Raw genomic sequence first — 55,670 nt, 5'->3', positions numbered from 1 at the left:
CATCCACCCCGCGTACGTCGAGACGCAGGTCAGCTGCACCTGCGGCGCGTCGTTCACCACGCGTAGCACGATCGAGGCCGGCACCATCCGCGCCGACGTCTGCTCCGAGTGCCACCCGTTCTACACGGGCAAGCAGAAGATCCTCGACACCGGTGGCCGTGTGGCCCGCTTCGAGGCCCGCTTCGGCAAGGCCGCCGGCTCCAAGAAGTAGCGAGCCCGATTTCGCCGGTCCTCGGCCGCGCCCCGCGGGGTGCGCCGGGACCGGCGTTTTTGGTCACCCGCCTTTCCTTCCGTCCGCAGTATCAGGAGCCAGAGATGTTCGAGGCCGTCGAGGAACTCGTCGGTGAGCACGCCGACCTGGAGACGAAGCTCGCCGACCCGTCGGTCCACGCCGACCAGGCCAACGCGCGCAAGCTGAACAAGCGCTACGCCGAGCTCACCCCGATCGTCGCCACGTTCCGCTCCTGGAAGCAGACCGGCGACGACATCGACACCGCACGCGAACTCGCCGCCGACGACCCGGACTTCGCCGCCGAGGTCAAGGAGCTGGAGAAGCAGCGCGAGGAGCTGACGGACAAGCTCCGCCTGCTGCTCGTCCCGCGCGACCCCAGCGACGACAAGGACGTCATCCTGGAGATCAAGGCGGGAGCGGGCGGCGACGAGTCCGCCCTGTTCGCCGGCGACCTGCTGCGCATGTACCTGCGCTACGCGGAACGGGTCGGCTGGAAGACCGAGATCATCGACGCCACCGAGTCCGAGCTCGGCGGCTACAAGGACGTCCAGGTGGCGGTCAAGACCCGCGGTCAGACCGAGCCCGGCCAGGGCGTGTGGGCCCGGCTGAAGTACGAGGGCGGCGTGCACCGCGTGCAGCGCGTCCCCGCGACCGAGTCCCAGGGCCGCATCCACACCTCCGCCGCCGGCGTGCTGGTCACCCCCGAGGCGGAGGAGGTCGACGTGGAGATCAACCCCAACGACCTCCGCATCGACGTCTACCGCTCCTCCGGGCCCGGCGGCCAGTCCGTCAACACCACCGACTCCGCCGTGCGCATCACGCACATCCCCACCGGCGTCGTCGCCTCCTGCCAGAACGAGAAGAGCCAGCTGCAGAACAAGGAGCAGGCGATGCGCATCCTGCGTTCCAGGCTGCTGGCGGCCGCGCAGGAGGAGGCGGAACGGGAGGCCGCGGACGCCCGCCGCAGCCAGGTCCGCACCGTCGACCGCTCCGAGAAGATCCGCACGTACAACTTCCCGGAGAACCGCATCTCCGACCACCGGGTCGGCTTCAAGGCCTACAACCTGGACCAGGTCCTGGACGGCGAGCTCGACGCGGTGATCCAGGCCTGCGTCGACGCGGACTCCGCCGCCAAGCTCGCGGCCGCGTAACGCGTAAGAGGCACCCACGCACGAGGACGACACGGAGGACGAGCGTGCAGCGATCCATTGGGGGGCGACCCCCGAGCCCCCGCAGTCTGCTGCTCGCTGAGGTAGCTCAGGCCACTCAGCGGCTGGCCGACGCCGGCGTGCCCTCGCCGCGCACCGACGCCGAGGAACTCGCCGCGTTCGTGCACGGTGTGAAGCGCGGCGCGCTCCACACCGTGCAGGACTCCGACTTCGACGCCCGGTACTGGGAGGTCATCGCCCGGCGCGAACAGCGCGAGCCGCTCCAGCACATCACCGGGCGGGCCTACTTCCGTTACCTGGAACTCCAGGTCGGGCCAGGGGTGTTCGTGCCCCGCCCGGAGACCGAGTCCGTCGTCGGGTGGGCCATAGACGCCGTGCGCGCCATGGACGTCGTCGAACCGTGCATCGTCGACCTGTGCACCGGCTCCGGCGCCATCGCGCTCGCCCTCGCCCAGGAGGTGCCGCGCGCCGGCGTGCACGCCGTGGAGCTGTCCGAGGACGCCCTGGTGTGGACCCGCAAGAACGTCGAGGGGTCCCGCGTCGACCTGCGCCAGGGCAACGCCCTCGACGCCTTCCCCGACCTCGACGGCCAGGTCGACCTGGTCATCTCCAACCCGCCGTACATCCCGCTCACCGAATGGGAGTACGTCGCCCCCGAGGCCCGGGACTACGACCCCGACCTCGCCCTGTTCTCCGGCGAGGACGGACTCGACCTCATCCGGGGCATCGAACGCACCGCGCACCGGCTCCTGCGCCCCGGCGGCGTCGTCGTCATCGAGCACGCCGACACCCAGGGCGGCCAGGTGCCGTGGATCTTCGCCGAGGAGCGGGGCTGGGCCGACGCGGCCGACCACCCCGACCTCAACAACCGCCCCCGCTTCGCCACGGCCCGCAAGGCGACGCCGTGAGCGCCACCCACACTCTCGACCGGCAGTACGTGCACGAGGAGGCCCGCTAGACATGGCTCGGCGATACGACACCAACGACGCGACCGACCGCGTGACCGGTCTGCGCGAGGCCGCGTCCGCCGTCCGCCGTGGCGAGCTCGTGGTCCTGCCCACGGACACGGTGTACGGCATCGGCGCGGACGCCTTCTCCTCGGAGGCGGTCTCCGACCTGCTGGAGGCCAAGGGACGGGGCCGCAACATGCCCACCCCCGTGCTGATCGGCTCCCCGAACACGCTCCACGGTCTCGTCACCGACTTCTCCGAGCTGGCCTGGGAGCTGGTCGACGCGTTCTGGCCGGGCGCGCTCACGCTCGTCGCCAAGCACCAGCCGTCCCTCCAGTGGGACCTCGGCGACACCCGAGGCACGGTCGCCGTACGCATGCCGCTGCACCCGGTCGCCATCGAACTGCTCACCGAGGTCGGCCCGATGGCGGTCTCCTCCGCGAACCTCACCGGACACCCCGCGCCGGAGAACTGCGACTCCGCCCAGCAGATGCTCGGCGACTCCGTCTCCGTCTACCTCGACGGCGGCCCGACGCCCGGCATCGTGCCCTCGTCGATCGTCGACGTCAGCCGCGAGGTGCCGCTGCTGCTGCGCGCGGGCGCGATCTCCGCGGACGAGCTGCGCAAGGTCGTACCCGACCTCGAGGTGGCGAATTGACAGCCCCTGACGCGGGGCGTGGCATAGGCAACGGGGTCAGGCCTGCGGAGGAGACGACGACGTTCGGGTTCCCCCGCGACACCTTCCGCATCCTCCACGTCAGCACCGGCAACGTCTGCCGCTCGCCGATCACCGAGCGGCTGACCCGGCATTTCGTGTCGCAGCGGCTCGGGGTGCTGGGCGGCGGGCTGATCGTGGAGAGCGCGGGCACCTGGGGCCACGAGGGCGCGCCGATGGAGGCCAACGCGGAGGCCGTGCTGGCCGACTTCGGCGCGGACGCGTCCGGGTTCACCGGCCGGGAGCTGCTCGACGAGCATGTGATCCGGGCGGACCTGGTGCTGACGGCCACCCGTGACCACCGGGGTCAGGTCATCTCCATGGGGCACTCGGCGGGGCTGCGCACGTTCACGCTCAAGGAGTTCACCCGGCTGGTCAACGCGATCGACCCGGCGACGCTGCCTCCCCTCGAAGAGGGCGTCGTGATGCGGGCCCGGGCGCTGGTGCGGGCGGCCGCGGCGCTGCGCGGCTGGCTGCTCGCGCCCACGGCGGAAGCCGACGAGGTGTACGACCCGTACGGCGCGCCGCTGCCGTTCTTCCGGTCGATCGGCGACGAGATACACCAGGCGCTGGACCCCGTGGTCACGGCGCTCACCGGGGTGCCCGCGCGGATGTAGCGGGCGTGCCGCCGGGCGGTGATGGGCGGGCCCGGTACCGGCGGCCTACATTGGACGTACGGCATCGTCGACGGTCCGGAGTGCGTCATGTCGCTCACCCCTGTCAGCGCGGCCGCCGATACGCTGCGGCGGCAGGACCCAGAGCTCGCCGGCGTGCTGCTGGGGGAGCGCGAACGGCAGGCGTCGACGCTCCAGTTGATCGCCGCCGAGAACTTCGCCTCGCCCGCCGTGCTGGCCGCGCTCGGCTCGACGCTCGCGAACAAGTACGCGGAAGGCTACCCGGGGGCCCGCCACCACGGCGGCTGCGAGATCGTCGACGTCGCCGAACGCCTCGCCGTGGAGCGCGCCAAGACGCTGTTCGCCGCCGAACACGCCAACGTGCAGGCGCACTCGGGGTCTTCGGCGGTGCTGGCCGCGTACGCGGCGCTGCTGCGCCCCGGGGACACCGTCCTCGCCCTCGGCCTGTCCTGCGGCGGTCACCTCACGCACGGCTCGCCCGCCAACTTCTCCGGCCGCTGGTTCGACTTCGTGCCCTACGGGGTGGACGCCGAGACCGGGCGCATCGACCACGAGCAGGTGCGGACGCTGGCCCGCGTCCACCGGCCCAAGGCGATCGTGTGCGGGTCCATCGCCTACCCGCGCCACATCGACTACGCCTTCTTCCGGGAGGTGGCCGACGAGGCCGGCGCGTACCTCATCGCCGACGCCGCCCATCCCATCGGCCTGGTCGCCGGCGGAGCGGCGCCCTCGCCGGTGCCGTACGCCGACGTCGTCTGCGCCACCACGCACAAGGTGCTGCGCGGGCCGCGCGGCGGGATGCTGCTGTGCGGCGGCGAACTCGCCGAGCGCGTCGACCGGGCGGTGTTCCCTTTCACACAGGGCGGTGCGCAGATGCACACGATCGCCGCGAAGGCGGTCGCGTTCGGCGAGGCCTCGACACCCGCGTTCGCGGTGTACGCCCATCAGGTGGTCGCCAACGCGCGGGTGCTCGCGGCGGGGCTGGCGGCGGAGGGTCTGGCCGTCACCACCGGCGGCACGGACACGCACCTGATCACCGCCGACCCCGCGCCCCTCGGCCTCGACGGGCGCACCGCGCGCGGCCGGCTCGCGGCGGCGGGCCTGGTGCTGGACTGCTGCGCCCTGCCGCACGCCGACGCCCGCGGTCTGCGCCTGGGCACTGCCGCGCTGACCACGCAGGGCATGGCGGAGGGGGAGATGGGGCGGCTCGCCAAGGTGATGGCGGGCGTGCTCAGGGACGAGGTCGAGCTGAAGAGGGCGCGTGAGGAAGTGAGGGAGCTCGCAGGGGCGTTTCCGCCGTATCGGGACTGAACCGGGGTAGGCGCGCTCCCGTACACAGCCACACATGCAACCATCGTGGCTACCCGTAAGTCCCCAACCATATGCGGCCGTCGCTAGGGTGTGGGGCTGTGATGGCCAGCGAGACCTGTGGGGAAGCCCGTGCGTGAATACCTGCTGACGCTCTGCATCACGGCCGCGGTGACGTATCTGCTGACAGGGCCGGTGCGCAAATTCGCGATCGTGGCCGGAGCGATGCCGGAGATCCGGGCACGTGACGTGCACCGGGAGCCCACTCCGCGGCTCGGCGGGATCGCGATGTTCTTCGGCCTGTGCGCCGGACTGCTGGTCGCCGACCATCTGACGAACCTCAACGAGGTCTTCGACAAGTCCAACGAGCCGCGGGCGCTGCTCTCCGGGGCGGCCCTGATCTGGCTGATCGGCGTCCTGGACGACAAGTTCGAGATCGACGCCCTGATCAAGCTGGGCGGCCAGATGATCGCCGCCGGTGTGATGGTCATGCAGGGTCTGACGATCCTGTGGCTGCCCATCCCGGGCGTCGGCAACGTGGCGCTCACCCAGTGGCAGGGCACGCTGCTGACGGTGGCGCTGGTCGTCATCACGATCAACGCGGTCAACTTCGTGGACGGCCTGGACGGTCTGGCCTCCGGCATGGTGTGCATCGCCGCCACCGCGTTCTTCCTGTACGCCTACCGCATCTGGTACTCGTACGGCATCGAGGCCGCCGCCCCGGCGACGCTCTTCTCGGCGATCCTGATGGGCATGTGCCTGGGCTTCCTGCCGCACAACATGCACCCGGCGCGGATCTTCATGGGCGACTCCGGGTCGATGCTGATCGGGCTGGTGCTGGCCGCCGGCGCGATCTCCATCACGGGGCAGGTCGACCCGGACGTGATGAACCTGTTCTCCGGTTCGGAGCGCGAGACGGTGCACCAGACGGTGCCGGTCTACATCCCGCTGCTGCTGCCGCTGACGATCATCGCGATCCCGGCAGCGGACCTGATCCTGGCGATCGTGCGCCGTACCTGGCGCGGCCAGTCGCCGTTCGCGGCGGACCGGGGGCATCTGCACCACCGGCTGCTGGAGATCGGCCACTCGCACAGCCGCGCGGTGCTGATCATGTACTTCTGGTCGGCGCTGATCGCCTTCGGCGCGCTCGCCTACTCGGTCAACTCGGCGTCCATGTGGATCGTCCTGGGTGTGGTGTTCCTCAGCGCGATCGGACTCGGGCTGCTCCTGATGCCGCGGTTCACCCCGCGCGCCCCGCGCTGGGCGGAGGCGTTCGTGCCGCCGCGCTACCGCCGCCGCAAGGTCCTGCCGGCGGCTGCGGCCGCGGGTCCGGGGGAGCCGGGCGAGGGCGAGAAGGAGGAGCCGCGAACTCCTGTGACGGTCGGGGTCTCCGGGGTCAACGGGGCGACCGCCGTGGGCCCTCGTTCGCGTGCGGCAAGGTAAGAATCTGACGAGAGCATTGCCAAGTCGTGGGGAAGCGGACGGGCGGCAAAGCGCCCAATACCAGACAAGTGGGCTCGGTTTCTGCACAGACGCGCGCTGTCATTCTCATGTGTGACAGCGAGCACACCATCCAGGTAAAGACCTCATCAAATAGTTTGTGATACGGTTCACGAGAACCCGGGATAGAGCCGAAGGACCGTAGTGCGACGGTCCATTGGTGTGAGGTCTTCACCCTGTCGGACCGGGACTACGCTCGTCCATGACGACACCCTGCCCCCTGTGAAAGCGGAGTTGCCGCCATGCCGTCCAATGACGCCCGGAACCTAGTGCCGATCGCTGTGCCCACAGCGGCTGCCGGCGTGGTCGCGGTCGCTGTCAGCGGCGCGGTCGCGGGCGGCAAGGGTGCGCTGGGAGCGGCCGTCGGCGCTCTGGTGGCGATCCTCTTCATGGGGATCGGCCTCTATGTGCTGCAGTGGACGGCGAAAACGCTTCCGCAGTTGTTCCAGGCGATGGGGCTGATGCTCTACGTCGCCCAACTCCTGCTTCTCATGATCTTCGTTGCCCTCTTCAAGGACACATCCCTCTTCAATCCCAAGGCGTTTGCGATCTCGCTCGTCGTCGCTACCGTCGTGTGGATGGCCGCGCAGGCACGCGCGCACATGAAGGCCAAGATCTTCTACGTCGATCCGGCCCCCGAGAAGAGCGAGAAGTCCGAGAAGACAGGGTCCTCGTCGTGAGAGGTAGGGGCGGAATAAAGGCTTGGCCGTTCTCCTGCTATCGTCCGGTGCCAACTGCGGCATCGTGGGCGCGGGCATCTGAGCTGACGCCTGCTCGATCGCGAGGCTCGATGCCCCCCAGACGCCCTCACATCCGAAACACCAGTCCGGTGCCGATCCGCGGCTGCGCGCCGCGCCGACACAACGAGGTTGCCGTACCCATGCGTCACGCCGAAGGAGCCCGTGGTGAGTGCTGACCAGACCCAGCTCGCCTTTGACTGGAGCTGTCGGATCATGTCCGACAACGGCTGTGGCTTTCCGGCTCCGGGCCTGCACTCGTTCCTGTTCCAGCCCATCGCCAACGTCGGCGGGTTCGAGTTCAACAAGGTGATGCTGCTCGCGCTGATCACCACCCTGCTGGTCGTCAGCTTCTTCTGGGCGGCCTTCGGCAAGGCCAAGGTGGTCCCGGGCAAGCTCCAGATGGTGGGCGAGGCCGGCTACGACTTCGTACGCCGCGGCATCGTCTACGAGACCCTCGGCAAGAAGGAGGGCGAGAAGTTCGTCCCCCTGATGGTCTCGCTCTTCTTCTTCATCTGGATCATGAACATCTGGTCCGTGATCCCGCTGGCGCAGTTCCCGGTGTCGTCGATCATCGCCTACCCGGCGGTGCTCGCCGCGATCGTCTACGTCGTCTGGGTCTCGCTGACCTTCAAGCGGCACGGATTCGTCGGGTTCTTCAAGAACATCACCGGCTACGACAAGTCGCTGGGCGCCGTGCTCCCGCTCGTGATGGTCATCGAGTTCTTCTCGAACCTGCTCGTCCGGCCGTTCACGCACGCGGTGCGACTGTTCGCCAACATGTTCGCCGGCCACCTGATGCTGGTCATGTTCACCGTCGCCTCGTGGTACCTGCTGAACAGCTGGATGGTCCCGGCGGCCGGCGTCTCCTTCGTGATGACCATCGTCATGATCGGCTTCGAGCTTTTCGTGCAGGCTGTCCAGGCCTACGTCTTCGTACTCCTCGCCTGCACGTACGTCCAGGGCGCTCTCGCCGAGCACCACTGAGCACCCGCCCCCACAAGTCCCAAGAACGTCCGGTGGCCAACCCCCGCCGGTCCGTGAAAGAGAAGGAAGATTCAGCATGGCTGCCACTGAGACCCTCGCCGCTGTCTCCGGTTCGCTCGGCTCCATCGGCTACGGCCTCTCCGCCATTGGCCCCGGCGTCGGCGTCGGCATCATCTTCGGCAACGGCACCCAGGCCCTCGCCCGCCAGCCCGAGGCGGCCGGTCTGATCCGCGCCAACCAGATCCTGGGCTTCGCCTTCTGTGAGGCGCTGGCCCTCATCGGCATCGTCATGCCGTTCGTGTTCGGTCAGTAATCAGCTACTCACCGACACGTTTCGACGAAAGGCACTGATGTGATCGCCAACCTGGTGCAGCTGGCGGCCGAGGAGAAGCAGAACCCGCTTATTCCTCCGGGCCCCGAGCTGCTCGTCGGCACCATCGCCTTCGCCATCGTGTTCTTCTTCTTCTGGAAGAAGCTGCTTCCGAACATCAACAAGGTTCTGGAAGAGCGCCGCGAGGCGATCGAAGGCGGTATTGAAGAGGCCGAGGCCATGAAGGTCGAGGCCCAGAGCGTCCTTGAGCAGTACAAGGCGCAGCTCGCCGAGGCCCGGCACGAGGCCGCGCGTCTGCGCCAGGAGGCGCAGGAGCAGGGCGCGACCCTCATCGCGGAGATGCGCGCGGAGGGTCAGCGGCAGCGCGAGGAGATCGTCGCCGCCGGCCACTCCCAGATCGAGGCCGACCGCAAGGTCGCCGCGGCCGCGCTGCGCCAGGACGTCGGCAAGCTCGCCACCGAGCTGGCCGGCAAGCTCGTCGGCGAGTCCCTCGAGGACCACGCCCGGCAGAGCCGCGTCATCGACCGCTTCCTCGATGAGCTCGAGGAGAAGGCCGAGGCGTCGCGATGAACGGAGCGAGCCGCGAGGCCCTGACAGCCGCACGCGAGCGTCTCGACGCGCTGACGGACTCCACGTCCGTGGACGCGACGCGGCTCGCCGACGAGCTGGCGGCCGTCACCGCGCTGCTCGACCGCGAGGTGTCGCTGCGTCGGGTCCTCACCGACCCGGCGCAGGACGGCGAGGCCAAGGCCGGGCTGGCTCAGCGCCTGCTCGGCGGCCAGGTCAGCGGCACCACCGCCGACCTGGTGGCCGGTCTGGTGCGCTCCCGCTGGTCGCAGTCGCGCGACCTGGTGGACGCGCTGGAGGAGCTGGCGAACATCGCCGACCTCACCGCCGCGCAGAAGGCCGGCACGCTCGACGACGTCGAGGACGAGCTGTTCCGCTTCGGGCGGATCATCACCTCGAACACCGAGCTGCGCGCCGCGCTGACGAACCGGAAGGCCACCGCCTCCGCCAAGGGCGAGCTGCTGCGCAGCCTGCTGGGCGGTCGTGCGGACGCGGCCACCGTGCGTCTGGTGACGCGCCTTGTCACCGCGCCGCGAGGCCGTAGCCTGGAAGCGGGACTCGAGTCCCTGTCCAAGCTCGCCGCCGAGCGCCGGGACCGCGTCGTGGCCGTCGTCACGTCCGCCGTGCCGCTGAGCGACCCGCAGAAGCAGCGCCTGGGCGCCGCCCTCGCGAAGCTCTACGGCCGCCAGATGCACCTCAACCTCGACGTGGACCCCGAGGTCCTCGGCGGGATCCGGGTGCAGGTCGGCGACGAGGTGATCAACGGCTCCCTCGCGGACCGCATCGAGGACGCCGCCCGCCGCATGGCGAGCTAGCAGCAAGAAGACCGCAGTACGTACGCAAGCGGCCCTGGTTGGGCCGTGCAGAGGATTCACCTCTTTCAGGGGGGAGTCCGGGATTCAGACATCCCCCCAAAGTGAAACTTCGGGCCCAACAAGGAGAGCAGGGAACCCAGATGGCGGAGCTCACGATCCGGCCGGAGGAGATCCGGGACGCGCTGGAGAACTTCGTCCAGTCGTACAAGCCGGACGCGGCCTCGCGCGAGGAGGTCGGTACGGTCACCCTTGCCGGCGACGGCATCGCGAAGGTCGAGGGCCTGCCCTCGGCCATGGCCAACGAACTGCTGAAGTTCGAGGACGGCACCCTCGGCCTCGCGCTCAACCTGGAAGAGCGCGAGATCGGCGCCATCGTCCTCGGTGAGTTCAGCGGCATCGAGGAGGGTCAGCCGGTCACCCGTACCGGCGAGGTCCTGTCCGTGGCCGTCGGCGAGGGCTACCTCGGCCGCGTCGTCGACCCGCTCGGCAACCCGATCGACGGCCTCGGCGAGATCGAGACGACCGGCCGCCGTGCCCTGGAGCTTCAGGCTCCCGGCGTCATGGCCCGTAAGTCGGTGCACGAGCCGATGGAGACCGGCTACAAGGCCGTCGACGCGATGACCCCGATCGGCCGCGGCCAGCGTCAGCTGGTCATCGGTGACCGCCAGACCGGCAAGACCGCCCTGGCCGTCGACACGATCATCAACCAGCGCGACAACTGGCGCTCGGGCGACCCGAAGAAGCAGGTCCGCTGCGTCTACGTCGCCATCGGCCAGAAGGGCTCGACCATCGCCTCCGTGCGTGGCGCCCTCGAAGAGGCCGGCGCGCTGGAGTACACGACCATCGTCGCCGCCCCGGCGTCCGACCCGGCCGGCTTCAAGTACCTGGCGCCGTACACCGGTTCGGCCATCGGTCAGCAGTGGATGTACGAGGGCAAGCACGTCCTCATCATCTTCGACGACCTGTCGAAGCAGGCCGACGCCTACCGCGCCGTGTCGCTGCTGCTGCGCCGCCCGCCGGGCCGCGAGGCCTACCCGGGTGACGTCTTCTACCTGCACTCCCGTCTGCTGGAGCGTTGCGCGAAGCTCTCCGACGAGCTGGGCGCCGGCTCGATGACCGGTCTGCCGATCGTCGAGACGAAGGCCAACGACGTCTCGGCGTTCATCCCGACCAACGTCATCTCCATCACCGACGGCCAGTGCTTCCTGGAGTCGGACCTGTTCAACGCCGGTCAGCGTCCCGCGCTGAACGTCGGTATCTCGGTCTCCCGCGTCGGCGGCTCGGCCCAGCACAAGGCGATGCGCCAGGTGTCCGGCCGTCTCCGCCTCGACCTGGCCCAGTACCGCGAGCTGGAGGCGTTCGCCGCCTTCGGTTCCGACCTGGACGCCGCGTCGAAGTCGCAGCTGGAGCGTGGTCAGCGTCTGGTCGAGCTGCTCAAGCAGCCGCAGTACCAGCCGATGCCGACCGAGGACCAGGTCGTCTCCGTGTGGGCCGGCACCACCGGCAAGATGGACGACGTCCCGGTCTCCGACATCCGCCGCTTCGAGAAGGAGCTGCTCGAGTACCTGCACCGCAAGGAGCAGGGCCTCATGACCTCCATCAAGGAGGGCGCGAAGATGTCGGACGACACCCTCACCGCTGTGGCCGACGCGATCGCCGAGTTCAAGAAGCAGTTCGAGACCTCGGACGGCAAGCTTCTCGGCGAGGACGCCCCGGCCGCGGCCAAGTGACGTAGGAAGGGACCTGACTCATGGGAGCCCAGCTCCGGGTCTACAAGCGTCGCATCCGATCCGTCACCGCGACCAAGAAGATCACCAAGGCGATGGAGATGATCGCCGCCTCGCGCGTCGTCAAGGCGCAGCGCAAGGTGGCGGCCTCCACGCCGTACGCGACCGAGCTCACCCGCGCGGTCACGGCGGTCGGCGCCGGCTCGAACACCAAGCACGCGCTGACCACGCAGGCCGACAAGGTCGTGCGGTCCGCGGTGCTGCTCCTGACGAGCGACCGGGGTCTCGCCGGCGCCTTCAACTCCAACGCCATCAAGGCCGCGGAGCAGCTGACGGCGCGCCTCGAGGCCGAGGGCAAGCAGGTCGACACGTACATCGTCGGCCGGCGTGGTCTCGCGCACTACAACTTCCGTGAGCGCAAGGTCGCCCAGTCGTGGTCGGGCTTCACGGACGAGCCGACGTACGCGGACGCCAAGAAGGTCGCGGCCCCGCTGATCGAGGCCATCGAGAAGGACACGGCGGACGGCGGCGTGGACGAGATCCACATCGTCTTCACCGAGTTCGTCTCGATGATGACGCAGACGGCCCTCGGCGACCGTCTGCTGCCCCTCAGCCTCGACGAGGTGGCGAAGGAGGCCGCCCCCAAGGGCGAGATCCTCCCGCTGTACGACTTCGAGCCGTCGGCGGAGGACGTCCTCGACGCCCTTCTGCCGCGCTACGTCGAGAGCCGCGTCTACAACGCGCTCCTTCAGTCGGCAGCCTCGAAGCACGCCGCCACGCGGCGCGCGATGAAGTCGGCGACCGACAACGCGGGAGAGCTGATCGAGACGCTCTCACGCCTTGCCAACGCGGCCCGCCAGGCCGAAATCACCCAGGAAATCAGCGAGATCGTCGGTGGCTCCGCAGCCCTGGCCGACGCGACCGCGGGGAGTGACAGGTAATGACGACGACAGTTGAGACGGCCGTTGCCACGGGCCGCGTCGCCCGGGTCATCGGCCCGGTCGTCGACGTGGAGTTCCCCGTCGACGCCATGCCGGAGATCTACAACGCCCTTCACGTCGAGGTGGCCGACCCGGCCCAGGACGGCGCGAAGAAGACGCTGACCCTGGAGGTCGCCCAGCACCTGGGTGACGGCCTGGTCCGCACCATCTCCATGCAGCCCACCGACGGTCTGGTCCGCCAGGCCCCGGTCACCGACACGGGCACGGGCATCACCGTCCCCGTCGGCGACTTCACCAAGGGCAAGGTGTTCAACACCCTCGGTGACGTGCTGAACGTCGACGAGCAGTACGACGGCGAGCGCTGGTCCATCCACCGCAAGGCCCCGAACTTCGACGAGCTCGAGTCGAAGACCGAGATGTTCGAGACCGGCGTCAAGGTCATCGACCTTCTCACCCCGTACGTCAAGGGTGGAAAGATCGGTCTGTTCGGCGGCGCCGGTGTCGGCAAGACGGTGCTCATCCAGGAGATGATCTACCGCGTCGCCAACAACCACGACGGTGTCTCCGTGTTCGCCGGCGTCGGTGAGCGCACCCGTGAGGGCAACGACCTCATCGAGGAGATGGCCGACTCGGGCGTCATCGACAAGACCGCCCTGGTCTTCGGTCAGATGGACGAGCCCCCGGGCACCCGTCTGCGCGTGGCCCTCGCCGGTCTGACCATGGCGGAGTACTTCCGCGATGTGCAGAAGCAGGACGTGCTGTTCTTCATCGACAACATCTTCCGCTTCACCCAGGCCGGTTCCGAGGTGTCGACCCTGCTCGGCCGTATGCCCTCCGCGGTGGGCTACCAGCCGAACCTGGCCGACGAGATGGGTCTCCTCCAGGAGCGCATCACCTCGACCCGCGGTCACTCGATCACCTCGATGCAGGCGATCTACGTCCCCGCGGACGACCTGACCGACCCGGCCCCGGCCACCACGTTCGCCCACCTCGACGCGACGACGGTTCTCTCCCGTCCGATCTCCGAGAAGGGCATCTACCCGGCCGTGGACCCGCTGGACTCCACGTCCCGCATCCTGGACCCGCGCTACATCGCGGCGGACCACTACAACACCGCGATGCGGGTGAAGAACGTCCTGCAGAAGTACAAGGACCTCCAGGACATCATCGCCATCCTCGGCATCGACGAGCTCGGCGAGGAGGACAAGCTCACCGTCCACCGCGCCCGTCGCGTGGAGCGCTTCCTGTCCCAGAACACCCACGTCGCCAAGCAGTTCACCGGCGTCGACGGGTCGGACGTCCCGCTGGACGAGTCGATCGCCGCGTTCAACGCGATCATCGACGGCGAGTACGACCACTTCCCGGAGCAGGCGTTCTTCCTCTGCGGTGGCATCGAGGACCTGAAGAAGAACGCGAAGGAGCTGGGCGTCTCCTGAGCTGACGGCTCTTGAGCGGTCCTTCCGCTCACGTCCGTGAGCCGCGTGCTCACACCGGAGGGGGCGGGGTTCGTCCCGCCCCCTCTTGCACGCCCCTTAGACTTGTAACCAACACCCGGCAAACGCCGGGTGGTGACCCGAGGAGCCACCTTGGCTGCTGAGCTGCACGTCGCGCTGGTCGCGGCCGACCGAGAGGTCTGGTCCGGCGAGGCCACCCTGGTCGTCGCGCGCACCACGTCCGGCGACATCGGCGTCATGCCCGGTCACCAGCCGCTGCTCGGTGTGCTGGAGTCGGGCCCGGTGACCATCCGTACGAGTGACGGTGGGACGGTCGTCGCCGCGGTGCACGGCGGTTTCATCTCGTTCGCGGACGACAAGCTGTCGCTGCTGGCCGAGATCGCCGAGCTGTCGGACGAGATCGACGTCCAGCGCGCGGAGCGCGAGCTCGAGCGTGCGAAGGCGGAGGGCGATGCCACCGCCGAGCGCCGCGCGGACGTACGACTGCGCGCGGCGGCGGCGAGCTGACCCAGCTCACCGTGTGATGACGTCACTCAGCCGCGGTCGGCACCGGAGCGATCCGGAGCCGGCCGCGGCTGTGGCAGATCTGGATGTTTTTTCCGTTCCGTTACCTATCGAAGGTACCTAGGAGACGAGGAGGTCGGTGTCGATGGTCCTCGCTCTGACTGTGTGCGGAATCGTCGTGGCGCTGGTGGCGCTGGGGCTGTTCGTCTTCGGCCTGCGCCGCAGGCTCATCCAGCGCTCCGGCGGCACCTTCGACTGTTCCCTGCGCTGGGACGTGCCCGAGAAACCGGACCCGAGCGGAAAAGGCTGGAGCTACGGCGTCGCCCGCTACAACGGCGACCGCATCGAGTGGTACCGCGTCTTCTCCTACGCCTACCGGCCGCGCCGCGTCCTGGAACGCGCCTCGATCGAGGTGGCCGGCCGCCGTCTTCCCGAAGGCGAGGAGGAGCTGGCGCTGCTGTCCGACGCGGTGGTCCTCGCCTGCGTCCACCGGGGCACGCGACTGGAACTGGCGATGAGCGAGGACGCGCTGACCGGATTTCTCGCGTGGCTGGAAGCAGCCCCGCCCGGGCAGCGCGTCAACGTCGCTTAGGGACTACAGGTTGTTGCTGATGGCGTTCACCAGTTCGCCGTTCGCGGTGTCTCCGCTGAACTCCCAGAAGAACGCGCCGCCCAGGCCCTGGTTCTTCGCCCAGTTCATCTTCGTGGCGATGGTGGCCGGGGTGTCGTAGGACCACCAGTTGCCGCCGCACTTCGCGTAGGCGGTGCCGGCGATCGTGCCGGTGGGCGGACAGGACGTCTTGAGGACCTTGTAGTCCTCGATGCCCTGCTCGTAGGTGCCCGGGGCCGCTCCCGTGGCGGTGCCGCCCGGGGCGTCCTGGGTGACGCCGCTCCAGCCGCGGCCGTAGAAGCCGATGCCGATGAGCAGCTTGTTCGCCGGCACGCCCTTCGCCTTGTACTTGGCCATCGCGTCGGCCGTGGTGAACCCGGCCTGCGGGATGCCGCTGTAGGAGGTGAGCGGCGAGTGCGGGGCCGTCGGTCCCTGGGCGGCCCAGGCGCCGAAGAAGTCGTACGTCATCACGTTGTACCAGTTGACGTAGGCTGCGGCGCCCCCGTAGTCGGCGGCGTCGATCTTGCCGCCGGAGGAGCCGTCCGCCGTGGTGGCCGCGGTGACCAGGTAGTTCGCGCCGAACTCGGCCCGCAGGGCCGCCATCAGGTTCTTGAAGGCCGCGGCGCCCGAGGTGTCGCAGGACAGTCCGCAGGCGTTGGGGTACTCCCAGTCGATGTCGATGCCGTCGAAGACGTCGGCCCAGCGCGGGTCCTCGACCAGGTCGTGGCAGGACCGTGCGAACGCGGCGGGGTTGGCGGCGGCCTGGCCGAAGCCGCCGGACCAGGTCCAGCCGCCGAAGGACCACAGCACCTTGATGTGCGGGTACCTGGCCTTCAGCTGGCGCAGCTGGTTGAAGTTGCCGCGCAGCGGCTGGTCCCAGGTGTCGGCGACGCCGCTGACCGACTGGTCGGCGGTGAAGGCCTTGTCGTAGTCGGCGAAGGAGTCGCCGATCGTACACCGGCCGTTCGTGACATTGCCGAAGGCGTAGTTGATGTGGGTGATCTTGGCGGCCGAGCCGGACGTCACCAGGTTCTTGACGTTGTAGTTGCGGCCGTAGATGCCCCACTCGGTGAAGTAGCCGAGCTTGACCTTGTCGCCGGTGGGCGGGGGCTCGGTGGTGCCGCCGGTGGTGCGCACGGCGCGGGCGCCGCTGACCGGGCCGCTCTGGTCGGCGGTGTCACGGGCGCGGACGGTGTACGAGTAGTCCGTGCCGGCCGTCAGCCCGGTGTCGGTGTACGAGGTCGTCGTGACGGTGGCGACCTTGGCGCCGTCGCGCAGCACGTCGTAGTTCTTGACGCCCTTGTCGTCGGTGGCGGCCGACCAGCTCAGCTTCACCGAGGTGTCGGTGACGGAGGAGGCCGTGGGGGTGCCCGGGGCGGACGGGGGCGCGTCGCCGGGGACCGAGGTGCCGTCACAACTGCCACCGTTGAGCTTGCAGTTGGCGGGGGAGCCGGAGCCGGTGCCGTTGAACCCGAAGGAGACGGAGGCGCCGGGGGCGAGGGTGCCGTTCCAGGACTTGTTCTTCGCGGTCCAGTGGGTGCCGGCGGAGGTGACGTCGGCGTCCCAGGCGGAGGTGACGGACGTGCCGGAGGGGAAGTCCCACTCGACGGTCCAGGAGGTGAGGGTGGTGGTGCCGGTGTTCTTCACCGTCCACTTGCCCTCGAAGCCGGTGCCCCAGTCCTGGGGCTTGGTGTAGGAAGCGGTGGCGGAGGGGGCCGCCTCTGCGGGGCTCGCCAGACCGACCAGTCCGGCGAAGGGGAGCAGCAGGGTGACCAGCCCTGCCGCGACTCGGTTCCTGAAGCGCATCGTGCGCCTCCTCGGGGGAGTTGTGGGGGGGCGTGACTGAGCCTCACGCCACGGTGCCGCGAGAATAGAAAGGTCTGGACCACGGGTCAATAGGTCTGGACCACTCTGCTCATGCCGGTGGTTCGGCGTGCTGGATCCCCAACTCCTGCGCCAGCACGGCCGCTTGCACCCGGCTGCGCAGTTCCAGCTTGGCCAGCAGCCGGCTGACGTGCGTCTTCGCCGTCGCCTCCGCCATGTCCAGCCGCTCGGCGATCCCCGCGTTCGACAGCCCCTCGCCCAGACAGCCCAGCACCTCGCGCTCGCGCCGGGTCAGCGACTCCAGCACCGCCGGATCGGCCTTCGGCGGCCGGGCCGGCCGAGCGGCGAACTCGGCGATGAGCCGCCGTGTGACGGCGGGCGCGACGACGCCCTCGCCCCTTGCGACGGTCCGCACCGCCGCGATGAGGTCCTTGGCCTCGGTGTTCTTCAGCAGGAACCCGGCGGCCCCCGCGCGCAGCGCCCCGAACACGTACTCGTCCAGGTCGAAGGTGGTCAGCACCAGGACGTCCGCGAGGCCCTCCGCGACGACCGCCCGGGTCGCCGACACGCCGTCCATGCGCGGCATCTGAACGTCCATCAGCACCACATCCGGCCGCAACTCCCTTGCCAGCGCCAGTGCTTGCTCCCCGTCCACCGCCTCCCCGACCACCTCGATGTCGGGCGCGCTGCGCAGGATGAGGACCAGCCCGGCTCGTACGGCGGACTGGTCCTCGGCGACGAGCACGCGGATCATGCGGGGCCTCCTCGGGCGGCGGTGCGGTCGGGGTCGGGGGTGGCGACGGTGTCGGTGAGGGGCAGGGCGGCGCGCACCGACCAGAGTCCGCGGTGAGCGGCCGTCGCCGGGCCGGCCTCGAAGGTCCCGCCCAGCAGCTCCGTCCGCTCCCGCATCCCGACCAGCCCCGCGCCCGAGCCGGGGGCCCGCGGCCCGTCCCGGTCGCCGTAAGGGCTCGTCACCTCCACGGTGAGCGAGCCGTCCCGCCGGGCCAGGCACACGGTCACCCGGCCGGGGGAGGCGTGCTTGAGGGCGTTGGTGAGGGACTCCTGCACGATCCTGTACGCCGCCAGCCCCACCGGGGCGGGGACGGGCTCGCCGCCGTCGTCCAGGGCCGTGCCGAGCTCGACGTCCAGGCCGTTGGCGCGCGCGCCCTCGACCAGCGAGCCGAGGCCGTCGAGGGTGGGTGCGGCGACCGGTTCCAGGTCACCTCCGCTGTCGCGCAGGATCCCGATCAGCCGCCGCATCTCCGCCAGTCCCTCGACGCTGTTCTCCCGGATCACGCCGAGGGCCTCCCGGGAGGTCTCCGGGCTGTCGATGGAGAGCGCGGCCGTGGAGTGGATGGCGATCGCGGACAGGTGGTTGGCGACCATGTCGTGCAACTCGCGTGCCATCCGGGCGCGTTCGGCGACGACCGCCTGCGTCCGGTCCATCTCGGCGAGCAGCGCGGTCTGTTCGGCGCGCAGCCGGGCTGCCTCGGCGGCGTCACGGTGGTTGCGGACGATCAGGCCGGTGGAGGCCGGCGCGAACGACACGATTCCGACGCCCACCCCGATCAGCAGGGCCTCGGGCACCCGCCAGGCCGCGAACGGCACCACCGTCGCGAGCACCGTGAGCAGCCCGGTGACCCAGGGGATACGGCGAGCCGAGGCGGGCGTGCCGTACAGCACGGCCGCGTACACCACGTCCGTGAACATCAGCAGGGTGCCCAGGCTGCCCCGGGTCACCGTGTCCAGGGTCAGCGCGACCGTGGCGGTCAGCAGGGCGACGCGTGGCGCGGTCCGGCGCAGCAGCTCGCAGCCCGCCGTCACGAAGAGCGGCAGGAGGACGGGCCAGCGCCCGTCGAACAGGACGATCGGGTCGGCCGCCCGCCGGGTGCCCAGCCCGATGCCCCACAGCAGCAGCCCGCCGAGCAGCCCGCCGGCCGCCGCGTACACGTCGAGCCGGTGCGGTCGGGGGAGTCGTCGGGCCATGCCTTACATCCAACACGGCCCACCGCGTCGGCGAGTGATCCCCCGGAAGGGTCCGGGACTGCATCGTTCGATGTATCGGAGGTTCGTCATCGGCGACGACGACCCCGGCCGCCGGGCCCGGGAGTCTTGAACGGTGAGTGAGAGGAGCGAACCGTGGTCGTCTGGTTGGTCGCCGCCTGTGAGATCGGCTTCTGGGTGCTGCTGGCGCTCGGGCTGGGCGCCCGCTACCTGCTGAAGTGGCGCCGTACGAGCGTCGTGCTGCTGCTGGGCGAACCGGTGCTGGAGCTCGTGCTGCTCGCCGCGACGGCCGTCGACCTGAAGAACGGCGCCGAGCCGGGCTGGGAGCACGGTCTGGCGGCGCTGTACATCGGCTACACCGTGGCGTACGGGCACTACACGATCCGCTGGCTCGACGGCCACGCCGCGCACCGCCTGGCCGGCGGTCCACCGCCGCCCAAGCCGCCCCGCTACGGCCGCGCCCGCGCCCGGCACGAGGCGAAGCTGTGGCTGCGCGCCGTGCTCGGCGGGGCGGTCGCCCTGGCCCTGCTCCAGCTCGCCGTCCTCTACGTGGGCGACTCCGGCGACGTCAGCTCGTTGCGGGCGTTCCAGTGGACGGCCCTGCGCATCGTCGGCGTCTACGGCCTGATCGCCCTGTCGTACACGGTCTGGCCCCGCAGGGCCCCGGCGGACGCGGACGCCGAGGACGCCGACGGCGCGGTGGACGTCAAGGCCCGCTAGGCGGCGGTCAGCGCTCCCCGCCGGGGACCCACAGCACGTCGCCCTCGGCCTTGTTGGCCGTCCTCGCCAGGATGAACAGCAGGTCCGACAGGCGGTTGAGGTAGGTCGCGGTCAGCGGGTTCATCGCCTCGCCGTGGACCTCCAGCGCGGCCCACGTCGAGCGCTCCGCGCGGCGCACCACCGTGCACGCCTGGTGCAGCAGGGCCGCGCCGGGCGTGCCGCCGGGCAGGATGAAGGAACGCAGCTTCTCCAGCTCCGCGTTGAAGCGGTCGCAGTCCGCCTCCAGCCGGTCCACGTAGAACTGCTCGACCCGCAGCGGAGGGAACTCCGGGTTCTCGACCACCGGCGTCGACAGGTCCGCGCCCACGTCGAAGAGGTCGTTCTGCACGCGCGTGAGGACGGCGACGACCTCCGCGTGGAGCCCGCCCAGCGCGATCGCCGTGCCGAGGACCGCGTTCGCCTCGTTCGCGTCCGCGTACGCGGCGATCCTCAGGTCGGTCTTGGCGACCCGGCTCATGTCGCCGAGGGCCGTCGTGCCCTGGTCGCCGGTCCTCGTGTAGATGCGCGTCAGATTGACCATGCGGCCAATCTAGACCCTCCCCGCCGAGCCGTTCCGTCGCCTTCGTCACCCCTGCCCAGCACGGGGTCAATCGGTGCGAATCAGACAGGATTTGACGACGTGACCGGTGTCTCACCCGCTGAGACGTGAAACGCGTTACTAACCGGTCACACAGCGCCTCAGGCCCGCTAGTGTCCGGCCGAGAGCCGTGAGGAAGCGGTCGATACGCCGGATGGCTGACGCCGGTGACATCGGACGCGCGAGCGGGCAGGGCTTCTACAGGCACGGAATCCGCACAGGCCTCACCGGCCTCACCCCTGCGGGTGAATCTGTTATCGGTTCGCTCACAGACGGCAACCTCCGACCGCTTCACGCAGTCAGAGGGGGCAACACCGGACATCACACCGCGGAGCACGAGACGCACGCTTAGGGGAGCGCTATGTACATCAGGGGCGACCACGCCGAGCTGGTCGTCGGGGGCCGTCTCGACGTCCGCACCGCGGCGGACGCCCGTACGGCCCTGCACGCGGCGGTCGACGGCGGCGTAGGCGACCTGGTGCTCGACCTGTCCGAACTGGACTCGTGGGACGCCACCGGCCTCGGCGTCATCATGGGCGCCCACCGCCGCGCCGGCCGCTGCGGCCGCCGCCTCGTCCTGCGCGGCGTACCGCCCCAGATGCAACGCCTGCTGGTGGCCACCCGGCTGCACCGCATCCTCGCCATCGAGGGCGGCATCCCGGTGGAATCCCTGCCCCGGGTGTGAAACGCCCCCACGGGGGACCCGGCATACCGGCGCGCGCACCGGCACGGTCGCGGTCGCACACCTCTCCGTGACGAAACGCGCGCCGCACGCAATCCTCACCGGACTGTGACGTCTCGGGCGGCGTGGCCCCCCGGACTGTCGTGGATACTGTGCGAAGGTTTACGGTTCGTCTGCCCGCCGCGCGCATCCCTCAGGCGGGCACCGGACCAGAAGCGACAGCGCAGTGTGCAGCAAGGCCGGGAGGGGCTACGCCACACGACGCTTTTGGGGGGACCCATGGACCCGACGAACCGGGGACCCGAGGAGTACGGCCACGACGACGCCGAAGGCTCCCGCCCGGCCGACGCCGACACCGGGCAGGGCCACGCGCCGCGCCCCCGCTCCACCAGGGACCCCCTGGCACCCGACTTCACCCCGCACGGCCCGGCGCCCGCCCGCACCGCGCGACTGCACACCGGCGAGCACCTCCTCACCGTCAACCCCGTCGACGGCAGCGAGATCGAGCTCTGCCCGCCCACCGAACGGCCCGAACCGCCCGCCAGGCGCACCCCCGAGGAGCGCGCCGAGGCCGACCGCGCCGCCCGTCCCCCCGCACCGGCGGGCACCCACCGCACCCCCGCCCAGCCCCTGATCGGCCGCCAGGACGAACGCGAACAGCTCGTCCGCCTGCTCGCCCGGGGCCGCACCGTCCGCCTCACCGGCCCCTCCGGCTCCGGCCGCACCAGCCTGCTGGACCTCGTCGCCGAGGACTGCGAAGACCTCGCGCCCGACGGCGTCGTCCGCCTCACCGGCTACCACCGCACCCCCTCCGACCTGCTGCACGACCTCTTCCACACCGTCCACGACGCCCCGAGGCTGCGCCCGGAGGACGACGAGCTGCTCGCCCACGTGCGCGAGATCGGCGCGGTCGTCGTCGTCGACGACCTGGAGTTCGGCGGCGCCGCCCTCGACGAGCTGCTCGACGCGACGCCCGAGTGCGCCTTCCTCCTCAGCGCCACCCCCGACGTCCCCGCCCCCTCCGCCGGCTCAGCCGTCGAGGAGGTCGTCCTCGCCGGCCTCGACCGCGCCGGCGGCGTCGAGGTGATCGAGCGGGCCGTCGGCCGCGTCCTCACCGAGGAGGAGGCCAACTGGGCCGGCGACCTCTGGTTCGAGTCCGAGGGCCTGCCCCTGCGGTTCGTGCAGGCCGGCGCCCTGCTGCGCCAGCGCGACCAGCTCCGGGCCGGCGTCGACGCGGTCGACGAGTTCGGCGTCTTCGAGGACGCCCGCCCCTTCACCGCGTCACTCGACACCGGCGCCGGGGAGGCCGAGGAGATACCCCTGCCCTCCCTCGGCGAGGCCGCCGCGCCCGCCCCCCTCCTCGCCGCCCGCCTCAGCGCCTCCGCCCGCACCGCCCTGCGCTTCGCCGTCGCCCTCGGCGGCGAGGTCCCGCACCAGGCCCATCTGCCGGCCCTGGTCGGCGACACCCACGCCGACGCCGCACTCGGCGAACTCGCCGCCTGCGGGCTCGTCTCCCCGGTCGGCCCCCGCTACCGGCTCGCCGCCGGCGTCCGCGCCCAGCTCGAGGCCGCCGGATACGCCGACGACGTCGACGGCCGCGCCCACGCCGCCGCCCAGCACTACGCCTGGTGGGCCGCACACCCCTCGGTCACCCCGGAGCGGGTGTGCGCCGAGGCCGACGCCGTCCTCACCGCCCTCGCCCTGGTCGTGCCCGGCACCACCCGGCCCGCCGAGGGCGAGGACGAGGCCACCTCCGTACGGCTGGCCCGTGCCGCCGCGCCCGCCTTCGCCGCCGGGCTGCACTGGAGCGCCTGGGAGCAGGTCCTGCACGAGGGCGCCGAGGCCGCCCGTCTGGCCGCCGCCCGGGCCGACCGGGCCTACTTCCACCACGAACTCGGCGTCCTCGCGCTCTGCGCCGGACAGCTCGACCGGGCCCGCTCCGAACTGGAGGCCTCCCTCGCCCTGCGCGGCGCCCTCACCGACAAGCGGGGCACCGTCGCGGGCCGCCGCGCCCTCGCCCTGGTCGCCGACCGCTCGGGCGACGTGCCGGGCCTGGCCGCACTCACGGCCGCCGAGGAGGGGGCCGAGGCCCGCCGCGAGGAGCCCGCGTCACCGCCGCGCGGCGTCCCCGCCGCCCTGGCCACCCCGACGCCCACCGCCCCGACCCTCGTCACCGGCGTGCCCTCCGCCGCCCCGGCGGCCGCCCACCACGGCCGCGGCGGCTTCCGGGCCCTGGCGAAGCGCAACCTCGTCGCGGCCGGCGCGGGCGCCGTGCTCGTCGCGGTGCTCGGCACGGTGGTGACGCTCGGCGCGACCTCCAAGAACGACGCGAACACCCCCGCCGACCGGCCCGGCGTGCGCCCGTCCGTCAGCGCGGGCACCGAAGACGGCACCACGGGCGAGGAGACGCCCGGCGGCGACACCGGCCCGGGGGACGTGGGAGCGGTCACCAGCAGGCCGACGGACCCCGGTCCGGACGGCACGATGGGCACCGCCGACGACCCGACGCCGACGGGAGAGGCGACACCGGAGCCGTCGGGGGACCCGAGCGGCACGCAGAAGCCCGGCGGTGGCGGCTCGACCGGGTCGCCCAGGCCGTCGTCGTCCAGTTCCACGTCCAGGCCGCCGTCGACTCCGACGGAGGACCCGACGCCCTCCGACGACCCCACGACGCCGACGGAAGACCCCTCGACATCCCCCACGGACACCCCGAGCACGTCGCCCTCCACCCCGCCGTCCAACTCGAACTCGGCCAGCGGTCCCGCCTCCAGCCCGGCCGGCTCGCAGAGCAGCACCACCGGCTCCCCCAGCGCCGCCGGCTCCCCGGTCGTGTCCCCGGACACGATCATCTGAGCCGGGCGGCCCCGCCGGGCACGCCGAAGGGCCGGGTCCCGCACAGGACCCGGCCCTCCTCGTCGTCCGGCGCTCGCGCCGGCGTTCAGAACAGGCGCAGCTTGTCGTCCTCGATGCCGCGCAGCGCGTCGTAGTCCAGGACCGTGCAGCCGATGCCGCGGTCCGTGGCCAGGACGCGGGCCTGCGGCTTGATCTCCTGGGCCGCGAAGACGCCCCGCACCGGCGCCAGATGCGGGTCGCGGTTCAGCAGCTCCAGGTAGCGGGTGAGCTGCTCGACGCCGTCGATCTCCCCGCGCCGCTTGATCTCCACCGCGACCGTCTGCCCCTCGGCGTCCCGGCACAGGATGTCGACGGGGCCGATGGCGGTCATGTACTCGCGGCGGATGAGGCTGTAGCCCTCGCCGAGCGTCTCGATGCGGTCGGCGAGCAGTTCCTGGAGGTGCGCTTCCACGCCGTCCTTGATCAGCCCGGGGTCGACGCCCAGTTCGTGCGAGGAGTCGTGGAGGACTTCCTCCATCGTGATGATCAGTTTCTCGCCCGCTTTGTTGACGACGGTCCACACGCCCTCGTCGTCGCCCGTGCCCTCCTTCAGCGTGCAGGGCGGGGACATCCAGTTCAGGGGCTTGTAGGCCCGGTCGTCCGCGTGGATCGAGACGCTGCCGTCCGCCTTCACAAGGATGAGACGAGGGGCGGAGGGGAGGTGGGCGGTGAGCCGGCCCGCGTAGTCCACGGAGCACCGGGCGATGACGAGACGCATGGCAGGCAACGCTACTCGACGCCCCGCACGCCACGCGATTCGCCCGAGCGTCACCCCGCACCACGCTCCCCGGTGGCCCGGTGCGCCGCACCTTTTGATCTGGAAAACACGAGTTCGGCGGTGGCTGATTGTGTGCCCACCAGGATTTCCCTATGTGCCCGTTCTCCTGGTGCGGTCACGGGCCGTTGCCTACCGTAGGAACGGGAGGTCGCGATGCGTGTACTCAGCGTGCTCGCAGTTCTCGGTGTCCGTGCACTGCGAACTCCCCTTCCCTGTCCGGCAACCCCTGCGCGTCGGGGGTGCGAGAGGAGTACCCATGTCGCTCGACGTCTCACCGGCCCTACTCGAACAGGCCGAGCGAGGCGAGGTCGACGAAGCAGAATTCGTCGACTGCGTCCGGACCTCCCTGCCCTACGCATGGGAGATGGTCAGCTCCCTGGTGGCTCAGCTGAAGGTGGACGGCGGAGACTTCGCCGACAACCAGACGCCCCCGCCGGACGAGCAGGCACGCGGGCAGCTGCTGCGAGCGCTGGCGAGCGACGCCATTCGCGGCGCGCTGCAGCGGCACTTCGGCGTGCGGCTGGCCTTCCAGAACTGCCACCGGGTGGCGGTCTTCCCGTTGGACTCATCGGTCGACGAGAAGCTGTCCCGTTTCACCTCGGTCCGCAGTCAGGTGCTGAACCAGTCCCCGGAGTTCCGGGACTGCTGAGGCAACGTGAGCCTGTCGCTTGCCGCTCCTCGCGCACGGCGTCGCACAAGGCGCCGATCGACAGGAGCGGCAGGTTCCTCGGCGGCGGGGCCGTTCACCGGAGGTGGGGGAGGACCTCCGCGCCCAGCCGCCGCAGGTTCTCCTCGGTGGCCGCCAGATCGCCCGAGCCCTCGACGAGGAGGGCGAAGCGCGAGACGCCGGTCCGCTCGCTGGTCGCGGCGAGCCGGTCCACGCACAGGCGCGGGGTGCCCACCGGGTGCAGCCCGCAGAGCAGTTCGGTGTACGCGACCGGGTCCCGCATGCCGCGGGCGCGGCCGTCCACCGTCACATGGGCGTCCAGGCCCTGCTTCAGCCAGCCCGGCATCGCCTTCACCAGCGTCTCCACGGCGTCGGTGCGCCGGTCGGCGATCTGGCAGACGCCCGCCGAGACATGGCCCGCGTCGCGGATCTCGTCCGCCGGCCGCCCGGCCGCGCGCGCGTGCCGCCGCCACAGGGCGACCATCTCGGCCTTCTCCTCGTCCCCGACGTGCATGCCGAGCAGCATCGGCAGTCCGCGCTCCGCGGCCAGCCGCACGCTCGCGGGGGAGGTGCAGGCGACGACCACCTCCGGCCCCGCCGCGTCCGTCAGGGCCTCCGACGGGCGTGGTACGACGGGGACTTCACGGAAGCGGAAGCGCTCGCCGTCCGCTGCGACCGACGGTTCGCGCAGCCAGCGCACCAGCAGATCGAGTGATTCGGGGAACCCCTTCTCGTACGCCTCCAAGCCCGCCCCGAACACCTCCAGGTCGACCCAGGGGCCGCCGCGGCCCACGCCGAGGGAGAAGCGGCCGCCGCTCGTCATATGCAGCAGCGCGGCCTGCTCGCCCAGGGCGACGGGGTGGGCCGTGGGCAGTACGCTGACCGCCGTGCCGACCCGCAGGCGCCGGGTGCGGCCCAGCACGAGGGCGGCCAGGGTGATCGCCGACGGGCACGTGCCGTACGGCACGAAGTGGTGCTCGGCCAGCCAGACCGAGTCCAGGCCGGCCTCCTCGGCGACCTCGGCGGAGCGGACCGCCCGGTGCAGGGCCTCCCCCTGACCCTGGCCCGGGAACTGGGCCGCCAACACGAAACTTCCAACGCGCATGGGACTTTCCTGCTTCCTCGGCTCCGACGCGGAGCTCCCCCACCCGGCATAACCGTCTGACACGTGCCGAGGACACGGCCTGTCGGAGTATTTTGCGGATTGTCTGCAGAATGGGCGGTCCCTGAGGGGGACTTGCGGGGTTCGGCACCCTTCGGATACCCCTGTCCGGGCCGCGTAGGCTGGGCGGGAACCCTGCCCCCTGTACAGCCCTGTGAGGTGTCCCGTGTCCCCGCGTCGCAACCGACCCAAGGGTGAGGGCTCGTCCGGCCGCAGCGCCGAGGACGACGGCGCGAGCCGGTACGGCGGCTGGGAGTCCACGGTGAGCTGGCAGGACGAGCAGTGGAGCGTGCGGCACGTGGCCGGGGCGAGCGCGCGGGGCAAGGCCTACCGGTGCCCCGGCTGCGACCAGCTGATCCCCGACGGCGTGCCGCACGTCGTCGCCTGGCCCGAGCACGCGGGAGTCGACGACCGCCGCCACTGGCACAAGGCGTGCTGGAACGCGCGGGACCGCCGCACCCCGGGGGTGCGGCGGTCCCGTAACGCGCCGAGATTCTAGTGCCGGGGCACTAGGCCTGCGGGCGGTCAGACGTCCCGCTTCTCCAGCAGGGCGAAGGCGCCGGCGAAGGCGGCGGCCGTGACGCCGAGCGCGATCCACAGCGGGTCCCAGCCGGAGGGGCCGGTGTCGGTCAGCGAGGTGGAGTAGAAGACGCTGAGAAGGTTGGGGATCGAGTACTCGACCAGGGCCTCGCGCACGTCCACCAGGGACTCCGAGAACATGAACAGCGCGATCACCAGCGGCGCGAGGAAGAGGCCGATCATGATGGTGATCGCGCCGGCCGAGTGCCGGATGATCGAGCCCACGGCCAGCGACAGCAGTCCGAGCAGCGCGATGAACAGGGAGACGCCGAGCGTCCCCTTGGCCCACTCGCCGCCGGAGGGCTCCCGGGCCTCGGGCATCAGAGCCACGTCCACCATCGCGACGAACACCGACGACACCAGCGTCACCACGAACGCGACCAGGAAGAACACGATGGCCTTCGCGCCGAGGACGCGCCCCCGGGACGGGCAGGCCACCATCGTGGTCCGGATCATGCCGGTGCCGTACTCGGAGGCGGTGGTCAGCACGCCGAGCGTGATGACGCACATGCTGCCGAGGAGCAGCCCGAAGAAGCCGAACGACAGCGCGTTCTCGCTCTCCAGGTCGGCTCCCTCGGTGTTCGCGGCGACCAGCGCGGCGGTTCCCAGGCCGATGCCGATGACGAGCAGGACGAAGACGCCCAGCGTCCACATGGTGGAGCGCACCGAGCGGATCTTGGTCCACTCCGAGGCGAGGGCGTGCCCGAGGTGCGTGCGCACCACGGGGATCGGCGAGGTGTAGCCGGGGTACGCGGCCCCGGGCGCCGCCGGCGGAGACGTGGGCTGCGGGGTGCTCATCGGACGTCCTCGGTCGTGGTCGAAACGGTGCCCTGCCCCTGCGGGGCCGCGGGAGCCGGGGCGGAGGCAGCGGCGTCGGCCGGGGCCTGGCCCGCGGGGGCGGCCGCGGGAGCCGCCGGGACCTTCCCCAGGGCGACGGTTGCCGGACTCGTGGCCGGCGCGGGCCCCTGCGGCGCGGGGGCGGCCGCGGGCGGCGCGGCCGGGGCCGGAGCCGACTGGGCAGGGTGGCCCTGTGCCGGGCCGGGTGCCGGCTGGGCGTACGGGTTGGCCTGCCCGCCGTACGGGGCCTGGGCGGGCTGCGGCGGGGCGTAGCCCTGCTGCGGGGGCGGTGGGGCGTACCAGCCGGGCTGGCCCTGGCCGGGGACCGGCATGGGAGGCTGGGCACCAGGCGGCAGCGGCTGCTGGAGGCCCGCCTTCTGGTCGGTGGTCGACCGGTAGTCCACGGCGCCCTGCGTCATCCGCATGTACGCCTCCTCCAGCGACGCCTGATGCGGCGAGAGCTCCCACAGCCGTACGTCGGCCACGTGGGCGATGTCGCTGATGCGGGGGAGCGGCAGACCGGTGACGCGCAGCGCGCCGTCCTGCTCGGGCAGAACATGTCCGCCCGACTCGGTGAGCGCGGCGGCGAGCTTCTCGCGCAGCTGGGGCTCCGAATGCGGGGTGCGCACGCGGGCGAAGCCGGCGGAGTTGGCCGCGATGAAGTCGCTCACGCTCATGTCGGAGAGCAGCTGTCCGCGTCCGATGACGATCAGGTGGTCGGCGGTGAGCGCCATCTCGCTCATCAGGTGGGAGGAGACGAACACCGTCCGCCCCTCCGCCGCCAGCGACTTCATCAGGTTGCGCACCCAGAGGATGCCCTCGGGGTCGAGCCCGTTGACCGGCTCGTCGAACAGCAGCACCTGCGGGTCGCCGAGCAGCGCGGCGGCGATGCCGAGGCGCTGCCCCATGCCCAGCGAGAACCCCTTGGACCGTTTCTTCGCCACGTCCTGGAGGCCGACGACCCCCAGCACCTCGTCCACGCGCCGGGAGGGGATGCCCGAGAGCTGGGCGAGGCTCAGCAGGTGGTTGCGGGCGTGGCGGCCGCCGTGTACGGCCTTGGCGTCCAGCAACGCGCCGACGTGGCGGGCGGCGTTCGGCAGTTTCCGGTACGGGAAGCCGCCGATCGTCACCGTCCCCGAGGTCGGGTTGTCCAGACCGAGGATCATCCGCATGGTGGTGGACTTCCCCGAGCCGTTCGGCCCGAGGAAGCCCGTGACGGCGCCCGGTCGCACCTGGAAGGAAAGGTTGTACACAGCGGTCTTGTCGCCGTAGCGCTTGGTCAGGCCGACTGCTTCGATCATGCTCCGCACCCATCGACAGGTTCAGGACAGCGGGGCGCACGCCCCCCGTAAGGGTTAGGAGGATATCGAGGCGCTGACGGTTCCGCTCAAATCAAAGTAAAGCCCAAAGGTTCACGCGTCCCGTCGCTTGAGGGTGACGTACCCGCCCAGAAGCGCCGCCGCCACCCAGACGGCCATGATCGCCAGGCCGCCCCAGGGCCCGTAGGGAGCGTCGTCGCCGGTCGAGGGGACCACCTGCATGATCTTGCTGCCGGCCTGGTCGGGCAGATACCGGCCGATCTTCTTCGTCGCGTCGACGTTCCCCAGGATGTTGGAGATGAGGAAGAAGAACGGCATCAGGATGCCCAGCGACAGCATCGGCGAGCGCAGGATGGCGGCCACGCCCATGGAGAAGACCGCGATGAGCGTCATGTAGAGGCCGCCGCCGATCACCGCCCGCAGCACCCCGGTGTCGCCGATCGACGCCTTGTGCTCGCCGAGCATCGCCTGCCCGAGGAAGAACGCGACGAAGCTGGTGACGAGCCCGACGACCAGCGCGAGGCCCGCCGCGACGGAGATCTTGCCGAACAGGAAGGCCCCGCGCTGCGGCACCGCCGCCAGCGAGACGCGGATCATGCCGGTGCTGTACTCGTTGGACACCACCAGCACCCCGAACACGATCATCGCCAGCTGACCGAGACTCATCCCGGCGAAGCTGATGAACGTCGGGTCGAAGGTGCTCCGGTCGCCGGCGCTCATCTCGTCGAACTGGCTCGCGGACAGCGCCGAGATGAGCATGCCGAGGGCGATCGTCACCACCGCGGCGAGGGAGAGCGTCCACAGCGTGGACGCGACGGAGCGGATCTTCGTCCACTCGGACCGGATGACCTGGGTCGCCGCCATGTCAGCCCTTCCTCCATCCGTCGCCCCACTGCTGCCCCGGTTGCTGCGGCTGCTGTGCGGGCGGCGCGTCGGTGTGCGCGTGGTACTCCACCGACTGAGCGGTCAGTTGCATGAACGCCTCCTCCAGCGAGGCCCGCTGGGGACTCAGCTCGTGCAGCACGAGCTGGTGGCGCGCGGCCAGTTCACCGATGGCCTCGGACTTGTCCCCGTCCACCTCCAGGCACCCGTTGCCGGCCTCGACGACGGTGACCCCGGCCTCGTGCAGCACGTCGAGCATCCGCTCCCGCTGCGGAGTGCGGATCCGCACGTACGAGCGCGAGTTGCGCGCGATGAAGTCCGCCATCGAGGTGTCGGCCAGCAGCCGGCCCTGGCCGATCACGACGAGGTGATCCGCGGTCAGCGCCATCTCGCTCATCAGATGGGACGACACGAACACCGTCCGGCCCTGCGCCGCCAGCGACTTCATCAGGTTGCGGATCCAGTGGATGCCCTCGGGGTCGAGCCCGTTGACCGGCTCGTCGAACATCAGGATCCGGGGGTCGCCCAGGAGCGCGCCCGCGATCCCGAGCCGCTGCCCCATGCCCAGCGAGAACCCCTTCGCCTTCTTCTTCGCCACGGAGGTGAGGCCCACGGTGTCGAGCACCTCGTGCACCCGCGAGCCGGGGATGCCGTTGCTCTGCGCCAGGCACAGCAGGTGGTTGAAGGCGCTGCGCCCGCCGTGCACGCCCTTGGCGTCGAGCAGGGCGCCGATGTACTTCAGCGGATCCTTCAGCCGGTCGTAGTGCTGCCCGTCGATGCGGACGTCCCCCGAGGTCGGACGGTCGAGCCCGAGCATCATCCGCATGGTGGTGGACTTCCCCGCGCCGTTGGGACCGAGGAAACCCGTGACGATGCCCGGTCTGACGGTGAACGTGAGGTTGTCGACCGCGACCTTGTCGCCGTACCGCTTGGTCAGCCCTTCTAGCTCGATCATGCGGGCCACGCTATGACCGGCGCACGGCCTGTGCCAACCCGGCGGGCGAACGGCGGCCGACGCCCACGGCAACAACACATGAGCGGGGGCGGTGGGGTCTCGCGCCCACCGCCCCTCGACCCGCCGGCGACTACCGGGACTGCTGGGCCGGAACGCCCCGGGAGACCGGCTCGTCCTCGGTCGGGGAACCGGCCGCGGCCACCGCGGCGCCGGTCAGCGTGGCCAGCATCTCGCGGACGTTGGTCAGCTGGGCGTTGATCGAGTCGCGGCGGTTGGTGAGAGCCGCGAGCTCGCGCTCCGATTCCGAACGGATGCGGTCGGCCTTGGCGTTGGCGTCGGCCACGATGTCCTCGGCCTGGCGCTGCGCCGTCTCGACGGTCTGGCGGGCGCGGCGCTCGGCGTCCGTGCGCAGCTTCTCCGCCTCCAGCCGCAGCTGCTCCGCGCGGTGCTCGATCTCCGCGAGGCGCTTCTCGGCCTTCTGCTGACGGGACGCCAGGTCGCGCTCGGACTGCTCGCGGCGCTTGGCGAGGTTGGTCTCGAAGTCGGCGGCGGCCTGCGCGGCCTTCGCACGGGTCTCCTCGAAGAGCGCGTCGGCCTCCTCGCGCTTGGACTGCGCGTCCTTCTGCGCGTCCTGACGCAGCTGAGCGGCGTCGCTCTTGGCCTTCTCGACGATCCGGACGCCCTCGTCCTCGGCCTTGGCCTTGCGGTCCGAGGCGAACGCCTCCGCGTCGTTGCGCACCTGCTGGGCCGCCGACTCGGCGAGCTCACGGTGCTGCTCGGACGCGCGACGGGCTTCCTCGCGCAGATCCTTGGCCTCCTCCTCGGCGAGGCGGAGGATCTTCTCGACACGCGCGCCGAGACCGGCGTACGACGGCTCTGCGTCGCTTACCTGGGCCTGGGCGTGCTGCGTCTCGAGGTGGAGCTCCTCGATGCGCTTTTCCAGAGCGGTGATGCGGGTGAGAGCGCTGTCACGGTCGGAGACGAGCTTGGAGATCCGTTCGTCCACCTGAGCGCGGTCGTATCCACGCCGCACAAGCTCGAAGCCGTAGGGGGAAGTGTCGCTCATGGGGTTCCTGTCGAATGAGACCGGTGAGGTGATAGGTGGAATCCTAGGGGCCGAAGCGCTGTGTCATCGAGCGGATACGTGTTTGATCTGGAGATTGACACCCCTTTTGGGTGGCTCCCCGCCGGACGGCTTGCCAAAAAGTTGGTCAAAGGCCCCAGATCTCAACGCAATTCTCATGCAGCGCCACGGCCTGTCGACTGGCCCCGGCCCCCCTGCACCGCTAGTGCCGCGGTGGCCCTCAGCCCTCCGACGGCTTGCCGCCCGACCGGGGCGCGCCGATCGTCGCGCCCGCCCGGACCCCGCCGTCCTTGGCGGAGGACGGCGCCTCGAACGACTCCAGCGCCTCCAGCACGTCCTGCACCCTGGAGATCTCGGCGTTGATGTCCTCCCGGCGCCGGACCAGCACCTCCAGTTCGCGCTTTCCCTCCTCGACGGTGCGCCGCGCCTCGCGGATCGCCTCCGCCTTCAGCTCCTCGGCCTCCCGGACCAGCGTGGCCTTCTTCTGCTCGGCCTCCTTGAGCAGCCCCTCCGCCTTCTTCACCGCGGCGATACGGACCTTGCCCGCCTCCGAGTTGGCCTCCGACACCAGTTCCTTGGCCTTCGCCTGCGCCTTGGCGAGCTGCTCCTCGGCCGCCTTGATCAGCGCGTCGCAGCGGTCGCCCGTCGACTTCATCGTCTCCGCGGCCTCCCGGCGGGCCCGCTCGTGCAACTGCTCGATCTCGGTGGTGATCCGGTCGCGCAGCTCCTCCGCCCGCTCCCTTATGGCGGTCGCGTCCCGACGGGCCCCGACGAGCAGTTCGTCCGCGTCCGTACGGGCCTTCTCCACCCGCGCGTTGCCCTCGCGGGTCGCCTCCGCGACGAGCCGGTCGGCCTCCTTGCGGGCCGCGCCGACCATCGTGTCGGCCTGCGCCTCCGCCTCCGCGGTGGTCTTCAGCGCCTGCTGCTGCGCCTCGGTGAGCAGCTTGTCCGCCTCGGCGGTGGTCTCCGTGATGAGCGTGTCGACCTGCTCGGCCGCCTCCGAACGCCGCTTGTTGGCGTCCTTGCGGGCCTCGTCCAGCGTGTGGTCGGCCTCCTCGCGGGCGACGCTCATCAACCGGTCGGCCTCCGCCGCGGCCTCCGCCTTGACGCGCTCGGCCTCCACCCGGATCCGCTCGGCCTGCTGCTGCGCGGAGCCCACGGTCTCGGCGGCCTCGGCGCGCAGCCGCTCCGCGTCGTCGGTGGCGTCCCCGATCAGCTTCTCCGCCTTGGCGACCGACTCGGCCCGCACGCGCTCGGCCTCCGCGGCCGTCTCGGCCTGGAGCCGCTCCGCCTCCGCGAGGGTCTCCGTCTGCAGCCGCTCCGCCTCGGAACGCGCCTCGGTGATGAGCGTGTCGGCCTGCGTCGCCGCGTCCGAGCGGATGCGGTTGGCGTCGTCGCGGGCGTCCGCCCGGGTGCGCGACGCGTCCTGGTCGGCCTGGGCGATCGCGTCCGAGGCCTCGGTGCGCACCCGCTGGGCGTGCGCGGACGCCTCCGAACGCAGCCGCTCGGCCTCCGCGATCGCCTCGCCGACGGTCCGCTCGGCCAGCGCCTGGGCGGCCTCCGCCTCCTCGCGCGCCTCGCGCCGCAGCCGGGCCGCGTCCTCGGCGGCCCGCTCCCGCTCGGAGTAGGCGTCGGCGCGGAGCCGGTCCGCCTCCTCCTCCGCCTCCCGGCGGGTACGGTCCGCCACGTGCTCGGCGGCGCTGCGCAGCCCGGTGATCTCCTCCTGGGCCTGCTCGTGCAGCCCCGCCACGGATTCCCGCACCTGCTGCGCGTGCTGCTCGGCCGCCGACACCATCTCGGAGGCGCGCCGGTCGGCCTCCTCGACCAGCCGGACCGCCTCCGCCTGCGCGTCCTCCACCCGGCGGCGCGCCGACGCCAGCAGTTCCTCGCTCTGCTCGCGGGCCCGCTCACGCTCCTGGTCGGCCTCCTGACGGGCCCCGCCGAGGTACTCCTCGGCCTCCCGCAGACGCCGGGCGGCCTCCTCCTGGGCGGCGGCCAGCGTCTCCGACGCCTCCGTCTCCAGCCGCTCCGCCGCGGCCTGCGCCTCCGCGCGCACCCGGTCGGCGGTTTCCTGCGCCTCCGTCTTCAGCCGCTCCGCCTCCGCGGCGGCCTCCGACCGCAGCCGCACGGCGACGGCCTCGCCCTCGGCCCGGGACGCGGACGCGTCGGACGCGGCCTCGGTGCGCAGCCGCTCGGCCTCCGTCTCCGCCTGCTGCTGGAGCGTACGGATCCGCTCGGCGGCCTCGCCGCGCAGCCGGTCGATCTCCTCGCCGGCCTCCCGGCGGATCCGTGAGGCCTCCTCGCGCGCGTCGGTGAGCGCCTGCTCGGCGGAGGCGAGCCGCTGCTCGGCCTCGGAGTGCAGCCGGGCCAGCTCCTCGGCGGCGTCGGCCTGCCGGGCCTCGACCGCCCGCTCGGCCTCCTCGCGCAGCTCGCGCGCGGCCTCCTCGGCGTTGGAGGTGATCGTCTCCGCGAGGTCGACCGCCTCGTCGCGCTGCCGCTCGGCCTCCTTGCGGGTGCGCTCCAGGGTGTCCTCGGCCTGCCGGCGCAGCGTGGTCGCCCGCTCGATGGCCTCCGTGCGGACCTTCTCGCTGTCCGTCGTGGCTTTCTGGCGCAGCTCGTCCGCGTCGGCCTTCGCCTTGGACAGCAGCTCCTCGGCGGTCCTGGCCGCCTCCTCGATCTGCTGGACGGCCTCCCGGCGGGCCTCCGCGCGGATCTTCTCGCCCTCGGCGACCGCGTCGGCGCGCAGCTGCTCGGCCTCGCCGCGCAGCCGGCGCGCCTCCTCCTGCAGCTCGACCGTCTTGGCGCGGTACTCCTTGGTGTCGTCCTTCGCGGAGCCCTTCAGCTCCTCGGCGATGTCGTGCGCCTCGGCGCGCAGCCGGTCCGCCTCACTCTCCGCCTCCCGGCGGATGCGCTCGGCCTCCTCGGCGGCGGCCTTCGTGGTGCGCCGCGCGTCCTCCTGGGCCTTGTTCAGGACGTCCTCGGCGGTCTTGGCCGCCTTCGACAGCTGGGTCGCGCTCTCCTCGGCGGTGACCGCGCGGGCCTTCTCCGCGGCGTCGCCGAGGATCTTCTCCGCCTCGGCGCGGGCGTCGGCGACGATCTGCTCGGCGTCCGCCTTGGTGGTCTCGGCCTCCTTGGTTGCCTCGCTGACCAGCCGGGCGACCTGCTCCTTCGCCGTACGGGTGCGCTGCTCGTTGGTGGACTCGGCGCTGCTGAGGGCCTTCTCCGCGGCGGCCTTCGCCTCGGTGACGAGCTTCTCCGCCTCCGCGCGCGCCTCCCGCAGCGCGGTCTCCGCCTCGGCCATGCGCTGCTCGGCGGCACGGCTCAGCTCACCCGCCTGGCGGCGGGCCGCGTCGGACTCGGTCGCCGTGGAGCTGCGCAGCGCCTCGGCGTGGTCGCTGGCCTCCTGGGCCTGCGTGGACGCCGCGTTCAGCAGCCGTTCGGCGTCCGCGCGGGCGCGCAGCAGCAGCTGCTCGGCCTCCGCCCGGGCCGACTCGGCCTCGCTCTGGAGCCGCTGGCGGGCCTGCTCGGCGACCCGTTCGGCCTCGGCGCGCGCGGCCGTCAGGGCCTGCTCGGCCTCGGCGCGGGACTCCTCCAGCAGCCGGCGGGCCTGCGCCTCGGTACGGGCCCGCAGCTGCTCGGCCCAGGCCACGTTGTCGTTGACGTGCGACTCGACGGTCTGCCGGCGCTCGGCGAGCTCCTGGTCGAGCTGCTGACGCCGGGCCACGGCCTCCGCGTGCAGCTCCGCCTGGAGCCGGGCCGCCTGCTCGGCGTGCTCCTGGAGGATGCGCTGGGTCTGCGCCCTCGCCTGGCTCAGCTCCCGCTCGGCGTCGGAACGGATCTGGTCCGCCTGCATCTGCGCGTTGCGCAGCAACTGCTCGGCCTGGTAGCCGATGTCGCCGCCGTCGAACGCGGGCCGGGACATGATGGTGCGCCGCGCCTCGTGCAACTTGGCGCGCAGCACCTCGACCTGGTAGCCGAGGTCCTCGGCATGCTGGATCGCCTTTTCCCGCTCGGTCTTCAGCCGTTTCATCTCGGCTTCGAACCGAGTGAGGTGGTCGACGTCAGCCGCCGGTTCCCGCTCCTGGCTCTCGTAGCCCCGCACTGCGCGGTCCCATCCGTCCCCTGGTCGCAAGCTTTTCCACGAGCTCCGTCCATCCGCCGGACGGGGCCCCCGGGGAATGGTGTCAGATCAACGGCGGAGCACGGGCTGCCGCCCCGACGCTCGTCCCCCGAAACCCGGACCCCGGCTGGTCCTGCCGCCGAGGCGGCAGGACGTAGGTCGCCCGTCAAGAGCGGCGACCGACCCCAACCCTACCGGCCCCTCTGTACGAGGGTCAGTGCTCAGGGGACTCAACTGGGGCCGATGTGACCAGTTCTGTCAGTACTCCGTGGCAATCCTTGGGGTGCAGGAAGGTGATTCGTGACCCCATGGAGCCACGTCGCGGCTCTTCGTACAGAACGCGTACGCCCTTGTCGCGGATGTCCGCCGCGTCGGCGTCCACATCCGCCGTACCGAAAGCGATGTGGTGGACGCCCTCGCCGTTCTTGGCCAGCCACTTCGCGACCGTGGAGTCCTCCCGGGTCGGTTCCAGGAGCTGGAGGTAGGTGGCGCCGCCGTCGGACGTCTCGTTGATCTTGAGCATGGCCTCGCGCACGCCCTGCTCCTCGTTGACCTCGGAGTGGAACACTTCGAAGCCGTACGTGGAACGGTAGAACTCGACGGTGGCGTCGAGGTCGTGGCAGGCGATCCCGATGTGGTCGATTCGCGTCAGCATGTAGTCAGTGGAGCGTCCCGGAGGTGGTTGCGCAACGTGCGGGCGATCACACCGACAGCGAGGTGACGGGGCGCACTACCGCTCAGTACATTCGAAGTAAACCCTCGTTCACTCCTCGGCCCGTGCAGGCCGGTAAGGGGATCGCAGCTCATGACTGGATCGACAGGTTCCAACGGCACGACCTCGGTGATCGTCGCGGGCGCGCGTACGCCCATGGGACGGCTGCTGGGCTCGCTGAAGTCCTTCTCCGGAGCCGACCTCGGCGGCTTCGCCATCAAGGCCGCCCTCGACCGCGCCGGCATCGAAGGCGACCAGGTGCAGTACGTGATCATGGGCCAGGTGCTCCAGGCGGGCGCGGGCCAGATCCCGGCCCGCCAGGCCGCCGTCAAGGCCGGCATCCCGATGAACGTCCCGGCGCTCACCGTCAACAAGGTGTGTCTGTCGGGGCTCGACGCCATCGCGCTCGCCGACCAGTTGATCCGTGCGGGTGAGTTCGACGTGATCGTCGCGGGCGGTCAGGAGTCCATGACCAACGCCCCGCACCTGCTGCCGAAGTCCCGCGAGGGCTTCAAGTACGGCGCCATCGAGATGCTCGACGCGATGGCCTACGACGGGCTGACCGACGCCTTCGAGGGCATCGCCATGGGCGAGTCCACCGAGAAGCACAACACCCGCCTCGGTATCGAGCGCCCCGCGCAGGACGAGTTCGCCGCCCTCTCCCACCAGCGCGCCGCGGCCGCCCAGAAGAACGGGCTGTTCGACGCCGAGATCACCCCGGTGGCGATCCCGCAGCGCAAGGGCGAGCCGGTCCTCTTCAGCCACGACGAGGGCATCCGCCCCGAGACCACCGCGGAGTCCCTCGGCAAGCTGCGCCCGGCCTTCGCCAAGGACGGCACGATCACCGCCGGCTCCGCCTCGCAGATCTCCGACGGCGCCGCCGCCGTGGTCGTGATGAGCAAGGCCAAGGCGCAGGAACTGGGCCTGGAGTGGATCGCCGAGATCGGCGCCCACGGCAACGTGGCCGGCCCGGACAACTCCCTGCAGTCCCAGCCGTCCAACGCCATCCTGCACGCCCTGAAGAAGGACGGCCTGGAGGTCGCCGACCTCGACCTCATCGAGATCAACGAGGCCTTCGCCGCCGTCGCCGTCCAGTCAATGGACGACCTCGGCGTTTCCACGGAAAAGGTGAACGTCAACGGCGGCGCCATCGCCCTCGGACACCCGATCGGCATGTCCGGCGCCCGGCTCGTGCTGCACCTCGCCCTGGAGCTGAAGCGGCGCGGCGGCGGCGTCGGCGCGGCCGCGCTGTGCGGCGGCGGCGGCCAGGGCGACGCACTGATCGTGCGGGTGCCCAAGGCCTGAGTTCTCTCCCGTAAGGAACACGTGAACGGAGCTGTGATGCAGGACGTCTCCTCGCTGGTCGCCCAGGCCAGGGAAGGCCGGCCCCGGGCCGTCGCCCGGCTGATCTCCCTGGTGGAGGGGGCGTCTCCGCAGCTCAGGGAGGTGATGGCGGCGCTGGCCCCGCTGACCGGCAACGCCTACGTCGTCGGCCTCACCGGCTCCCCGGGCGTCGGCAAGTCCACGTCGACCTCCGCGCTGGTCACGGCGTACCGCAAGCAGGGCCGGCGGGTCGGCGTCCTCGCCGTCGACCCGTCCTCGCCCTTCTCCGGCGGCGCCCTGCTCGGCGACCGCGTCCGGATGTCCGACCACGCCTCCGACCCCGGCGTCTACATCCGCTCGATGGCCACGCGCGGCCACCTCGGCGGGCTGGCCTGGGCCGCGCCGCAGGCGATCCGCGTGCTGGACGCGGCCGGCTGCGACGTGGTCCTCGTCGAGACGGTGGGCGTGGGCCAGTCCGAGGTGGAGATCGCCTCCCAGGCGGACACCTCCGTCGTGCTGCTCGCCCCGGGCATGGGCGACGGCATCCAGGCCGCCAAGGCGGGCATCCTGGAGATCGGCGACGTGTACGTCGTCAACAAGGCCGACCGGGACGGCGCCGACGCGACCGCCCGCGAGCTGAACCACATGCTCGGCCTCGGCGAGTCCCGCGGCCCCGGCGACTGGCGCCCGCCGATCGTCAAGACCGTCGCGGCCCGCGCCGAGGGCGTCGACGAGGTCGTGGAGGCGCTGGAGAAGCACCGGGCGTGGATGGAGGAGCGCGGGGTCCTGGCGGAGCGCCGCCGCGCCCGCGCCGCCCACGAGGTCGAGGCCATCGCCGTCACCGCCCTGCGGGAACGGATCGGCGACCTCCACGGCGACCGCCGCCTGAGCGCCCTCGCGGACCGCATCGTCGCCGGCGAACTGGACCCCTACGGCGCGGCGGACGAACTGGTGGCGGGGCTGACGCAGGGGGAGTGACGGCACGCCCCGGGGTTACGCCGGGGGCGTGCGGGGCGCGCCGACCGCCGACGGCGGTACGTCAGCCGTCGTCGCCGTCCGCCCGGTCGCCGTCCGCCCGGTCGTCGGCGTCGTCGGCGGCGTCGGTCTCGTGCTCCGGCGTGAGCTCCGGGGTCTTCAGGCCCACGGTCCAGTCGTGCTCCTTCGCCGCCGCGTCCGTGGTCTCCACCTCCCAGCCGCCCTGACCGTCCCCGCCGTCGTCGTACAGCTCGACCGAGGTGACGGCCCCCTTGCCGGCGGCGGCCCGCGCGGCGTCGGCGGCGGTGACCCGGGCGTCCTTCAGCAGGGCGCGGACCTCGGGGACGTCGTCGGCGTCGTCGCCGTCGGTCTCCTTGCCGAGGATCCGGCCGTCGGCGGAGTCCACGAGGACGGTGTGGGCCGTCGTGCCCTCGCCCAGCACGTCGACCTCCCAGCCGCGGCCGGCCCCGTCGTCGTCGAGACCGGCGGAGACCACCGTGCCGGGCTGCGCCTTCAGCGCCGCGGCGATCGCCTGCGCGGCGGTGACCTTAGCCCCGTCCGCCGGGGCTTGCGTGCCGCTCACGCCGGCGTGCGTGGCGTCCCGCGCGCCGTCGTCCGCGAAGGCGACCGCGGTGCCGCCCCCGATCGCGACGGACGCGGCGACGGCGGCGATGACGAGCTTGCGCTTCATGACGGGTTCCTCCCGAGCTTCGGTCGTGTGTTGTCTGACGGGAACCACCGTCGCCGACCCACGCTGAGGGGCACCTGAAGGCACCTGAAGACCGCTTCAGGTGCGGTCTGAAACCCTGACGGGCATGCACCCGCCCGTCGCCCACCACCACCCTGCTCGAGGCGCTGCGCGCCGCCCCTTCCGACTCCTCATCATCGAGGACGAGAAGCGGCTCGCCCTGTCCCTGGCCAGGGGCCTGACCGCCGAGGGCTATGCCGTGGACGTCGTCCACGACGGCCTGGAGGGCCTGCACCGCGCGAGCGAGTCGCCGTACGACCTCGTCGTCCTCGACATCATGCTGCCCGGCCTGAACGGCTACCGCGTCTGCTCCGCCCTGCGCGCCGCCGGGAACGACGTCCCGATCCTGATGCTCACCGCCAAGGACGGCGAGTACGACGAGGCGGAGGGCCTGGACACCGGCGCGGACGACTACCTCACCAAGCCGTTCTCCTACGTCGTCCTGGTCGCCCGGGTGAAGGCGCTGCTGCGCCGCCGCGGCCAGGGCGCCGGGGCCTCGCCCGTGCACGTCCTCGGCGAGCTGAGGGTGGACACCGCGGCCCGCCGGGTCTTCCTCGGGCAGGACGAGGCGGCGCTCACCGCGAAGGAGTTCTCCGTCCTGGAGCAGCTGGTGGTGCGGGCCGGCGCGGTGGTGTCCAAGTCCGAGATCCTCGACCACGTCTGGGACTTCGCGTACGACGGCGACCCCAACATCGTCGAGGTGTACGTCAGCGCGCTGCGCCGCAAGCTGGGCGCCGGTCTGATCCGCACGGTCCGCGGCGCCGGGTACCGGCTGGAGCGGCCGGAACCGCCGTCGGGCCCGGCGGCCCCGGTGGCGCCCGGGGCGCCGGGGGAGGGCCGGTGAGGCGCCGGCTCGGCTCCGTCCGCGCCCGGGCCGCGCTGGGCGCCACGCTCGTCGTCGCCGTGGCCCTGGTCGCCGCCGGGGCGGCGGTCCTGCTCGCGCTGGAGTCCAGTCTGAGCGGCCAGGCCGGCGCCCAGGCGGACCGCGCCGCCCGCGAGGTGGCCGCCGAGCTCGCCGCCGGACACGCCTACGACCGGCTGTCCCTCGACGACGAGGACCGGCCCGTCCAGGTCGTCACCGAGGACGGCACCCTGGTCGCGGCCACGGAGGGCCTGGAACGGATCAGCGGGACCGGGACGGACGCGGTGCGCCCGGCGCCGGGCGCGGCCCGGGCGACGGCACAGGCGGGCCAGGCGGCCCCCACCCCGGACGACGACGATGACGCCGACGGGGGCGGGGACGGGAGCGCCGACGGTGGCGGCGACGCCTCCTCGGTGCCGCGGCCCGGTGAGATCGGCGAGGACACCGCCTTCCGCGACGGCTCCGCCACCGTGGACGGCGACACCGCCGACTACCGCTTCGCCTCGGTCTCCGTCGACACCGACGACCGGGGCGCCCTGGCCGTGCACGCCGGCGCGCCCCTGTCCAGTGAGCACAGCGCGGTCGGCACCGCGCTCACCGTCATGCTGATCGGCTTCCCGCTGCTGCTGGCGGTCGTGGCGGGCGTGACCTGGCTGGTCACCCGGCGGGCGCTGCGGCCGGTCGAGGGGATCCGGCGCGAGATGGCCGCCATCACCGCCTCCGCGGACCTCGCCCGCCGCGTGCCCGAGCCGGACACCCACGACGAGGTCGCCCGGCTCGCCCGCACGACGAACGAGACGCTGACGGCACTTCAGACCGCGGTGGAGCGCCAGCGCCGGTTCGTCGCCGACGCCTCCCACGAACTTCGCAGCCCCATCGCCTCCTTGCGCACCCAGCTCGAAGTGGGCGCCGCCCACCCCGAGTTGCTGGACGTGCCGGGCGCGGTCGAGGACACCGTACGGCTTCAGGACCTGGCCGCCGACCTGCTGCTGCTCGCCCGGCTGGACGCGGGGGAGCGGCCCGCTGATGCCCGGGTGGACCTGGCGGCGCTGGTGCGGGAGGCGACGGCTCAGCGGGCGGGGGTGGGGGTGGACGCTGAGCCGGTGGAGGTGGCCGGATCGCGGGGGCAGCTGGGGCGGGTGCTGGCCAACCTGCTCGACAACGCGCGGCGGCACGCCCGGGAGGAGGTCGCCGTGTCGGTGCGGCGGGAGAACGGGCCGGACGGGCGGTGGGCGCTCGTCGCGGTCGCCGACGACGGGGACGGGGTGCCCGAGGCGGACCGTGAGCGCGTCTTCGAGCGGTTCGTCCGGCTGGACGCGGCCCGCACCCGGGACGAGGGCGGCGCGGGGCTGGGCCTGGCCATCGCCCGTGACGTGGCCGAACGGCACGGCGGCACGCTCACGGTCAGGCAGGCGCCGGCAGGCGGAGCCCTGTTCGAGCTCCGCCTGCCGGCCGCCTGAGGGCGTGTGGTGCGCGCGCGGCGCTAGGGACGGCCCCGCTCGCCGCGGAGGTGGTCCGCTACGGGCTTCAGGGCCCGGTCGAGCTCCCCGAGGGCCTCCGGGGGGAGGAGGTCGATGAAGTGCCGCCGTACGGACGCCACGTGGTGGGGCGCCACCTTCCGCATCGTCTCCATGCCGTGCTCGGTGAGCACCGCGTACAGACCGCGGCGGTCGGACTCGCAGTTCTCCCGGCGCACCAGGTCGGCGTTCTCCATCCGGGTGATCTGGTGCGACAGGCGGCTCTTCGACTGGAGGGTGGCGGAGGCGAGGTCGCTCATCCGCATCCGGACGTCCTCCGACTCGGAGAGGTTCACCAGGATCTCGTAGTCGTTCATGGTCAGGCCGAACGGCTGCAGGTCCTTTTCGAGCTGGTACGTCAACAGCCTGTTGACCTCCAGGTGGGTGCGCCAGGCGCACTGCTCCGCATCGGTCAGCCAGCGCGTGGCCGTTTCGGTCTCCATAAGTGAAGTCTACCTAAAATGTTGAAAGGCGAACTAGTGAGGGTGGTGTGACGGCGTGCACGCGTTCGACGTCACACTCCGCAGACTACCGCTCACAGCCCGAAGCGACGCTGGAGGTCTCCCAGCTGTCCGGGAAGGCGCGGTACCCCGGGCTGGCCGCCCTGAGCACCGCCGTGCCCGCCCGCGTAGCCCCCGCCGGGGACCCCAGGCTCGTGCGGAACCGCACCCGTGGCCTGCTCCGCCATGAGGGTCTCCGACGACTGGAGCAGCACCGTCCCGGCGCCCACGAACTCGAACTGGTGCTCCTCCCCGGATGCCCCGCCCAGGCCCGTCAGCGCACGTAGACCGCCCATCACGCCGGTCATGTACCCGTGGTCGTAGTGGTGGCAGGGCGAGGGGCAGTCGGCCCAGCCGACGAGCGCCTGGGGGTCCACCCGGATGGGCGGTTCCATGAACACCACCGGTCCGTTCGACGCGGCCACGAACTTTCCGGTTCCGATCAATGTGAGGAAGCCCGGCACGATCGACTGCTTCAGCGACAGACTTGGCTGAAAAGCGAGCAGATTGCCCGCGCGAATGGTCAGGTTGCCGTTGTCCAGGTCGTAGGAGTTCACATCGAAGGCCCGGTCGGCCAGCAGCATCTTGCCCGAGCCCTGCGCCACGACCCAGTCGCTCGCGTGCAGAGGCGAATGGAACGAGGTCCGCACCAGACGGTCCAGCCCGCCGTGCCCGACGCCGTTGAACTCCATCGAGCCGTAGTAGGCGATCATCTTCCCCTTCTGCAGGAACCACTGGCTCCCCTTGAGCTCCACGCAGAAGGTGTACGCGTTGACGTTGTCGTCGACGGGCAGCGTCATCGGGTCGAGGACCACGGGGCCCGCCCCGTGGGGACCCGCGCCGGGGTAGGCGGTCACAGCTTCTCCTCCGATGCCTGCACGTACACCGCGCCGTTGCCGCTCAGCTCCAGCTGGAACGCCTCGCCCGAGCCCCGGCCCACCATGTCCCGCCAGCCCAACGCCGTCGACAGCTTGTTGCGCACGTCGCCGTGGTGGGCGACGTAGGCCTGCGGGTCGACGTGCACCGGGCGCTGCGGGGTGATGGGGACCTCGAAGACCCCGCCGTGCGCCATCACGGCCACCGAGCCGTGGCCCTTGAGGGTCGTGGTGAACAGGCCCTGCCCGCTGACCTGGCCGCGCACCATGCCCATGACGCCGCCCTGCGAGCCCATGAACATCGTGCCCTGCTGGAGCGTGCCCTCGAAGGCGAGCAGGCGGTCCGCCTCCACGTACAGGGTGTCGCCGGTGAGGTTGATGACCTGGACGTGGTGGCCGCCGTGCCCGAACAGGACCGTGCCGCTGCCCTCCACCGACATCAGCGGGGTGTCCTCGTTCGCCAGCCGGCGCCCGAGCATCGACATCACCCCGCCCTGCCCGCCCTGCATGTTGGGCGTGAAGGACACCTCGCCCTTGTAGGCGAGCATCGCGCCGCGCTGACTGAACAGCCGCTGCCCCGGCAGCACCGTCGCCTCGACCATTTTGGAGTTGATCTCGCGGAAGGGCATGTCACACGTCCCCCGCGATCGTGTTCCGCTCGCTCGGCTGCACGTACACGAGCCCGTCCCCCTCGAACCTGATCTGGAACGCCTCACCGCCGCCCTCGCCGAGGAACGTGCGGAACGTCACCCCGGACTGGAAGGACTGCCGTACGTCACCCTGGTGCGCGACGTACGCCCCCGGGTCGACGGTCAGCGGGTACTGGGGGCTGACCCGCAGCACCACCGCCGGACCGTCCGAGGTGATCGCCGCCTGCCCGTGCCCCTCGACGGTCGTCGTGAACAGGCCGTTGCCCTGGGACGCGCCACGCAGCCCGGTGAAGCTCGTGCCCGTCCGCAGCCCCCCGTCCGTCGCGAGCAGGTTGCTCGACTCGACGTACAGCTTGTCGCCGTTGAGCCGCACGAGGTTGATCTCCGACGCGCGGTCGGCGAACCAGCACGTGCCCTGCCCCCTCACCTCCATCACCGTCATCTGCTCGCCGGTGAGCCTGCGGGTCACCATCCCCCGCAGTCCCTCGCCGCCGCCGCTCATCTTCTTGAAGGCCATCTGTCCGTCGTACGCGACCATGGAGCCGTTCTTCGCCTTCACGGCGTCCCCGGTCATGTCGACGGCGAGCACCTTGCTGCCCTGAAGTCGAAACATCGCCACGCAGCGAAGGTAGCCTCCCGAAGCCCCGGCCGACAGGTCCCGAGGGTGGAGATCATCCCTGATCGTCCCCCTAAGGGATCCGCGCGGTGATTCCCCGCAACGGTCCGTCCGGGACCCCGCTCCCGCTGCGCCCCTCGCGTTTGCCACAATGGGCGGGCGCTTGTGCGTGCGTTCACAAGCGGCCCCGATTCCCGACGCGACCCCACCGAAGGTGACCCGTGGACCTCAAGACAGCCTCCGCCCTGCGCCGACTGCGCCTGGTATCCGCGCCCGAGGCCATCTCCTTCCTGCTGCTGCTCGTGTGCTCGGTGCTGAAGCGGACCACGGAGTTCAACGCGGTGCCCGTCATGGGCATGGTTCACGGCGTGCTGTTCGTCCTGTACGTGATCTTCTGGGCGGACGCCTGGAACCGCGCGAAGTGGTCCGTCGGTACCGCCGCCGTCTATTTCGTCCTGTCCGTCCTGCCCACCGGCGGCTTCTTCGCGGAGCGCAAGCTCCGCCGCGAGGCCGAGGATGCGGTCATCGCCTCCCGCGCCCGGCGTGAGGGCGTGGTGGAGGCGTCGTGATCGTCGCCTTCTCCGTCACCCCGCTCGGCGTGGGCGAGGAGGTCGGCGAGTACGTCGCCGACGCCGTCCGGGTGGTCCGCGAGTCGGGTCTGCCCCACCGTACGGACGCCATGTTCACGTCCATCGAGGGTGAGTGGGACGAGGTCATGGACGTCGTCAGGCGCGCCGTCGCCGCCGTCGAGAAGCGGGCGCCGCGCGTCTCCCTGGTCCTCAAGGCGGACATCCGCCCCGGGGTGACGGACGGGCTGACGTCCAAGGTGGAAACGGTGGAGCGGCATCTGACCCACCCGGGGGAGCGACGCCAGCCGGAGGAGTGACGTTTCTCCGCGATCCGCCGGGCCGGGGGCCCTGACCGTTGCCCCGATCGGCCCGGCCGCGTACACCCTTCCGCTCGCCGCCGCCACCGGACAGCGCCGCCGCGGCCGACGTCGCAGCCGGTCGACCCCGGTGCCCACCCCGCCCACAAGTCGCCGTGCACCCGTCCGAGCGATCGCTCGGACGGGTGACATATAGATGGTTTTCAGCTCGCTTCGGACGGCTAACCTCTCCGGGAATCGATCAAGTTCCGCCCGCGTGGCGGACCTTCGGGCGGAGGCGAAGTGACAGGTCGTCACGGGCCGCAACTGGTGGGCCGCATCAGCGCGGCGCTGGTTCTGGCGGTGTCGGGAGCGGTGGTGAGCGCCGGGGGCACACCCCCGCGCGCGAGCGACCGGTGCGTGCTCGCCGACGGGGTCCTGACCGTCGACGACCTGCCCGCCGGCTCCTCCGTGCTGGACTGCGACGCCGTCGGACGTCTCGTCACCCACGAGGGCGCCGGCGTCACCGTCCCCGAACCGGGCACCAAGGTCGGCGTGGACGCCCTGACGACGGACGGCTCACGCCACGGCTTCACCCTGGAGGTCGCCGCCGACGGGACGGTGTCGTACGACCTGACGGCCCACGGCGAGGCCGGGGAACGCGGCCTGTCCGCCTCCGCCCGGCCGGGCAAGCGACCCCCCGCCTCCGCGCGCGCCGCGTGCGCCGACAGCGCCTACGCCGTCGCCGACCACAAGGAGTACGGCACCTACGACTGGTGGATCGGCGACGGCCCCCTGCCAGGCGGTCTCACTCCGGCCCAGGCCCGCCGCGCCTTCGAGGACTCCATCAGCGCGATCACCGGCACCCGCAACGACTGCGGATACGGTGACGCGGTCGCGGCGCGCTCCAGGTACTGGACGGTGACCCACCACGAGGCCGACATCGACCCCCAGGCCCGCTGCACCGCGCGCGACGGGGTGAGCGTCTGGGACGCGGGCGACCTCACCAGCGGAGTCGTCGCGACCACCTGCTCCTGGAGCCGCCCGGTGCCCCGCGGCCCGGACTGGCTGAAGGAGGCCGACGTCCGCTTCAACACCGGCGACTACGTCTTCACCGACAACCCCGGCGGCGACTGCTCCAACGCCTACGACATCCGCAGCGTCGCCACGCACGAGGCGGGACACGTCTTCGGCCTGGCCCACGTCGGCCCCGGGCACGAGGGGCAGACCATGTTCACCAACTCCTTCGCGTGCAGCACGGGCGCCCGCACCCTCGGCCGGGGGGACGTCCTCGGCCTGCGCGCCCTGTACTGAGCGGGCGCGGCCGGCCGCGTTCACGCACCGCCCGACGCCAGCGCCATCCCGAGCGGCGTCCGCTCGTACAGCACCTGGTGACCGTACCGGCGGGAGACCAGCAGACCGGCGTCGCGCAGGACCGTCAGCTGGGCGGAGACCGAGGACGGTGCGAGGCCGAGGCGGTGGGCGAGCGCGGTCGTGGTCGCCGGGTCGTCGAGCGCGGTGAGGACGGCGGCCCGGCCCCGCCCCAGGAGCCGTACGAGCGCGTCGGGGGAGCGGCCGGCGGGGTCGGCCCACAGGCCGGCGATGCCGCGCGCCGGGTAGACCAGGGTCGGCTGCCAGGGCGGGTCGAAGGAACTGATCACGTCCGGCCACGCGAACACGCTGGGCATCAGCACCAGCCCCCGCCCGCCCAGATGCCGCTCGTACTCGCCGTCGGACGCCACGGTGAGGGTGCCGGACCGCCAGCCGCACCGCCGGTGGATCTCCGGCAGCAGCCCGCCGAGGCCGACCTCGGCGAGCCGCCGCGAGTGGAAGGTGACGTCCGCCTCCAGCAGGGCCCGCAGCCGTGGCCAGTCCGGCGCGAGGAGGGTGTGCCAGACCTGTTCCAGCAGGTCGGCGAGGTCCCGGATCATCCGTTCGGGGTGGGCGAGCCAGGCACGGGCCAGTGGATGCTCCAGCGCGCCCGGGGTGTCCGCGAGCGAGCGGGCCGAATCCTCGCGCGCGGCCCCCGGGTCCGCCGCGCGGACCCGCGCGATCTCCTCCTCGAAGGTGGCCGTCGGGCCGGCGGGCGGCGGGCTCAGCCAGTCGGGGGAGTGGCCGCGGCGGGGCATCAGCAGCCACAGCCCGGTCAGGTCGAGCCCCTCGGCCGCCTCCCGGATCCGGCGCAGCCAGGGCGCGTGGTACCCGTGCCGGTCGGGCCGCTTCAGGGTGCGCACGGCGTCCTGCGTCTCCCACAGCGGGGACACCGCGAAGCGGCAGCGCAGGAAGTCGTCCTCCCCGAAATGCAGACGTGACGGCACGGGCGCCCCCCTCGAAGATTCGGCTGTATCCGAAACTCTAGGCCGCCGCGCGCGTCACGGGCACGCTGCCGCCCATGCCCGAACAGCTCACGGCCGTCGCCGCCCGGCCCCCCGGCTACGCCCGGGTCCTCGCCGTGCGCGAGTTCCGCGCCGTCTTCGCCGCCCATCTGCTGTCCCTGCTCGGCGTGGTCGTCGCCGAGATCGCCCTCTCCGTCCTCGTCTACGACCTGACCGGCTCACCTCTGATGAGCGCGCTCGCCTTCGCCCTGGGCTTCCTGCCGTACGTCGTCGGCGGCACCCTGCTCGCCGGGATCGCCGACCGCTACCCGGCCCGCCGGGTCCTCGTGGTGTGCGACCTGGTGTGCGCGGCGTGCGTCGCGCCGATGGCCGCGCCCGGCGCGCCCCTCGCCGTCCTCCTCGGCCTGCGCTGCTGCCTCGCCGTCGTCTCGCCCGTGTTCGCGGGGACCCGGATGGCCACGCTCGCCGACGTCCTCGGCGACGGCGACCTGTTCGTCCTGGGCCGCTCCCTGCTGAGGATCACCTCGCAGAGCGCCCTCCTCGCCGGCTACGGCCTCGGCGGACTGCTCCTCACCGCGGTCTCCCCGCGCCGGGCGCTGCTGGTCACCGTCGGCACCTTCCTCGCCTCCGCCGCCCTGCTGCGCCTGGGCACCCGCCGCAGGCCCGCCCGGACCCGGGCGGACGGCGCCCTCGTCACGGACTCCCTCAAAGGCGCCCGGCGGATCCTCGCCGACCGCCGGGTGCGCGTCCTGATGCTGCTGTTCTGGGTGCCGCCGATGTTCATCGTCGCACCGGAGGCGCTGGCCGCGCCGTACGCCGACGAACTCGGTGCGGGACCGGTCGGCCTCGGCCTGCTGATGTGCGCACTGCCCGTCGGGACCATCGCCGGCGAGCTGTACGCGGGGGCGCGCCTGCGGCCGGCGACCCGTGAGCGGATCGTCCTCCCGCTGGTCTGCCTCACCCTTCTGCCGTACCTGGGCTACGCCCTGGCGCCCGGGCTGCCCCTCTCCCTCCTGCTGACGGCGCTCGCCGGAGCCGGGTCGGCGTACACCCTCGGCCTCGACCAGTGGCTGGTGCGGGGGGTTCCGGAGGAGCTGCGGGGGCGGGCCATGACGCTGCTGACCGCCGGGCTGATGACGGTGCAGGGCGTCGGGATGGCGCTCGCGGGAGTGGCGGCCGAGTTCGCGGGGGTGACGGCTGCGGTCACCGGCGCGGGCGCGCTCGGGGCGGTGTGCTGCGCCGCGCTGGCGTGGGAGGCCCGGCGTGTCCGGGGTACCGAGGGCCGAGACGGGGCTGACCGCCATATGACCGACGGGTAGGGTCTGGTGCCGTGCCGAAGCCGCTCAGCCTCCCCTTCGACCCCATCGCCCGCGCGGACGAGCTCTGGAAGCAGCGCTGGGGAAACGTGCCGTCCATGGCCGCGATCACCTCCGTCATGCGCGCCCACCAGATCCTGCTCGCCGAGGTGGACGCGGTGGTCAAGCCGTACGGGCTGACCTTCGCGCGGTACGAGGCGCTGGTGCTGCTCACCTTCTCCAAGGCGGGCGAGCTGCCCATGTCGAAGATCGGCGAGCGGCTGATGGTCCACCCCACGTCGGTCACGAACACCGTGGACCGCCTGGTGAGATCGGGTCTGGTGGCCAAGCGCCCCAACCCCAACGACGGCCGCGGCACCCTCGCCTCCATCACCGACAAGGGCCGCGAGGTCGTCGACGCCGCCACCCACGACCTGATGGCGATGGACTTCGGCCTGGGCGTCTACGACGCGGAGGAATGCGCCGAGATCTTCGCCCTCCTACGCCCCCTGCGCATCGCGGCCCACGACTTCGACGAGGAATGACCCCGGGCAAGATCTCCACGAACGGGTGGTTACGCTCGTTCGCATGAAACGAAGCGTGCTGACCCGCTACCGCGTCATGGCCTACGTCACCGGTGTACTGCTGGTCCTGCTGACCCTCGGCGTGATCGCCAAGTACCTGTTGTCGATGGACGGCGCGGAGAGCTTCACACGCGTGGTGGGCATCGCCCACGGCTGGCTGTACATCCTCTACCTGGTCTTCGCCTTCGACCTGGGCTCCAAGGCGAAGTGGCCGGTGAAGAAGCAGCTCTGGGTGCTGCTGGCGGGCACGATCCCCGCGGCCGCCTTCTTCGTGGAGCGCAAGGTCAGCCACGAGCTGGAGGGCAAGGTCGCCCAGGGTGCTCCGGCGACGGCGAAGGCCTGAGCCGGCCGCCCCGCGCCCGGCCGTCACCGCCGTACGGCACGCGTACGGCGGTCTCCCATCGACATTTACTAGGACGTCCTAGTAAATTCGAAGCATGGACGCTGACGCCATCGAGGAAGGCCGCCGACGCTGGCAGGCCCGCTACGACGCCTCGCGCAAGCGGGAGGCCGACTTCACCACGCTCTCCGGCGATCCCGTGGAGCCCGTGTACGGGCCGCGGCCCGGTGACGCCTACGCCGGGTTCGAACGGATCGGGTGGCCCGGGGAGTACCCCTTCACCCGAGGGCTGTACCCGACCGGATACCGCGGGCGGACGTGGACCATCCGGCAGTTCGCCGGGTTCGGCAACGCCGAGCAGACCAACGAGCGCTACAAGATGATCCTCGCCAACGGCGGCGGGGGCCTTTCGGTCGCCTTCGACATGCCGACCCTCATGGGCCGCGACTCCGACGACCGGCGCTCGCTCGGCGAGGTCGGGCACTGCGGGGTCGCCATCGACTCCGCCGCCGACATGGAGGTGCTGTTCAAGGACATCCCCCTCGGGGACGTCACCACCTCCATGACGATCAGCGGGCCCGCCGTCCCCGTCTTCTGCATGTACCTGGTGGCCGCCGAGCGGCAGGGCGTCGACCCGTCCGTCCTGAACGGCACGCTCCAGACCGACATCTTCAAGGAGTACATCGCGCAGAAGGAGTGGCTCTTCCCGCCCGAGCCGCACCTGCGCCTCATCGGCGACCTGATGGAGTACTGCGCGTCCGGCATCCCCGCCTACAAGCCGCTGTCCGTCTCCGGCTACCACATCCGCGAGGCCGGAGCGACGGCCGCGCAGGAACTGGCGTACACGCTCGCCGACGGCTTCGGCTACGTCGAGCTCGGACTCAGCCGCGGGCTCGACGTCGACGTCTTCGCCCCGGGCCTGTCCTTCTTCTTCGACGCCCACGTCGACTTCTTCGAGGAGATCGCCAAGTTCCGCGCCGCACGCCGGATCTGGGCCCGCTGGATGCGGGACGTCTACGGCGCGAAGAGCGAGAAGGCGCAGTGGCTGCGCTTCCACACCCAGACCGCCGGCGTCTCCCTGACGGCCCAGCAGCCGTACAACAACGTCGTGCGTACGGCGGTGGAGGCGCTCGCCGCGGTGCTCGGCGGCACCAACTCGCTGCACACCAACGCCCTCGACGAGACCCTCGCGCTGCCGAGCGAGCAGGCCGCGGAGATCGCCCTGCGCACACAGCAGGTGCTGATGGAGGAGACCGGCGTCGCCAACGTCGCGGACCCGCTGGGCGGTTCGTGGTACGTCGAGCAGCTGACCGACCGGATCGAGGCCGACGCCGAGGCGATCTTCGAGCGGATCAAGGAGCGGGGCCTGCGGGCCCACCCCGACGGGCGGCACCCCATCGGCCCGGTGACGTCCGGCATCCTGCGCGGCATCGAGGACGGGTGGTTCACCGGGGAGATCGCCGAGTCCGCCTTCCGCTACCAGCAGGCGCTGGAGAAGGGGGAGAAGCGGGTCGTCGGCGTCAACGCCCACACCGGCTCGGTGACCGGGGACCTGGAGATCCTGCGCGTCAGCCACGAGGTGGAGCGGGAGCAGGTGCGGGTGCTCGCCCAGCGCCGCACCGCGCGGGACGACGCCGCCGTGCGCGACGCCCTCGACAAGATGCTCGCGGCCGCCCGGAACGGCGGCAACATGATCGCCCCGATGCTCGACGCGGTACGCGCGGAGGCGACGCTGGGCGAGATCTGCGACGTGCTGCGCGAGGAGTGGGGGGTGTACACCGAGCCCGCCGGGTTCTGACACGGGAGGCGGGGGCGTACGCCCGGCGCTCGCCCCCGCCTCCCCTGCCCGTCCTCACACGCCGGACGGGCTGGAAGCCGACGTCAGTCCCAGCAGCAGGACCCTCGTGAAGCTCCGCACCCACTCCTCGTCCGCCGGTTCGTCGCTCACGAGGGTGCGGTGCACCACCGCGCCCGCCACCACGTCGAAGATGAGGTCCACCGTGCGGGCCGCCTCCAGCGGGTCCGTCTCCGGGGGTAGTTCGCCGCGTCTCTGAGCACGCGCCCGGCCCTCCAGGACCAGGTCCTTCTGCGGGTCGACGATCGAGGAGCGGACACGGGCGCGCAGCGCCTCGTCACGGGTGGATTCCGCCACCACCGCCATCAGGCCGCTCCTGGCCTCCGGGCGGGCCAGGATCGCCGCGAACTGCAGGACCACGCCCTCGATGTCGGCGGCCAGACTGCCGCGGTCGGGGAGCCGCAGTTCGCCGAAGAGCTCCGCCACCGCGTCCACGACGAGTTCGTTCTTGCCGGACCAGCGGCGGTAGAGCGTCGTCTTGGCGACCCCGGCCCGGGTCGCCACGTCCCCCAACGTCAGTTTGGACCAGCCCAGTTCGACCAGCGCCGCCCGGGTCGCGGCGAGGATCGCGGCGTCCGCGGCCGCGCTGCGCGGTCGTCCGGCACGGCCGGCGGGGGAACGACTCTGCATGCTTCGACCATAACGGCCCCTTTCCGTGCCGCTCGCAGTGAGGGAGATCACCGGAAAGCGACCCCCGCGCCGGCCCCATGGGTATTACGCTACGACCCGTAGCGAAAGCTCGTGGTGGACGTCCGCGAGCCGAGATCACGCGGCGCGTGGGGTGGGGACCCCGGCGCATTCGCGGATCGTTTTCACGCACGCGCGGGAACGGGGGAGGATAGACGCATGCAGCCACGGAACATGTCCATGAGCGGAGTCGTCGACCTCGCCGCGGTGAAGGCGGCCCAGGAGGCCAAGGCGAAGGCGGAGCAGGCGCGCGCCGAAGCCGCCCGGCAGGGCGGGACGGGGGCGGTGTCCCCCGCGGACCTCGTCATCGAGGTCGATGAGGCGGGGTTCGAGCGCGACGTCATCCAGCGGTCCGCCGAGGTGCCCGTCGTCATCGACTTCTGGGCCGAGTGGTGCCAGCCCTGCAAGCAGCTGAGCCCCGTCCTGGAGCGGCTCGCCGCCGAGTACGCCGGGCGCTTCCTGCTCGCGAAGATCGACGTCGACGCCAACCAGATGCTGATGCAGCAGTTCGGGGTGCAGGGCATCCCGGCCGTCTTCGCCGTCGTCGCGGGACAGGCGCTGCCGCTCTTCCAGGGGGCCGCCCCGGAGGCTCAGATCCGCCAGACGCTCGACCAGTTGGTGGCCGTCGCCGAGCAGCGCTTCGGTCTCACCGGCCTCACCGTCGACCCCGACGCCCGGCCCGGCGAGCCCACCGAGGCCGCCGAGGCGCCGGCCGGTCCGTACGACGCCCTGCTGGAGGCCGCCGTACAGGCGCTGGACGCGGGCGACTTGGGCGGCGCGGTGCGCGCCTACCAGAACGTGCTGGCCGACGACCCGGGCAACACCGAGGCCAAGCTCGGCCTCGCGCAGGCCGAGTTGCTCCAGCGCGTGCAGGGCATGGACCCGCAGGCCGTGCGCAAGGAGGCCGCCGAGAAGCCGCAGGACGCGACGGCCCAGATCGCCGCAGCCGACCTGGATCTGGTGGGCGGTCATGTCGACGACGCGTTCGGCCGGCTCATCGACACCGTGCGGCGCACGGCCGGTGAGGAGCGGGACGCCGTACGGCTGCGGCTGCTGGAGCTGTTCGAGGTCGTGGGCCCCGAGGACCCGCGGGTGGCGACGGCGCGCAGGGCTCTGGCGCGCGCCCTGTTCTGAGCCCCTGGCCCCGGCGCTGACCAGTCGCTAAACGCCGGGGCCTGTGATGCCGGAGTGAAAATTCTGGCGAACGGATGCCCCTCCGGCCGCGTTTTACCAAATCTTGGTAATCGCGGCCGCTGTTACTGCGAGTAAAGCAGAGGCGTGGATCTGTCGGATTCTGTCCAGCGATCAATAGTTTTGTCCTGGGCATGATTGCCACCCAGCGTCGTGGGCCGAGACCTGTGGGTCGTTGTTCGGTTATCCGGCCGTTACTAGCCGGTAACGAACCCCCTTGTGCGGGCGGCCAGAATGCACCACGATCGGCCACGCTCGGTCCAATTCCGTACCCCGACAGCCGGTTGGGGCGACGGGTCCCCTGGGTCCCCACCGAGCAGAGCCGGCGACAGTGGCGTCGGCTCTTGGACAGGGGGGTCTTCGCCGCTCGGTGAAGCCTGTCCAGCAGGGTTGTGCGTGATGCGTGTCAGGCGCGACCGATGTGTCGCTCGGGGGTGATCGCCGGTGATTCGGAGCGCGGTTCGCGCCCTTCGGGTTCGGGCGCTCCCCTTCCCGAGGACGTAGTGCTTCTCCCATCCCTGCCCGGCCGAGCCGCCGCATCGGAGGCGAGCCGGAGCCAGGAGATGTACGTCCGAGAAGGAGGAAATATGGAGTCCCAGGTGCGTGGCGGGACCAGATGGAAGCGGTTCGCTGTGGTCATGGTGCCCAGCGTCGCCGCGGCAGCGTGTGTGGGCGTCGGTCTGGCGCAGGGCGCACTCGCGGCCTCGTTCAGCGTCTCCGGTCAGCAGTTCAAGGTCTCGGCCGAGACCCTGCACGGTGACGGATTCGCCCAGTACGGCGGCATCGACAGCGTCTACACGTCGGTCGAGGGCAAGTCCAAGACGCAGGTTCCGGTCGCGGTCTCCTCGTTCGAGACCGCCAAGATCACGAACATGTGCCAGTCGGTCAAGACGACGATCCCGGTCATCAACAAGACGTTCTACCTGCGTCTTGACGCGGGCAGGGACCCGAAGAAGCCGGTCACCGCCGAGAACCTCTACATCGACGTCGCCCAGCTCGACGCCGACGCGACGTTCAACAAGATCGACATCGGTGTCGCGGTCAAGGACAAGACCCGTGGCCCCGCCGTCAAGGAGGGCGAGAGCGTGCTGCCGGGCGGCTTCGCTCAGCAGGCCGAGTCGGCCGACCTCTCGAACGTCGAGCAGACGGCGTGGGCGACCACCGCCGGAACGTTCAAGCTCAGCGGGCTGTCGATGCGTCTCGGCGCCGACCCCAAGATGGAGTGCTTCTGACGGCTCGCGCCGCAGGGGTGATCTTGGCAGGCTGAGCCGCCAGGACGGGGCGGAGGAGCGCTCGCTCCAACCCCCCCCCCCCCCCCCCCCCCCCCCCCCCCCGCCCAACCCACCCCCCAGCCAAGCCGGCCTCTACACGTCAAGGCCCATCCCGGAATTTAACAACCCCGACCCCCGGCGCAT

General features: G+C 71.5%; 55 protein-coding genes (1 of these 55 only partly in view). 35 read left to right on the top strand and 20 right to left on the bottom strand.

Annotated elements, in window-relative coordinates:
* The 17 genes from rpmE to ACFYXA_RS17465 form a co-directional block, all read left to right on the top strand.
* On the top strand, positions 1-211 hold the 3' portion of the coding sequence (gene rpmE, locus ACFYXA_RS17545; protein WP_189942647.1) for a 50S ribosomal protein L31. 11 nt of this gene lie to the left of the window's left edge; 211 of the gene's 222 nt are visible here — the last part of the coding sequence; the start codon falls outside the window, past its left edge; its stop codon occupies positions 209-211.
* A 104-nt stretch (positions 212-315) separates the two neighbouring features.
* Positions 316-1,383 (top strand): peptide chain release factor 1, encoded by a 1,068-nt coding sequence (gene prfA / locus ACFYXA_RS17540; protein ID WP_351098986.1) that lies wholly within the window; start codon positions 316-318, stop codon positions 1,381-1,383.
* An 86-nt stretch (positions 1,384-1,469) separates the two neighbouring features.
* The gene (prmC, locus tag ACFYXA_RS17535; RefSeq protein WP_352249325.1) at positions 1,470-2,309 is read left to right on the top strand and encodes a peptide chain release factor N(5)-glutamine methyltransferase; all 840 of its coding nucleotides are present in this window, start codon (positions 1,470-1,472) and stop codon (positions 2,307-2,309) included.
* Positions 2,310-2,361: 52 nt separating this feature from the next.
* Positions 2,362-3,009, top strand: coding sequence for an L-threonylcarbamoyladenylate synthase (locus ACFYXA_RS17530; RefSeq protein ID WP_130443482.1), 648 nt, complete (start codon positions 2,362-2,364; stop codon positions 3,007-3,009).
* The gene (locus tag ACFYXA_RS17525) at positions 3,006-3,683 is read left to right on the top strand and encodes a protein-tyrosine-phosphatase (RefSeq protein ID WP_351098987.1); all 678 of its coding nucleotides are present in this window, start codon (positions 3,006-3,008) and stop codon (positions 3,681-3,683) included. The genes ACFYXA_RS17530 and ACFYXA_RS17525 overlap by 4 nt, the downstream gene beginning before the upstream one ends.
* 87 nt (positions 3,684-3,770) lie before the next feature.
* Positions 3,771-5,012, top strand: coding sequence for a serine hydroxymethyltransferase (gene glyA, locus ACFYXA_RS17520; RefSeq protein WP_389033573.1), 1,242 nt, complete (start codon positions 3,771-3,773; stop codon positions 5,010-5,012).
* 129 nt (positions 5,013-5,141) lie between these two features.
* Entirely contained in the window at positions 5,142-6,452 is a 1,311-nt protein-coding gene (locus ACFYXA_RS17515; protein WP_389033570.1) for an MraY family glycosyltransferase, read from the top strand.
* Positions 6,453-6,751: 299 nt separating this feature from the next.
* Positions 6,752-7,189 (top strand): hypothetical protein, encoded by a 438-nt coding sequence (locus tag ACFYXA_RS17510; RefSeq protein WP_351098991.1) that lies wholly within the window; start codon positions 6,752-6,754, stop codon positions 7,187-7,189.
* A 273-nt stretch (positions 7,190-7,462) separates the two neighbouring features.
* Positions 7,463-8,233 (top strand): F0F1 ATP synthase subunit A, encoded by a 771-nt coding sequence (gene atpB / locus ACFYXA_RS17505; protein WP_351099010.1) that lies wholly within the window; start codon positions 7,463-7,465, stop codon positions 8,231-8,233.
* 76 nt (positions 8,234-8,309) lie between these two features.
* On the top strand, positions 8,310-8,546 hold the full coding sequence (locus ACFYXA_RS17500) for a F0F1 ATP synthase subunit C (protein ID WP_351098992.1): 237 nt from the start codon (positions 8,310-8,312) through the stop codon (positions 8,544-8,546).
* 39 nt (positions 8,547-8,585) lie between these two features.
* Positions 8,586-9,134, top strand: a complete 549-nt coding sequence (locus ACFYXA_RS17495) for a F0F1 ATP synthase subunit B (protein ID WP_130443472.1) — start codon at positions 8,586-8,588, stop codon at positions 9,132-9,134.
* Positions 9,131-9,946, top strand: coding sequence for a F0F1 ATP synthase subunit delta (locus ACFYXA_RS17490; protein WP_389033565.1), 816 nt, complete (start codon positions 9,131-9,133; stop codon positions 9,944-9,946). The genes ACFYXA_RS17495 and ACFYXA_RS17490 overlap by 4 nt, the downstream gene beginning before the upstream one ends.
* A gap of 140 nt (positions 9,947-10,086) precedes the next feature.
* Positions 10,087-11,676: a F0F1 ATP synthase subunit alpha gene (gene atpA / locus ACFYXA_RS17485; RefSeq protein ID WP_130443468.1), complete on the top strand. Its 1,590-nt coding sequence runs from the start codon at positions 10,087-10,089 to the stop codon at positions 11,674-11,676.
* A 20-nt stretch (positions 11,677-11,696) separates the two neighbouring features.
* Positions 11,697-12,614, top strand: a complete 918-nt coding sequence (locus tag ACFYXA_RS17480; RefSeq protein ID WP_130443466.1) for a F0F1 ATP synthase subunit gamma — start codon at positions 11,697-11,699, stop codon at positions 12,612-12,614.
* Positions 12,614-14,050 (top strand): F0F1 ATP synthase subunit beta, encoded by a 1,437-nt coding sequence (gene atpD, locus ACFYXA_RS17475; RefSeq protein WP_352249247.1) that lies wholly within the window; start codon positions 12,614-12,616, stop codon positions 14,048-14,050. Before ACFYXA_RS17480 ends, atpD begins: the two co-directional genes overlap by 1 nt.
* 150 nt (positions 14,051-14,200) lie before the next feature.
* Entirely contained in the window at positions 14,201-14,575 is a 375-nt protein-coding gene (locus ACFYXA_RS17470; protein ID WP_130443462.1) for a F0F1 ATP synthase subunit epsilon, read from the top strand.
* A gap of 142 nt (positions 14,576-14,717) precedes the next feature.
* Complete coding sequence (locus ACFYXA_RS17465) at positions 14,718-15,164, top strand: DUF2550 domain-containing protein (RefSeq protein WP_352249245.1); 447 nt, start codon at positions 14,718-14,720, stop codon at positions 15,162-15,164.
* A 3-nt stretch (positions 15,165-15,167) separates the two neighbouring features.
* On the opposite strand, the gene ACFYXA_RS17460 is transcribed toward ACFYXA_RS17465, so the two are convergent.
* From ACFYXA_RS17460 to ACFYXA_RS17450, 3 genes are all read right to left on the bottom strand, one after another.
* The gene (locus tag ACFYXA_RS17460; RefSeq protein ID WP_352249243.1) at positions 15,168-16,988 is read right to left on the bottom strand and encodes a glycoside hydrolase family 18 chitinase; all 1,821 of its coding nucleotides are present in this window, start codon (positions 16,986-16,988) and stop codon (positions 15,168-15,170) included.
* 109 nt (positions 16,989-17,097) lie between these two features.
* Positions 17,098-17,760 carry a response regulator gene (locus ACFYXA_RS17455; protein ID WP_389033558.1) on the bottom strand — a complete coding sequence of 221 codons (663 nt, stop codon included), beginning with the start codon at positions 17,758-17,760 and terminating at the stop codon, positions 17,098-17,100.
* Entirely contained in the window at positions 17,757-18,992 is a 1,236-nt protein-coding gene (locus ACFYXA_RS17450) for a sensor histidine kinase (protein ID WP_389033555.1), read from the bottom strand. The genes ACFYXA_RS17455 and ACFYXA_RS17450 overlap by 4 nt, the downstream gene beginning before the upstream one ends.
* Positions 18,993-19,145: 153 nt before the next feature.
* Between ACFYXA_RS17450 and ACFYXA_RS17445 the strand changes: the two genes are divergently transcribed.
* A complete protein-coding gene (locus ACFYXA_RS17445) occupies positions 19,146-19,730 on the top strand; it encodes a hypothetical protein (RefSeq protein WP_389033552.1) in 585 nt (194 codons plus the stop codon).
* A gap of 7 nt (positions 19,731-19,737) precedes the next feature.
* Here the strand turns inward: ACFYXA_RS17445 and ACFYXA_RS17440 are convergent, their stop codons facing one another.
* On the bottom strand, positions 19,738-20,310 hold the full coding sequence (locus ACFYXA_RS17440; protein ID WP_389033549.1) for a cob(I)yrinic acid a,c-diamide adenosyltransferase: 573 nt from the start codon (positions 20,308-20,310) through the stop codon (positions 19,738-19,740).
* Between the two features lie 418 nt (positions 20,311-20,728).
* Between ACFYXA_RS17440 and ACFYXA_RS17435 the strand changes: the two genes are divergently transcribed.
* Entirely contained in the window at positions 20,729-21,052 is a 324-nt protein-coding gene (locus ACFYXA_RS17435; protein WP_351099002.1) for an STAS domain-containing protein, read from the top strand.
* Positions 21,053-21,328: 276 nt separating this feature from the next.
* Entirely contained in the window at positions 21,329-23,902 is a 2,574-nt protein-coding gene (locus ACFYXA_RS17430) for an ATP-binding protein (protein WP_389033545.1), read from the top strand.
* A gap of 85 nt (positions 23,903-23,987) precedes the next feature.
* Here ACFYXA_RS17430 and nucS read toward each other — a convergent pair whose 3' ends face one another.
* Positions 23,988-24,659, bottom strand: coding sequence for an endonuclease NucS (gene nucS / locus ACFYXA_RS17425; RefSeq protein WP_130443446.1), 672 nt, complete (start codon positions 24,657-24,659; stop codon positions 23,988-23,990).
* 316 nt (positions 24,660-24,975) lie between these two features.
* Here nucS and ACFYXA_RS17420 point away from each other — a divergent pair, with 316 nt between their 5' ends.
* Positions 24,976-25,368, top strand: coding sequence for an SCO5389 family protein (locus tag ACFYXA_RS17420; RefSeq protein ID WP_130443444.1), 393 nt, complete (start codon positions 24,976-24,978; stop codon positions 25,366-25,368).
* A 94-nt stretch (positions 25,369-25,462) separates the two neighbouring features.
* Here ACFYXA_RS17420 and ACFYXA_RS17415 read toward each other — a convergent pair whose 3' ends face one another.
* Positions 25,463-26,491 (bottom strand): LLM class flavin-dependent oxidoreductase, encoded by a 1,029-nt coding sequence (locus tag ACFYXA_RS17415; RefSeq protein WP_389033540.1) that lies wholly within the window; start codon positions 26,489-26,491, stop codon positions 25,463-25,465.
* A gap of 223 nt (positions 26,492-26,714) precedes the next feature.
* On the opposite strand from ACFYXA_RS17415, the gene ACFYXA_RS17410 reads away from it, so the two are divergent.
* Entirely contained in the window at positions 26,715-27,047 is a 333-nt protein-coding gene (locus tag ACFYXA_RS17410) for an ATP/GTP-binding protein (protein ID WP_352249229.1), read from the top strand.
* A 26-nt stretch (positions 27,048-27,073) separates the two neighbouring features.
* Here the strand turns inward: ACFYXA_RS17410 and ACFYXA_RS17405 are convergent, their stop codons facing one another.
* The 7 genes from ACFYXA_RS17405 to mce all read right to left on the bottom strand — a co-directional run bounded on the left by ACFYXA_RS17405 (position 27,074) and on the right by mce (position 36,979).
* Positions 27,074-27,925: an ABC transporter permease gene (locus ACFYXA_RS17405; protein ID WP_389033536.1), complete on the bottom strand. Its 852-nt coding sequence runs from the start codon at positions 27,923-27,925 to the stop codon at positions 27,074-27,076.
* Positions 27,922-29,265, bottom strand: coding sequence for an ATP-binding cassette domain-containing protein (locus ACFYXA_RS17400; protein WP_389033533.1), 1,344 nt, complete (start codon positions 29,263-29,265; stop codon positions 27,922-27,924). Before ACFYXA_RS17400 ends, ACFYXA_RS17405 begins: the two co-directional genes overlap by 4 nt.
* Positions 29,266-29,376: 111 nt before the next feature.
* A complete protein-coding gene (locus tag ACFYXA_RS17395) occupies positions 29,377-30,147 on the bottom strand; it encodes an ABC transporter permease (RefSeq protein WP_352249220.1) in 771 nt (256 codons plus the stop codon).
* 1 nt (position 30,148) lies between these two features.
* Entirely contained in the window at positions 30,149-31,120 is a 972-nt protein-coding gene (locus ACFYXA_RS17390; RefSeq protein WP_351099533.1) for an ABC transporter ATP-binding protein, read from the bottom strand.
* 130 nt (positions 31,121-31,250) lie between these two features.
* Positions 31,251-32,186, bottom strand: a complete 936-nt coding sequence (locus ACFYXA_RS17385; RefSeq protein WP_130443430.1) for a cellulose-binding protein — start codon at positions 32,184-32,186, stop codon at positions 31,251-31,253.
* Between the two features lie 238 nt (positions 32,187-32,424).
* On the bottom strand, positions 32,425-36,306 hold the full coding sequence (gene scy / locus ACFYXA_RS17380) for a polarized growth protein Scy (RefSeq protein ID WP_389033526.1): 3,882 nt from the start codon (positions 36,304-36,306) through the stop codon (positions 32,425-32,427).
* A 232-nt stretch (positions 36,307-36,538) separates the two neighbouring features.
* Positions 36,539-36,979: a methylmalonyl-CoA epimerase gene (mce, locus tag ACFYXA_RS17375; RefSeq protein ID WP_130443426.1), complete on the bottom strand. Its 441-nt coding sequence runs from the start codon at positions 36,977-36,979 to the stop codon at positions 36,539-36,541.
* A gap of 150 nt (positions 36,980-37,129) precedes the next feature.
* On the opposite strand from mce, the gene ACFYXA_RS17370 reads away from it, so the two are divergent.
* Complete coding sequence (locus ACFYXA_RS17370) at positions 37,130-38,341, top strand: acetyl-CoA C-acetyltransferase (RefSeq protein WP_352249215.1); 1,212 nt, start codon at positions 37,130-37,132, stop codon at positions 38,339-38,341.
* 36 nt (positions 38,342-38,377) lie between these two features.
* Entirely contained in the window at positions 38,378-39,337 is a 960-nt protein-coding gene (meaB, locus tag ACFYXA_RS17365; protein WP_351099628.1) for a methylmalonyl Co-A mutase-associated GTPase MeaB, read from the top strand.
* A gap of 61 nt (positions 39,338-39,398) precedes the next feature.
* On the opposite strand, the gene ACFYXA_RS17360 is transcribed toward meaB, so the two are convergent.
* Positions 39,399-40,025 carry a PepSY domain-containing protein gene (locus ACFYXA_RS17360; RefSeq protein WP_389033521.1) on the bottom strand — a complete coding sequence of 209 codons (627 nt, stop codon included), beginning with the start codon at positions 40,023-40,025 and terminating at the stop codon, positions 39,399-39,401.
* Positions 40,026-40,149: 124 nt separating this feature from the next.
* On the opposite strand from ACFYXA_RS17360, the gene ACFYXA_RS17355 reads away from it, so the two are divergent.
* Positions 40,150-40,926 carry a response regulator transcription factor gene (locus ACFYXA_RS17355; RefSeq protein ID WP_389033518.1) on the top strand — a complete coding sequence of 259 codons (777 nt, stop codon included), beginning with the start codon at positions 40,150-40,152 and terminating at the stop codon, positions 40,924-40,926.
* Complete coding sequence (locus ACFYXA_RS17350) at positions 40,923-42,404, top strand: ATP-binding protein (protein WP_389033515.1); 1,482 nt, start codon at positions 40,923-40,925, stop codon at positions 42,402-42,404. The genes ACFYXA_RS17355 and ACFYXA_RS17350 overlap by 4 nt, the downstream gene beginning before the upstream one ends.
* Before the next feature lie 23 nt (positions 42,405-42,427).
* On the opposite strand, the gene ACFYXA_RS17345 is transcribed toward ACFYXA_RS17350, so the two are convergent.
* The 4 genes from ACFYXA_RS17345 to ACFYXA_RS17330 form a co-directional block, all read right to left on the bottom strand.
* Positions 42,428-42,904, bottom strand: coding sequence for a MarR family winged helix-turn-helix transcriptional regulator (locus tag ACFYXA_RS17345; protein WP_130443414.1), 477 nt, complete (start codon positions 42,902-42,904; stop codon positions 42,428-42,430).
* Between the two features lie 92 nt (positions 42,905-42,996).
* Complete coding sequence (locus tag ACFYXA_RS17340) at positions 42,997-43,761, bottom strand: AIM24 family protein (protein WP_352249322.1); 765 nt, start codon at positions 43,759-43,761, stop codon at positions 42,997-42,999.
* 53 nt (positions 43,762-43,814) lie between these two features.
* On the bottom strand, positions 43,815-44,465 hold the full coding sequence (locus tag ACFYXA_RS17335) for an AIM24 family protein (RefSeq protein WP_351099554.1): 651 nt from the start codon (positions 44,463-44,465) through the stop codon (positions 43,815-43,817).
* A gap of 1 nt (position 44,466) precedes the next feature.
* Positions 44,467-45,099: an AIM24 family protein gene (locus ACFYXA_RS17330; RefSeq protein ID WP_130443530.1), complete on the bottom strand. Its 633-nt coding sequence runs from the start codon at positions 45,097-45,099 to the stop codon at positions 44,467-44,469.
* Between the two features lie 224 nt (positions 45,100-45,323).
* On the opposite strand from ACFYXA_RS17330, the gene ACFYXA_RS17325 reads away from it, so the two are divergent.
* The 3 genes from ACFYXA_RS17325 to ACFYXA_RS17315 all read left to right on the top strand — a co-directional run bounded on the left by ACFYXA_RS17325 (position 45,324) and on the right by ACFYXA_RS17315 (position 47,281).
* The gene (locus tag ACFYXA_RS17325) at positions 45,324-45,671 is read left to right on the top strand and encodes a DUF3817 domain-containing protein (protein WP_352249206.1); all 348 of its coding nucleotides are present in this window, start codon (positions 45,324-45,326) and stop codon (positions 45,669-45,671) included.
* The gene (locus ACFYXA_RS17320) at positions 45,668-45,988 is read left to right on the top strand and encodes an MTH1187 family thiamine-binding protein (RefSeq protein WP_352249204.1); all 321 of its coding nucleotides are present in this window, start codon (positions 45,668-45,670) and stop codon (positions 45,986-45,988) included. Before ACFYXA_RS17325 ends, ACFYXA_RS17320 begins: the two co-directional genes overlap by 4 nt.
* Before the next feature lie 282 nt (positions 45,989-46,270).
* Positions 46,271-47,281, top strand: a complete 1,011-nt coding sequence (locus tag ACFYXA_RS17315; protein ID WP_352249202.1) for a matrixin family metalloprotease — start codon at positions 46,271-46,273, stop codon at positions 47,279-47,281.
* Between the two features lie 20 nt (positions 47,282-47,301).
* Here the strand turns inward: ACFYXA_RS17315 and ACFYXA_RS17310 are convergent, their stop codons facing one another.
* The gene (locus ACFYXA_RS17310; RefSeq protein WP_389033508.1) at positions 47,302-48,285 is read right to left on the bottom strand and encodes a DUF5937 family protein; all 984 of its coding nucleotides are present in this window, start codon (positions 48,283-48,285) and stop codon (positions 47,302-47,304) included.
* Positions 48,286-48,359: 74 nt separating this feature from the next.
* Between ACFYXA_RS17310 and ACFYXA_RS17305 the strand changes: the two genes are divergently transcribed.
* The 4 genes from ACFYXA_RS17305 (at position 48,360) to ACFYXA_RS17290 (ending at position 52,320) form a co-directional block, all read left to right on the top strand.
* A complete protein-coding gene (locus ACFYXA_RS17305; protein WP_389033505.1) occupies positions 48,360-49,622 on the top strand; it encodes an MFS transporter in 1,263 nt (420 codons plus the stop codon).
* 11 nt (positions 49,623-49,633) lie between these two features.
* Entirely contained in the window at positions 49,634-50,143 is a 510-nt protein-coding gene (locus tag ACFYXA_RS17300) for a MarR family transcriptional regulator (protein ID WP_352249196.1), read from the top strand.
* Positions 50,144-50,186: 43 nt separating this feature from the next.
* Positions 50,187-50,525, top strand: a complete 339-nt coding sequence (locus ACFYXA_RS17295; RefSeq protein ID WP_389033500.1) for a DUF3817 domain-containing protein — start codon at positions 50,187-50,189, stop codon at positions 50,523-50,525.
* Positions 50,526-50,619: 94 nt separating this feature from the next.
* Positions 50,620-52,320, top strand: a complete 1,701-nt coding sequence (locus ACFYXA_RS17290; protein WP_352249190.1) for a methylmalonyl-CoA mutase family protein — start codon at positions 50,620-50,622, stop codon at positions 52,318-52,320.
* Positions 52,321-52,374: 54 nt separating this feature from the next.
* On the opposite strand, the gene ACFYXA_RS17285 is transcribed toward ACFYXA_RS17290, so the two are convergent.
* The gene (locus ACFYXA_RS17285; protein ID WP_352249188.1) at positions 52,375-53,007 is read right to left on the bottom strand and encodes a TetR/AcrR family transcriptional regulator; all 633 of its coding nucleotides are present in this window, start codon (positions 53,005-53,007) and stop codon (positions 52,375-52,377) included.
* A gap of 216 nt (positions 53,008-53,223) precedes the next feature.
* Between ACFYXA_RS17285 and ACFYXA_RS17280 the strand changes: the two genes are divergently transcribed.
* On the top strand, positions 53,224-54,198 hold the full coding sequence (locus ACFYXA_RS17280; protein ID WP_352249185.1) for a tetratricopeptide repeat protein: 975 nt from the start codon (positions 53,224-53,226) through the stop codon (positions 54,196-54,198).
* Positions 54,199-54,842: 644 nt separating this feature from the next.
* Complete coding sequence (locus ACFYXA_RS17275; RefSeq protein WP_389033495.1) at positions 54,843-55,487, top strand: DUF6230 family protein; 645 nt, start codon at positions 54,843-54,845, stop codon at positions 55,485-55,487.
* Positions 55,488-55,670 lie beyond the last annotated feature (183 nt).

It is taken from the genome of Streptomyces sp. NPDC002566 (genome assembly GCF_042889585.1).
In the GTDB taxonomy this organism is placed as follows: domain Bacteria; phylum Actinomycetota; class Actinomycetes; order Streptomycetales; family Streptomycetaceae; genus Streptomyces.
The sequence above is the reverse complement of the archived record's forward strand: the minus strand, read 5'-3'. Positions and strand labels throughout refer to the sequence as shown.

Bases quoted from the DNA above. Each gene is read 5' to 3' on its own strand.
- ACFYXA_RS17385 (WP_130443430.1), bottom strand. From the start codon at position 32,186: ATGAGCGACACTTCCCCCTACGGCTTCGAGCTTGTGCGGCGTGGATAC.
- ACFYXA_RS17290 (WP_352249190.1), top strand. From the start codon at position 50,620: ATGGACGCTGACGCCATCGAGGAAGGCCGCCGACGCTGGCAGGCCCGC.
- ACFYXA_RS17450 (WP_389033555.1), bottom strand. From the start codon at position 18,992: ATGGCCCGACGACTCCCCCGACCGCACCGGCTCGACGTGTACGCGGCG.
- ACFYXA_RS17355 (WP_389033518.1), top strand. From the start codon at position 40,150: ATGCACCCGCCCGTCGCCCACCACCACCCTGCTCGAGGCGCTGCGCGC.
- ACFYXA_RS17500 (WP_351098992.1), top strand. From the start codon at position 8,310: ATGGCTGCCACTGAGACCCTCGCCGCTGTCTCCGGTTCGCTCGGCTCC.
- ACFYXA_RS17360 (WP_389033521.1), bottom strand. From the start codon at position 40,025: ATGAAGCGCAAGCTCGTCATCGCCGCCGTCGCCGCGTCCGTCGCGATC.
- ACFYXA_RS17285 (WP_352249188.1), bottom strand. From the start codon at position 53,007: ATGCAGAGTCGTTCCCCCGCCGGCCGTGCCGGACGACCGCGCAGCGCG.
- ACFYXA_RS17440 (WP_389033549.1), bottom strand. From the start codon at position 20,310: ATGGTCAATCTGACGCGCATCTACACGAGGACCGGCGACCAGGGCACG.
- ACFYXA_RS17275 (WP_389033495.1), top strand. From the start codon at position 54,843: ATGGAGTCCCAGGTGCGTGGCGGGACCAGATGGAAGCGGTTCGCTGTG.
- ACFYXA_RS17295 (WP_389033500.1), top strand. From the start codon at position 50,187: ATGAAACGAAGCGTGCTGACCCGCTACCGCGTCATGGCCTACGTCACC.
- ACFYXA_RS17340 (WP_352249322.1), bottom strand. From the start codon at position 43,761: ATGACGCTGCCCGTCGACGACAACGTCAACGCGTACACCTTCTGCGTG.
- ACFYXA_RS17530 (WP_130443482.1), top strand. From the start codon at position 2,362: ATGGCTCGGCGATACGACACCAACGACGCGACCGACCGCGTGACCGGT.
- atpA (WP_130443468.1), top strand. From the start codon at position 10,087: ATGGCGGAGCTCACGATCCGGCCGGAGGAGATCCGGGACGCGCTGGAG.
- ACFYXA_RS17405 (WP_389033536.1), bottom strand. From the start codon at position 27,925: ATGAGCACCCCGCAGCCCACGTCTCCGCCGGCGGCGCCCGGGGCCGCG.
- ACFYXA_RS17335 (WP_351099554.1), bottom strand. From the start codon at position 44,465: ATGCCCTTCCGCGAGATCAACTCCAAAATGGTCGAGGCGACGGTGCTG.
- meaB (WP_351099628.1), top strand. From the start codon at position 38,378: ATGCAGGACGTCTCCTCGCTGGTCGCCCAGGCCAGGGAAGGCCGGCCC.
- ACFYXA_RS17330 (WP_130443530.1), bottom strand. From the start codon at position 45,099: ATGTTTCGACTTCAGGGCAGCAAGGTGCTCGCCGTCGACATGACCGGG.
- atpB (WP_351099010.1), top strand. From the start codon at position 7,463: ATGTCCGACAACGGCTGTGGCTTTCCGGCTCCGGGCCTGCACTCGTTC.
- ACFYXA_RS17435 (WP_351099002.1), top strand. From the start codon at position 20,729: ATGTACATCAGGGGCGACCACGCCGAGCTGGTCGTCGGGGGCCGTCTC.
- ACFYXA_RS17400 (WP_389033533.1), bottom strand. From the start codon at position 29,265: ATGATCGAAGCAGTCGGCCTGACCAAGCGCTACGGCGACAAGACCGCT.
- ACFYXA_RS17465 (WP_352249245.1), top strand. From the start codon at position 14,718: ATGGTCCTCGCTCTGACTGTGTGCGGAATCGTCGTGGCGCTGGTGGCG.
- ACFYXA_RS17455 (WP_389033558.1), bottom strand. From the start codon at position 17,760: ATGATCCGCGTGCTCGTCGCCGAGGACCAGTCCGCCGTACGAGCCGGG.
- ACFYXA_RS17480 (WP_130443466.1), top strand. From the start codon at position 11,697: ATGGGAGCCCAGCTCCGGGTCTACAAGCGTCGCATCCGATCCGTCACC.
- ACFYXA_RS17280 (WP_352249185.1), top strand. From the start codon at position 53,224: ATGCAGCCACGGAACATGTCCATGAGCGGAGTCGTCGACCTCGCCGCG.
- ACFYXA_RS17510 (WP_351098991.1), top strand. From the start codon at position 6,752: ATGCCGTCCAATGACGCCCGGAACCTAGTGCCGATCGCTGTGCCCACA.
- glyA (WP_389033573.1), top strand. From the start codon at position 3,771: ATGTCGCTCACCCCTGTCAGCGCGGCCGCCGATACGCTGCGGCGGCAG.
- ACFYXA_RS17395 (WP_352249220.1), bottom strand. From the start codon at position 30,147: ATGGCGGCGACCCAGGTCATCCGGTCCGAGTGGACGAAGATCCGCTCC.
- ACFYXA_RS17430 (WP_389033545.1), top strand. From the start codon at position 21,329: ATGGACCCGACGAACCGGGGACCCGAGGAGTACGGCCACGACGACGCC.
- atpD (WP_352249247.1), top strand. From the start codon at position 12,614: ATGACGACGACAGTTGAGACGGCCGTTGCCACGGGCCGCGTCGCCCGG.
- ACFYXA_RS17345 (WP_130443414.1), bottom strand. From the start codon at position 42,904: ATGGAGACCGAAACGGCCACGCGCTGGCTGACCGATGCGGAGCAGTGC.
- ACFYXA_RS17460 (WP_352249243.1), bottom strand. From the start codon at position 16,988: ATGCGCTTCAGGAACCGAGTCGCGGCAGGGCTGGTCACCCTGCTGCTC.
- ACFYXA_RS17420 (WP_130443444.1), top strand. From the start codon at position 24,976: ATGTCGCTCGACGTCTCACCGGCCCTACTCGAACAGGCCGAGCGAGGC.
- ACFYXA_RS17305 (WP_389033505.1), top strand. From the start codon at position 48,360: ATGCCCGAACAGCTCACGGCCGTCGCCGCCCGGCCCCCCGGCTACGCC.
- prfA (WP_351098986.1), top strand. From the start codon at position 316: ATGTTCGAGGCCGTCGAGGAACTCGTCGGTGAGCACGCCGACCTGGAG.
- mce (WP_130443426.1), bottom strand. From the start codon at position 36,979: ATGCTGACGCGAATCGACCACATCGGGATCGCCTGCCACGACCTCGAC.
- ACFYXA_RS17490 (WP_389033565.1), top strand. From the start codon at position 9,131: ATGAACGGAGCGAGCCGCGAGGCCCTGACAGCCGCACGCGAGCGTCTC.
- ACFYXA_RS17390 (WP_351099533.1), bottom strand. From the start codon at position 31,120: ATGATCGAGCTAGAAGGGCTGACCAAGCGGTACGGCGACAAGGTCGCG.
- nucS (WP_130443446.1), bottom strand. From the start codon at position 24,659: ATGCGTCTCGTCATCGCCCGGTGCTCCGTGGACTACGCGGGCCGGCTC.
- ACFYXA_RS17370 (WP_352249215.1), top strand. From the start codon at position 37,130: ATGACTGGATCGACAGGTTCCAACGGCACGACCTCGGTGATCGTCGCG.
- ACFYXA_RS17415 (WP_389033540.1), bottom strand. From the start codon at position 26,491: ATGCGCGTTGGAAGTTTCGTGTTGGCGGCCCAGTTCCCGGGCCAGGGT.